We start from the raw sequence: 57,230 nt of genomic DNA, 5'->3' as shown, positions 1-57,230 counted from the left end.
TCGTGCGATGCCAGCCACTGGTTCAGGCAGACGTCGCCCAGGGGCGATTGGGTGAACTGGCGCCAGTTGGGCGGCAGGTCGAACTTCCACCAGCGCTGGCCGAACGGCGTGGCGTCCGAGTAGCCGCGTATCCGCAGCGTGGTGCCGGTCCGCGCCAGGTCCTGCGCGAAGAAGCCCTTCGGCGACAGCCAGCCGTCCATCAAGCCATTGACCGATTGCGCGTAGCCGCGGCTGAGGTGGATGTATTGGATGTCGGCGCGCGGGAACAGCTGCTCGTGGATGCCGATGCGGTAGGCGTCGCTCGGCGATTTGAACAGCAGGACCTTGTGGGCCGCATCGTCGATGGTGAACGCGCGGCGGAAGCCGCGCGGCAGCACGAAGGGCGGTTCCTCGATCTTCAACGGCTCGTCGTAGTAGCCGCTGGCACCCAGGCCGAAATCGCGCAGCGACGATGACGACTGCATGTCGTAGAAATTCATGCGCCATGGCTCGTCGCGAAACACGGCCGTCAAGATCGCGCGGTGGAGCGTGGCGTCGGTGTGCTGCTTGCCGCGCATGGCTTCGTCCAGCGCCGCGTCGAGTTTGCGCAGTTGGCCGGCCTCGATGAAGCACAGCGGGAACTGCAGCAGCAGGCGCCGTCGCCAGCGGCTCTTCAATTGATCCAGCGGCTGCAGGCCCGGACCGGGGACGGTGAGGTCGGCGAACAGATTGTCGGCCAGCGCGTCCGGCTGGGCCAGGGCGTCGATGGCGTCGCTGTCGGAGTTCATGCCGAAGCCATTGTGCGTGAGCGGCAGGTAGGGTTCCATCTCGCCGTCGAGCGAGGCGACGTCGGGATGCTCCGCCAGCACATGCTTGATCAGGCTGGACCCCGAGCGCGAGTTGCTGAGTATGACCGCGACGCGTCGTACCTCCAGGCGCCACGGCGCATGCGCGACCTCGCGCAGGCCGGCGATGGTCTTGTACACGTCGTTCATACCGGCTTGGCTTGAGGCGACCGCTTGATGAGGAAGGCGTAGAACTCCTTGGTCTCGTCGGCGCGCACGCTGGCCATCAGGCGCATGCTGTAGCCGTTCTCCTTGGCCAGCTTGCGCACTTCCTTCACCGCGCCGAAATTGGAATGCGCGAAGTAGATGCGGCCGTCCGGCTTCAGGTATTTGCCGACCTGCTCGAAGAACCTGGTATTCGTATGGAAGTCGGTGTCCCATTGCGAACGGGCGACCACGTCATGCGCCTCCTTGTTGCGGAAGGGGAGGTTGGCGGTGATGACGTCGAACTGCTCGTCGCCGACGTTGTCGAACAGGCTCGATGAGCGCACCTCCATGATGTCGCCGAAGCCGTGCGCCTCGGCGTTGTGGCGGGCGCTCTTCAACGCGGCGGGGTTGATGTCGACCGCCAGCACGCGCGACGCCCCGCCGTAGCAGGCGAAGATCGCGATCACGCCGGAGCCGGTGCCGACATCAAGTACACTGTCGCCCGCCTTCACGCGCAGCGCGCGCACCAACGGCTGGCTGTCCGTGTAGGGCCAGAAGGTGTTGGGAAAAACGTGGAAATCCTTGCCCAGATAGCGTAAGGTCTTGCCATCCTCGGGTACTATCTTGAAAGCCTTTTGGCGGTTCTTCTGCCAGCGGTCGATGTGCGCATTCTTGCCTAGGGAATTGTCCATTTCTGTCACCTTTCGGATGAAGGAACAACAATCGTGGCGGCGCGGGGCCGCCTTCAGGGATGCAAGACTGGATACTACTCCGATAATTTATCGTTGGACGAACAAATTGAATGCTATGAAAAAACCGAGTCACTACCTGCTTTATACCGGCCTGGCCCTTGCCGTCATCGCGCATGGCGCGCAGGCGCAGATGCGGATTGAAATCAGCGGCGTTGGCAGCAACCAGATCCCGGTCGCCGTCGCCGGCTTTGCCGATGAGGTCCTGGCGCCGCAGCAGATCTCCGCCATCATCAAGGCCGACTTGGGCCGCAGTGGATTGTTCAATGTGATCGACGCCGGCACCGTCAATGACGTCAACAACATCGACTACGCCGGCTGGAAGGCCAAGGGCGCCGATGCGCTGGTGGTTGGCACCGTGTCCGCGCTGGCGGATGGCCGCTACGACGTGCGCTACAAACTGTTCGACACCGTCAAGGCCAGCCAGCTGTCGCGCCAGGACCAGTCGGTGCCGGCGCAGGCGGCCCGCCTGGCGGCGCACAAGATCGCCGACGATGTGTTCTTCAAGCTCACCGGCGTGCCCGGCGCGTTCTCCACACGCGTGGCCTACATCAAGCAGGAGGGCAGCCGCTACAAGCTGGCCGTGGCCGATATCGACGGCGAGGGCGAACAGACGGCCCGCGTGTCGAATGACCCCATCATGTCGCCGGCCTGGTCGCCGGATGGCAGCAAGGTCGCCTACGTTTCGTTCGAGCAGAAAAAGCCGGTGGTGTATGTGCAGAACCTGGCCACGCAGGCGCGCACCGTGGTCGCCAACGAAAAGGGCAGCAATTCGTCGCCCGCGTGGGCGCCGGACGGCGGCAAGCTGGCCGTGTCGCTGTCGATGGATGGGCACACGCAGATCTACACCGTCAACGCCAACGGCGGCGGCTTGCATCGCATCTCCGACGGCGCCGGCGCCTCCATCGACACCGAGGCGCAGTTCTCGGCCGATGGCCAGAGCATCTACTTCGTCAGCGACCGCAGTGGCGGTCCGCAGATCTACCGCATGAACGCGGACGGCAGCGACGCCAAACGGATCACCTTCGGCGGCAGCTACAACATCAGCCCGCGCATTTCGCCAGATGGCAGCACGCTGGCCTTCATCTCGCGCCGCGAGGGCAACTACCAGCTGTACGTGATGGACCTGGCCACCGGACAGGAAACGCGGCTGTCCGACAGCACCGACGACCTGTCGCCCAGCTTCGCGCCGAACGGCAAGTACATCATCTACTCCACCGAGGCGGCCGGCCACAAGTCGCTGATGGTGGTGTCGGTGGATGGCCGCGTGAAGCAGCGGCTCACCGCGCAGGATGGCGATGTGCGGCAGCCGGTGTGGGGACCGTTCCTGCGCTAACCCTGCAGGTTGCGCTCGGCGATTTTGTGCAGCGCCGCCAGCGCCGGCGCGTCGTCCGGCCAGCGGGCCAGGCCAAGTTTGGCATTGGCTTGTTGTGCGTTGATGCCGGCCAGCAGACGGTCGGCGATCTGCTGTCCCTGCACCTGCGTCACCCACGGCACCAGCACGCAGAGGCGATTGTCGCCAAAGCGGAAGGCCCAGTCGCTGGGGCGGCACACTTCCTCGATCTGGCGCGAGGCCTGCACCAGTTGTGCATCGCCAGCGCCCGGCGCCAGCGCGATCAGCATCAGCGACACCGTCGGCGGCTTGCCGCGCTGGCTGCGCGTGAGTTGGCCGAAGATCGATTCCAGGTACAGGTGGTTGTGAAGGCCGGTGATCGGATCGGGGGAGGCGGTGCGGCGCAGTGCCGCCATCAGCGCCGCGCGACGCAGCGCGAACAGGTGGGCCAGCGCCCCCGCCGCCAGTACGGCGGCGCCGACGCCGAGCAGCGTTTCGGCCGGATTGCCTGGCCTGAGCCACGCCACCGCCAGCCCCAGCACCGACCAGCCGACGCTGTACACCATGCCCATCTGAACACCCAGCATCAGGTAGGAGGCCACCGGCAGCACGCACAGCAGGCCGGCGAGCTGCGGCCGCAGGTACACCGCCGCCAGCACGGCGCTGAAGCAGCAGAACAGCACGGCGCACCACAGGCTCAATCGCGGCGTGTCGTCGGCCCAGGGCAGAGGTTTATTCATTCGACAAGTATGGTTGCGACATTTTTGGGCGTCAAGCCACTCCAGCAATTGATAATGATTCTTATTAACTGGTAGAATGACTGCTGATATGGACGCGCGTGACGCTTGAAGGTCGATTTGTGAAAAAACTCTGGTTCCAGCTGCACTGGTTGGTCGGCATCACCGCCGGCACCGTATTGGTCGTGATCGGCCTGACCGGCGCCATCCTCGCGTTCCGCGACGAGGTGCTGGACCTGCTTAATCCTGGCGTGACCAGCGTGGCGGCGCGGCAGGCGCCCATGGTGGCGCCGCCGCAGGTGGCCGAAGCGGTCAAGCGCGCGCATCCCGAGGCGCGCATCAGCAGCATCACCGTGTACGCCGAGCCGGGCGCCTCCGCGCGCGTCACGCTGGCGCCGGCGCCGGGCGAGAAGCATGGCGAGACGGTCTTCGTCGATCCGTACAGCGGCGCCATGCTGCCGTCCCTGCGTTATGACGGCGTGTTCGAATGGGTGGAATCGCTGCACCGCTTCCTGCTGCTGCCGCGCGACGATGGCCGTCCGGTGGTTGGCGGGCTGGCCTTGTGCCTGATGGGGCTTGCGTTGAGCGGCCTGTATCTGCGCTGGCCGCGCCGCGCGCTCGACTGGCGCACCTGGCTGACTTTCGACACGCGCCTCACCGGCCGCTCCTTCCTGTGGGGGCTGCACTCGGTGGCGGGCACCTGGGCGCTGGCGGCCTACCTGGTCTTCACCGTCAGCGGTGTGTATTGGAGCTTCGATGTGGTGCGCGATACGGTCGATGGCTGGGCGGGCGTGAGCCGTCCACCGCGCGCGGCGGCTGTGGCCAAGCCCAAGATGGCCAAGGAAGCCAAGCGCGCCGAAGCCGCCGACCTGACGCTGGCCTGGTCCACCTTCCAGCAGCAGGCGCCGGGATGGAAGACGGTGGTCCTGCGTCCGCCCGAGCGCGCGACGCAGCCGCTGCAGGTGCTGTGGCTGGACGGTGACGCGACGCACATCCGCGCGCGCAGCCGCATGTCGATCAACCAGCAGACCGGCGCCATCGTCAAGCACGAGCCGTATGCGCAAATGGGCGTGGCGGCGCGCGCGTTGACCACGTTCTATCCGCTGCACATCGGGACTTATTTCGGATTGCCGGGACGCCTGTTCATGTTCTTCGCCAGCCTGTCGCTGCCGGGCTTCGCGATCACCGGATGGATGCTGTACCTGAAGCGCCGTCGCCAGAAGCGCAGCGCGCTGGCCGAACGCGCCAAGCTGGCCGGCACCGCCAGCAGCGACAGCGCCGATCCGGTGCTGATGGCCTACGCCAGCCAGACCGGATCGGCCGAGCGGCTGGCGTTGCAAAGCGCGGCCTTGCTGCAAAAGGCCGGCGTGGCGGTGCATGTGCAATCGCTGGAAAAGCTCACGCCTCCGCTGCTGGGCAATTACCGCCGCGTGCTGTTCGTCGCCAGCAGCTTTGGCGAAGGCGAACCGCCGGATCCCGCGCGCCGCTTCAGCCGCCTGCTGCACGCCGCCGCCGAGGAGCTGGCGCATTTGCAGTACGCCGTGCTGGCGCTGGGCGACCGCAATTACCTGCAGTTTTGCGGCTTTGGCCGGACGCTGGATACGCGCCTGCGCGTGCTGGGCGCGCGGCCGCTGCATCCGATCATTGAAGTCGACAATGGCGATGCCGGCGCGCTGGCCCGCTGGTCGCACGCCTTGCGCGAGCTGGCCGGCATCGGCGGCGAGGCGCCGCAGGATGCGTTGTCCACCACGGCGCCGGATAGCGACTACACCAGCTGGCGCCTGGCGCGGCGCGAATTGCTCAACCCCGGCAGCATCGGCGGTGAGCTGCATGAAATCACGCTGACGAGGGATGGCGGCGCCGACTGGCGTCCCGGCGCCTTGCTCGACGTGTGGCCCGGCCATTACGCGCCAGGGCAGGCCGCGCGCCGCTACTCGGTCGCGTCGCTGCCGGCGGATGGCTGTGTGCAGCTGCTGGTGCGCCAGGTAAAAAACGAGGAGGGCATGGGGCTGGCCTCCGGCTGGCTGACGGCGCAAGCACAACTCGGCGACGAGGTGCGCGTGCGGTTGGTGGCCAATCCGGCGTTCGACATGCATGAAGGTGAGCAACCGGCCATCTACATCGGCAATGGCTCGGGCATGGCGGGTTTGCGGTCGCACCTGCGCGCGCGGGCCGCTGGCGGACAGCGGCGCAACTGGCTGGTGTTCGGTGAACGTCAGCGCGAATTCGATGGCATCTGCGCCGCCGAAATCCAGGACCTGCAACAACGAGGATATCTGCCGGAGCTGGACCTGGTCTACTCGCGCGACGCCGGCGGCCAATACGTGCAGGACCGCCTGCGCGCCAAGGCCGGCCAGCTGCGCGGCTGGATCGCCGACGGCGCCGTGGTCTACGTCTGCGGCAGCCTGGAAGGCATGGCGGGCGGCGTGGATGCGGCGCTGGAAGAAATCATCGGCAGCGCCGCCCTCGACGAGCTGCGCGAAACGGGCCGCTACCGCCGCGACGTGTATTAAAGCGCGGTCTCGTAGCCCTCGAGGACGTTGACGACGTTGGTACCCAGTTCCTTGACCGCGTAGCCGCCTTCGAAGATGAAGGCGGTCGGCAGGTTCAGGTAGGCCAGGCGTTCGCCGATCTTCAGGTAGTCGGCGCTTTGCAGCAGGAAGCGCGACAGCGGATCGCCCGCGAACGTATCCACGCCCAACGACACCACCAGCGCATCCGGCGCGAAGCTGCCCAGGCGGATGCAGGCCGTCTCCAGCGCCGCGAACCACGCCTGCGCCGTGCTGCCCGCCGCCAGCGGTAAATTCATGTTGAAGCCCAGCCCCGCACCCTCGCCACGCTCGTCGGCATGGCCCAGGTAGAACGGGTACTCGCTGCGCGGATCGGCGTGGATGGAGATGAACAGCACGTCGTCGCGATGATAAAAGATGCTCTGCGTGCCGTTGCCGTGGTGGTAGTCGATGTCGAGGATGGCGACCTTGCGCGCGCCATCGTCCAGCATGTGCTGCGCCGCCAGCGCGGCGTTGTTGAGGAAGCAGTAGCCACCGAAGAAGTCAGCGCCCGCATGGTGTCCCGGCGGACGGCTCAACACGAAGGCGCCGCGCTCGCCCAGCCGCAGCGCGTGCGCGGCGTTGACCGCGCAATCGGCGCCGGTCTTGGCGGCGGTCCAGGTGCCGGCGGTCAGCGGCGTGCCGTTGTCCATCGAGTACAACCCCAGCTTGGCGCAGAAGTCGTCCGGCTCGATGTCGTCGCGCAGCGTGCGGACCGGCCACACCGATGGGAAGGCATCCTTGCCGGCGTTGGCCGGATCGAGCGCCAGCCATTCGTTCCAGGCGCCGCGCAGGAAGTGCAGGTAGCGCGGCGTGTGGATGCGCTCCAGCGACATCAAGGGCACGCCATGCGGCGTGACGATCTTGCCCAAGCCGCGCCGTCCCAGCTCCGCCAGCACCGAGTCGGCACGCTCCGGCTTTTCGAAGCACGGCACCATCTCGCCGCGGAAGATCTCGTAGCGGCCGCGATGTTGCGCGTGCAGTTCGTTGTAGAAGGTGAGCAAGCCGGCTCCCGGTTCAGTCGCAGTCCATGCTGGAGTGGCACAGGTTGCTGGCGCGGTAGGCGGCCACGTAATCGTCGAAACTCGATTGCGGCGCCGCTTCCATCTCCGCCTGCTCGGCCAGCGAGACGGCGGCCAAGCCGTCGAAGTACGCGGCTTCCTCGGCGCTCGGTGGATGGCTGCGGAAGTAGGCCGCGTGCTGCTTGCTCTGCGCCAGCCCGAAGGTGGCGAACGATTTGCCGTTGGCGCGCAAGGCCGCCAGCACCTTGGCCGACGGCGTCAATTCGGCGTCGCGCAGCTTGGCCGCCTGCTGCGCGATGGCGTCGGCGTGCACGGTGTCGCCGCGCTGCGCGTCCAGCAGCGCCGCCACCGGCTGGATGCGCTCCAGCAGTTGCAGGCCCCACGCTTGCAGATTGATTTCACCGTCGTCGCTGGTGAGCGTCAGGCCCGGACGGCGGCCTTCCTTGACGGTGCGGGCGAAGTTCTCGGTGTGGCGCAGGCTTTCCTCCGGCGGGATGACCGGGCTTTCCTCCAGTGCGCAGAACATCAGGAAGGCGTCGAGGAAGCGGCCGGTCTGCACGCTGATGCCGACCGGTTCGAACGGGTCAACGTCCATGCAGCGCACTTCGATGTACTGCACGCCGCGCGCACACAACGCCTGGATCGGCCGCTCGCCGGTCTGGATCACGCGCTTGGGGCGGATGGTGGAGTAGTACTCGTTCTCGATCTGCAGCACGTTGGTGCTCAGCTGGATCCATTCGCCATCGCGCTTGATGCCCAGCTTCGCATACGGCTCGTACGGCTGGTTGACGGCCTTGGTCAGGGTGGCGACGTAGCTGTCCAGGCAGTTCTCATGTGGGCTCAGTCCCGATTGCGCGTCGTTCTGGTAACCCAGGTCGCTCATGCGCAGGCTGGTGGCGTAGGGCAGATAGAGCGTGTCGTCGGACAGCGTCTCCAGCTTGTGCGGGCGGTCGCGCAGGAAGCCGCTCGACAGCACCGGCGAGGCGCCGAACAGGTACATCAACAGCCAGCTGTAGCGGCGGAAGTTGCGGATCGTCGCCAGGTAGGCTTCGGACTGGAAGGACTTGGGCGACAGGCGCTTCTCGTTGCCTTCATGCTGGGCCAGCACGCGCCACAGGCGTTCGTCCAGCGAGTAGTTGTAGTGGATGCCGGCGATGCATTGCATGGCCTTGCCGTAGCGCAGCGCCAGGCCGCGGCGGTACACATGCTTCAGCGTGCCCATGTTGGAGGTGCCATACCAGGCGATCTCGATCTCGTCCTCGCCCGGCAGCTGGCAGGGCATGGACTGGCTCCACAACAGCTCGTCACCCAGCTTGCTGTAGGCGTAGCGGTGGATGCCGTCGAGCTTGTCGAGCGTGGTGGCGATGTCCGCCTCGGCCGGGGTGATGAACTCCAGCAGCGTCTCGGCGTAGTCGGTGGTGATTTGCGGATGCGTCAGGGCCGAGCCCATGGCCACCGGATGCGGCGTCGACGCCAGATGGCCGCGCGCGTCCACCCGCAGTGTTTCGCGTTCGATGCCACGCAAGCCACCCAGCACCGGACGGTGCTCTGGCTGGGCCAGCAAGGCCAGGCGGCGAGTCAATAGATTGGACAATTGGATCTTCCTTTCGTAGTGCAGCAACTGTTGCATCAAAGCGTGAGGTGCGAGATTAACCGAAAACGGACAATCGCGTCGGCGCCGGCCCAAAGTTGACCGGAGTCGAAGATCGCTTGCTAGTTTATCAAATACCGCCGGAAGGGGCCCGAAAGCCAGAATACCGCAGATGAGGAAAAGGTGTCAGCGCGCTCGCGCACCGGTGACGCGCTCGATGCCGGCCAGGTCTGTCCAACTTTGCACCTCGTTGTAACCTTGATCGGTTAACAACTGGCGCACGGCGGCGGCCTGGTCGTAGCCGTGCTCCATCAGCAGCCAGCCTTGCGGCTTGAGGTGGGCGGCGGCGCCGGCGACGATGATGCGCAGCGCCGACAGGCCGTCGGCGTGGTCGGTTAGCGCGCCGGGTGGTTCGTAGCGCAGGTCGCCCTCGGACAGGTGGCGGTCGCCGCTGGCGATGTAGGGCGGGTTGGAGGCGATCACGTCGAACGGCGGCTGGCCTTGCAGCGCCGTGTACCAGTCGCTTTGCAGGAAGTTGACCTGGGCGCCGTTGGCGGCGGCGTTGCGGCGCGCCACGGCCAGCGCGTCCGGGCTGACGTCGAGCGCGGTGACGGCGGCGTCGCGCCGGGTGTGCGCCAGCGCCACGGCGATGGCGCCGCTGCCGGTGCCCATGTCGAGCACGCGGCCTTGCGGCGGCAGGCGGTCCAGCGTCAGCTCGACCAGCAGTTCGGTGTCGGGACGGGGGATCAGCACGGCGCCGTTGACCTCGAACGGCAGGCCGAAGAATTCGCGCTGGCCGACGATGTAGGCCACCGGCTCGCCAGCCAGGCGGCGCTGCACCAGCGCGGCGAAGCGCGCGGCCTGTTCGGCGTCGAGCTCGCGCTCGGACTGGGTGATCAAACTCACGCGCGACAGGCCCAGCGCGTGGCACAGCAGCACGCGGTTGTCCAGCGGGTCCAGCAGCGACTGCACTTGCAGCGCGCCGAGGGTGACGCCGGCGGCGATGGCGCTGAGGTCGGTGATCATCAACGCGCGCGGCGGATCAGCAGCCAGGCCAGGCCCAGCGTGCACAGGCCGAAGCTCAGGAAGGACCACTGCGGAATCGACAGCCCGAACCATGGCGCCAGCGCGTCCTCGCACAGGCCGTCGGCGTGGAACAGGACGGGCAGGTAGGTCGCGGTGGGGATCTTGTTGAGGAAGGTCTCCATCGGGTCGATGCCGCACGACAGGCCGGGGTGGGCCAGGATGTACAGGTGCTTGCCGGCGGTGTACAGGCCGCCCAGCGCGGCCAGCAGGCCGAGGCCGGCGCCGAGCTTGGGCTTGCCGTAGGCGCCGAACAGGCAGCAGATGCCGATGGCGATGAACAGGTAGCGCTGGATCACGCACAGCGGGCACGGCAGCATGTCCAGGCCGATCTGCAAATACAGGGCGACGCCGATCACGCCGAAGCAGGCGATGGCGATGGACAGCAGCAGGGAGCGCGTATGTATCATGGGGTGATCCGGTTAGATGGCGATGGGAGTAGCGGGCAATTCTCGCACAAAGTTGTCGCTTCAGCCTTAGGCCGGTGTTAACTCCGGCCTAGTCGCCCAGCGCCGCCAGCAGCTCGGCCTGGTGCTCGGCGGCCAGCGCGTTGGTCAGCTCGGTCAGGTCGCCGTCCATGATGAAGTCCAGCTTGTACAAGGTCAGGTTGATGCGGTGGTCCGTCATGCGGCCCTGCGGGTAGTTGTAGGTGCGGATGCGCTCGCTGCGGTCGCCCGAGCCGATCAGGCTCTTGCGGGTGGCCGCCTCCTTCGACTGCTGCTCGCGCAGCTGCACGTCCTTGATGCGCGCGGCCAGCACCTTCATGGCCTGCGCCTTGTTCTTGTGCTGCGAGCGGTCGTCCTGGCACTCGACCACGATGCCGGTCGGCAGGTGGGTGATGCGCACGGCCGAATCGGTCTTGTTGATGTGCTGCCCGCCGGCGCCGGAAGCGCGGTAGGTGTCGATGCGCAGGTCGGCCGGGTTGATGTTGACGTCCTCGACCTCGTCCGCCTCCGGCATCACCGCCACCGTGCAGGCGGAGGTGTGGATGCGGCCCTGGGTCTCGGTGGCCGGCACGCGCTGCACGCGGTGGCCGCCGGATTCGAACTTCAGCTTGGCGTACACGCCGTTGCCGATCAGGCGCACGATCACCTCGCGGTAGCCGCCCAGGTCCGACGGCGATTCCGACACCACCTCCACCTGCCAGCGGTTGCGCTCGGCGAAGCGGGTGTACATGCGCAGCAGGTCGCCGGCGAACAGCGCCGACTCGTCGCCGCCGGTGCCGGCGCGGATCTCGAGGAAGATGTTGCGCTCGTCGTTGGCGTCCTTGGGCAGCAGCATTTTCTGCAGCTCCAGTTCCAGCTCCGCCAGGCGGGCCTTGGCCGCTTCGATCTCGTCCTGCGCGAAGTCCTTCATCTCGGGATCGCCCAGCATCTCCTGCGCGGCGTCCAGGTCGCCGATGGCTTCCTGGTAGGACTTGTACAGCGCCACCAGCGGGCCGAGTTCGGCGTGCTCGCGGGTCATCTTGCGGTAGGCGTCCATATTATTGGTCGCGCCTTCGGACATCAGCAATTCATCGAGTTCGACCAGGCGGTTCGCCAGTTGATCGAGCTTGGCCAGCATGGATGGTTTCATAGCGTATTCGGTGTAGGGGTTGAGGCAGATGCCGCGGCGGGGCGGCGGAGGGTGCGCGGCGGCGTGGCGCGCGCGGGCAGGGCAGTGGCGCTAACGGCGGCCGCGGAACAGCTGCGGCAGCAGCTCGGCCAGGTGGGCGCGTTCCTCGCCCTGCGCACGGTGCAGCGCCTGCTGCGGGCCGTGCATGAATTTCGCGGTCAGGCCCTTGGACAGGGCTTCCAGCACGGCGTCGATATCCTCGCCCTTGGCCAGCATCTTGCGCGCGCGTTCCAGTTCCAGCTGGCGCAGCGCCTCGCCGTTTTCATGCAGGCTCTGGATGACGGGCACCACGGCGCGGTCGTCGATCCAGTGCATGAAGGATTGCACGCGGGTTTCAATGATGGCCTCGGCCTGGGCCACGGCCGCCTGGCGGTTCTCGATGCCGGTCTGGACCACCTTGCCCAGGTCGTCCACCGTGTACAGGAAGGCGTCGTTGAGGCGGGCCACTTCCGGTTCGATATCGCGCGGCACGGCCAGGTCGACCATGAACATCGGCTTGTGGCGGCGCGCCTTGATCGCGCGCTCCACCATGCCCAGGCCGATCAGCGGCAGCGACGAGGCGGTGCAGGAGATGACGATGTCGTACTGGTGCAGCTTGTCCTGCAGGTCGGCCAGGCGGATGGCGCGGCCGCCGAAGCGGTGCGCCAGGATTTCGCCGCGGTCCAGCGTGCGGTTGGCGATGGTGATGGACTTGGGGTTCTGCGCCGCGAAGTGCGTGGCGCACAGCTCGATCATCTCGCCGGCGCCGATGAACAGCACGTTCTGCTCGGCGATCTTGTCGAAGATGCGCTGCGACAGGCGCACGGCGGCGGCCGCCATCGACACGCTGTGCGCGCCGATCTCGGTGGTGCTGCGCACTTCCTTGGCCACCGAGAACGAGCGCTGGAACAGCTGGTGCAGGTAAGTGCCCAGGCCGCCCGCCTCGTCGGCGGTGCGGATCGCGTCCTTGATCTGGCCGAGGATCTGCGTTTCGCCCAGCACCATCGAATCGAGCCCGGAGGCGACGCGGAAGGTGTGGCGCACGGCGTCGTGTTGCGGCAGCAGGTACAGGTGCGGGCGCAGTTCGGCGTAGTTCAGCTTGTGGAAATCGGCCAGGAAGTGGGCGCCGGCGTCGAGCGAATCGGGCACGCGGCTGGCCGCGTACAGCTCGGTGCGGTTGCAGGTGGACAGGATGGCCGCCTCGTCGCTGCCGCGATGGTCAATGCGCTCGAACCAGGAACGCGCCGCCACCACCGCCTGGCCCAATTGCTCAGGGGCGAACGCCAGCCTCTCGCGCAGCGAGACAGGGGCGGTGTTGTGGTTGAGGCCGACGGCAAGCAGCTGCATTTCGGGTCCGTGCGTTGAGTTAGCGGACATTATACCGTGTAGTATCCCTGACTTGCCGGCATCTGCCCATAGCCCAAACGGCGTACCAGCCATATCGGCGGCCTGATCAGGCCCCCAGTTTTTCCAGACGGTAGCCGTAGCTGTAGACCGGTACCAGGCGGAATCCGTTTTCCGGTTTCAATTGCAACTTGTTGCGAACCCGCGAGACGTGGGTGTCCATGGTCCGCGACGGCACGGCGGTCTCGCGTATCCACACCGCCTCATGGATGTAGGCGCGCGACAGCGGCCGTCCGATGTTGCGGAAAAATAACAGTGCCAGGTAGAACTCTTTGTGGGTCACATCCAACACTATGCCGTCCATCAACAAGCGGCCGGGCCGGGTTTCGAACACATATTGGCCGAATTGCAATTGTTCGGCGCCGTTCTGGGCCGGGTAGGCGCGCCGCAACAACGCTTGCACACGTGCAACCATTTCACTGCGGCGCAGCGGCTTGATCATGTAATCGTCGGCGCCGGCGGCCAGGCCGGCCACGATATCGTCCTCGCCCGAGCTGGTGGTGAGGAACAGCACCGGGGCGTTGTCGGGCAGCTTTTCGCGGGCCCGGCGTAACACTTCCGCACCGCCCAGATCGACCACTTGCCAGTCGAGAATCAGCATGTCGTAGCTGTCCTTGCGCAGCTGCGCCAGCACGTCCTTGGCACTCTGAAAACTATGGCAGATATGGCCCGCCGAGGTCAGCACCTGGCAGATCAGATCGGCCTGGCCACGGTCATTGTCTAATACGGCGATTCGCATACAACTGCCTGTAGGAAAATGTTAAGGAGAAGTCACTTCAAATATAACAGAGATTTACAAAAAAAGTTAGCAAAATGGCTAATTATTTTTCTTGAGACACTAATATTTACTCGGAGGCAACTCGTCAAAACACCGTGCGCACTTGCACAACCATTACACGGTACACTGGAAAAACGCCGAATTCAATGAAGAAGTTGAAAAAGGGAAAGAAAGTCTAGCCGCAGCCGGGAGCACGCATGGGACTGAAAAAAGACACAAATTGGACATTAGTACCGGGCACCCCCCGCGACATCGAGGCGGTGCGCGAGCGTTGCCGCAAGCTGGTGCGGCGCCGCGCGATGGTCTCGGCCGGCGTGGCGGCGGTGCCGATACCGGGGCTGGACGTGGTGTCCGACCTGCGCCTGTTCGCGCTGCTGATCGACGACATCAACCACGAGTTCGGCCTGACGGCGCAGCAGATCGAGCGCATGCAGCCGAAGTTCCGGCTGATCGCCTACGAGGCCGCGATCGGTGTCGGCGGCATGTTGGTGGGCAAGCTGGTGACGCGGGAGGTGGTGCTGCAACTGCTGCGCCGCACCGGCATGAAGTCGGTGGCGCGGCAGGCCAGCAAGCTGGTGCCGTTCGCCGGGCAGCTGGCCTCGGCCGGGATCGGCTTCGTGGCCTTCAGCCAGATCGGCTACCAGCATGTGGATGCCTGCGCCAAGGTGGCGCAGGAACTGGTGACGGCCGGGATCGCCCAGCCGGTCTGATTACGCGTCCGGCAGCACCACGTTCACGTCCAGCACCTCCAGGTTGCCCTGGCGGTCCAGCGAGATCTTGATGTCGTCGGCGTTGACCTTGGTGTACTTCGAAATCACCTCGATCAGCTCCTTGTGCAGCGCCGGCAGGAAGTCCGGACCGCTGCGGCCATTGCGCTCGCGCGCGATGATGATCTGCAACCGCTCCTTGGCCGCGGTGGCGGTTTTCGGTTTTTGCGGGAACAGGAAAGAAAGCAGGGCCATGGTTACTTGCTCCCGAAAATACGCTGCAGCAGGCCAGGCTTCTCGTAGGTGGTAAAGCGCAACGGCAGTTCCTGGCCGAGGAAGCGCGACACCACATCTTCGTAGGCTTCCGCAACATCGGTGCCCTTGAAGTGAATCGCCGGATTACCCTGGTTCGACGCGTGCAGCACCGATTCCGATTCCGGAATGATGCCGATCAGTGGAATGCGCAGGATTTCCTGCACATCTTCGTACGACAGCATTTCGTCCGCTTCCACGCGCTTCGGCGAGTAGCGGGTGATCAGCAGGTGCTCCTTGACCGGCTCGCCGCCGGTCTGGGCGCGGCGCGACTTGGCCTGGATGATGCCGAGGATGCGGTCCGAATCGCGCACCGACGATACTTCCGGATTGGTGACGATGATGGCCTCGTCGGCGAAGGTCAGCGCCATCAGCGCGCCGTGCTCGATGCCGGCCGGCGAGTCGCAGATGATGTACTCGAAGCCCATGTTGATCAGCTCGTGCAGCACGATTTCCACGCCGTCCTCGGACAGCGCATCCTTGTCGCGCGTCTGCGACGCAGGCAGGATGAACAGGTTGTCGCAGTGCTTGTCCTTGATCAGGGCCTGGGTCAGCGAGGCTTCCTTGTTGATCACATTGATCAGGTCGTACACCACGCGGCGTTCGCAGCCCATGATCAGGTCGAGGTTGCGCAGGCCGACGTCGAAGTCGATGACCGCGGTTTTATGACCGCGCATGGCCAGGCCGGTGGAGAAGCTGGCGCTGGAAGTCGTCTTACCGACACCGCCCTTACCGGACGTTACAACAATAATTCTCGCCACAAAAAAGTCCTTTTTAGAGAGTTGCTAGTCAAGCGCGGTTTGCAGAATTGACAGATAGTATATCGATTCGGTCGCCGACCAAGCGAATTTGCGCAGGAGAACGCGCGTACTCGGCCGGGAAGCCGTCTTCAAATGTGCGGTAAACGCCGGCAATCGACACTAACTCCGGCGACATCGTCATGGCAAAGATGCGCGCGTCGCGGTTGCCGGAAGCGCCCGCCAGCGCGCGGCCGTTGAGCGTGTTGTACACATGGATGCTGCCGTCGGCGATGATCTCGGCGCCGTTGTTGACCACGGCGGTGATGATCAGGTCGCAGCCGCGCGCGTAAATGCGCTGGCCGGCGCGCACCGGGGTGTCGATGATCATCACGCCGGCGTTGCCGGGGAAGCCTTCGGCCGTTGCTGCCGGGGCCGGTGCGGCCGCAGCCGGGGCTGGCGCGGGCTTGGCGGGTGCGGGCGCGGCCTCCTGCTCGTCGCGCGGCTTGGTCGCGGTTTCGATGCTCAGGCCGTGGGCGGCGATCTCGGCGGCCATGGACGGCGGCGCGTTGCGCACGGCGACCGGATTCAAGCGGTATTTTTTCAGCAGGGCGATGATGCCGGCCCAGTCGATCGGTGCGCTGCCGGCCGGCAGGGCGGCGACGTCGATCACGGTCAGGTCGTCTTCGAAGAAATCGGTGGTGCCGCCGGTCATTTCGGCCAGCGCGGCATCGAGGGCCAGGCGGTCCGGCGTGGACAGGATGGCGGAGACGGCGACTACGGTGGAAATCTTAATTTCTATGGGCTTTTGAAACAGGCTCTTGGACATGGGCGACAGTATTAGAGGGTTAACCTCGCGCGCATGCGCAGGCACGAGCATTTTACTGTGGAAAACGACGGATGGGGAGGGCTGGCGCCGTACTGGGCCAGTAAAAATGCGGGATGGCGGCGGCCCGGCAGGCCGCCGCCATGGGACGGTCAGTAGATCGCGTGCTCTTCACGCAGCTGGCGGGCGGCGGCCACCATGTTGCGCAGCGCGGTTTCGGTTTCCGCCCAGCCGCGCGTTTTCAGCCCGCAGTCCGGGTTGACCCAAAGGTTGGCCGGCGGGATCACCGCGCTGGCCTTGTGCAGCAGCCGCACCATCTCGGCCTGGCCCGGCACGCGCGGCGAGTGGATGTCGTACACGCCGGGGCCGATCTCGTTCGGATAACGGAAGCGGCCGAAGCCGTTCAGCAGCTCCATGTCCGAGCGGCTGGTCTCGATGGTGATGACGTCGGCATCCATGGCGGCGATCTGCGGCAGGATGTCGTTGAACTCGGCGTAGCACATGTGGGTGTGGATCTGCGTGCCGTTGGCCGCCGCGCTGGCCGATACGCGGAAGGCGCGCGTGGCCCAGTCCAGGTACTCGTCCCAGCGGCCCCGGCGCAGCGGCAAGCCTTCGCGCACGGCCGGCTCGTCGATCTGGATGATGCCGATGCCGGCCTGTTCCAGGTCGGCCACCTCGTCGCGGATCGCCAGCGCGATCTGCAGCGCGGTGCGCGCGCGCGGCTGGTCGTCGCGCACGAAGGACCATTGCAGGATGGTGATGGGGCCGGTCAGCATGCCCTTCATCGGCTTGCCGGTCAGGCTTTGCGCGTGCGCGGTCCAGTCCACCGTCATGGCTTTCGGGCGGCTGACATCGCCGTAGATCACGGGCGGCTTGACGCAGCGCGAGCCGTATGATTGCACCCAGCCCAGCTGCGTGAAGACGAAGCCGTCCAGCTGCTCGCCGAAATATTCGACCATGTCGTTGCGCTCGGCTTCGCCGTGGACCAGCACGTCCAGGCCCAGGTCTTCCTGGCGGCGCACGGCGTAGGCGATCTCCTCGCGTATCCTGGCCTCGTAGTCGCCGGCGTTCAGCTCGCCGCGCTTGAAGGCTGCGCGGGCGGCGCGGATCGCGGCCGTCTGCGGGAAGGAGCCGATGGTGGTGGTCGGGAAGTCGGGCAGCTTGAAGCGTGCGCGCTGCTCGGCCTGGCGCTGGGCGAATGGCGAACGGCGCCGGTCGGCGTCGGTGGGTAGCGCGGCGATGCGTTCGCGCACGGCGTCCTGGTGCACGCGCGGGCTGGCGCGGCGGCTGGCGATGGCGGCGCGCGAGGCGTCCAGCGCGTCGACGGTGGCGGTGTCGTGGTGACCTTGCAGAGCCTGCTTGAGCACGTACAACTCGTCCAGTTTTTCAGTCGCGAAAGCCAGCCATGATTTGATTTCCTGGTCGAGCGCGGTTTCGGCGGTCAGGCTGAACGGCACGTGCAGCAGCGAACACGACGTCGACAACCACAGCTTGCCGCCGCGTTTGTCGGCGATGGGCGCCAGCGTGGCCAGCGCCGCGTCAAGGTCGGTGCGCCAGATGTTGCGGCCGTCGACGATGCCGACCGACAGCACCTTGTGCACCGGCAGCCAGTCGGCGATGCTGGTCAGTTCATGTGGCGCGCGCACGCCGTCCATATGCAGGCCGGCCACCGGCAGGCGGCAGGCCAGGCTCAGGTTTTCCTCCAGCGGCGAGAAATACGTGGCCAGCAGCAGCGGCACGCCGACCTGGTTCAACTGCCAGTAGCTGTTTTCAAACGCGCTGCGCCACGGCGTCGGCAGGTCGAGGCCAAGGATGGGCTCGTCGACCTGCACCCATTGCACGCCTTGCGCCTTCAGGCGGTCCAGCACCTGGCCGTAGACCGGCAGCAGCTGGTCCAGCAAGCCCAGGCGGTCCAGGCCGGCGTCCTTGGCCTTGCCCAGCCACAGGAAGCTCAACGGTCCCAGCAGCACGGCCTTGACCGCGTGGCCCAGCGCCTGCGCCTCGGCCACCTCGTCGAACAGGCGCTCGCAGGCCAGCGAGAAGGCGGTCTCCGCCGTGAACTCCGGCACCAGGTAGTGGTAATTGGTGTCGAACCACTTGGTCATTTCCAGCGCGGCCGAGGCGTGCGGCTGGCCGTCGTGCGAGTGGTCGTGGCCGCAGGCTTCATGGTTACCACCGTCGCCGCGCGCCATGGCGAAGTAGCGGCTCAGCTGCGATTGCCCGGCCGTGAAGCCGTAGCGTGCCGGCTCGCAGCCCAGCAGCTGGATGTGGTTGGCGACTTGGTCGTAGAAGGCGAAATCGCCGACGGTCACGAAATCCAGACCGGCCTGCTTTTGCAGCGCCCAGTGGCGCGCGCGCAGGTCGCGGCCGACCGCTTCCAGGCCGGCGTCCGGCAGTTCGCCGCGCCAGTTGGCCTCCAGCGCGAACTTCAGCTCGCGCGCCGCACCGATGCGCGGGAAGCCGGGGACGTGGCTTTGGATGGGTTTATTCGATGTTGTCATTTTGATGTCATCCGCATTTAATATTGATGTTATAAAGTGTGCGGCAATCCGGTCTATAATCAAAACGAAAGATTTTGTGGCTTCACATGAAAAGATTTAATAGACCATGCTAGAGATACGCCACCTGCGCACCCTGAGTGCATTACGCTCCGCCGGCAGCCTGGTACGGGCCGCGCAACTGCTGAACCTGACGCAGTCGGCCCTGTCGCATCAGATCAAATTGCTGGAAGATCGCTACGGCGGGCCGCTTTTTGAGCGAAAATCCGTGCCGATCGGGTTTACCGCCACCGGCGCCCGCCTGCTCAAGCTGGCCGACCTGCTGCTGCCGGAAATCGAGGCGGCCGAGCGCGAAGTGGCGCGCCTGACCCAGGGCGACACCGGCCAGCTGCGCGTGGTGCTTGAATGCCATACTTGCTTCGACTGGCTAATGCCGGTGATGGATGAATTCCGCAAACGCTGGCCGGACGTGGAGATCGACCTGGTCTCGGGCTTCCACAGCGAACCGGCCGAGCTGCTGCGCAGCGGCGCCGCCGACCTGGTGATCGGCTCGCACTACGGCCCGGAGTTCGCCACCTTCCCGCTGTTCCGCTTTGAAATCCTGGTGGTGATGGCGCAGAAACACCGGCTGGCGGCCCAGCGCCGCCTGCTGGCCGCCGATTTCGAGGGCGAAACGCTGATCACCTATCCGGTGCCGGAAACCCGTATCGACCTGATCCGCGAAGTCTTGCAGCCGGCCCACATCCACTACGAGCGCCGCACCGCCGAGCTGACGGTGGCGGTGCTGCAGCTGGTGGCCAGCCGCCGCGGCATCGCCGCGCTGCCGAACTGGGCGATCAAGAACTATGTCGACTACGACTACGTCATCGCCAGGCCGGTCGGCGAGCAGGGCCTGTGGAGCGACCTGTTCGTTTCCGTGCCCGAGGCGCAGAAACAGAAGGCCTACGTACTCGACTTCGTCAACGTGATACGCGAACAGTGCGCCAGCACCCTGGACGGTATCAAATTATTATCGTGACTTATTGATACTGTTTCTTCAAAATGATTGCGTGGCGTTTGACGCATGTCAAAGATGCCACGATGTGCGACGCTTACGATGAGTGCCCAACCAGCGCTGATCATTGGCACGGATGCTGCTTGAGGAATCCTGTCACCCTCGGGAAAGTTCTCGCGGCGACGCACAATCGAAACCCAGCACGGCCTGGCCGTCGAAGCGTATTATCGAAGTTCGTTGTTGCTAAAGTTGTTGCTAAACTAAGCCGGCCCCGGCCGGCGCATTGGAGAGTCAAATGGATGATGTAGTTATCGTGGCCGCTGGCCGTACCGGTGTCGGCAAATTCGGCGGCAGCCTGGCGAAGACGCCGGCTTCCGAACTGGGCGCACACGTGATCAAGGGTCTGCTGGCCAAGACCGGTATCGATCCCAACCTGATCAGCGAAGCCATCCTCGGCCAGGTACTGACCGCCGGCGTCGGCCAGAACCCTGCGCGCCAGGCCGTCATCAAGTCCGGCCTGCCGAACACCATTCCAGGTTTCACCATCAACCACGTGTGCGGCAGCGGCCTGAAGGCCACCCACCTGGCGGCCCAGGCCATCAAGGCGGGCGATGCCGAGATCATCATCGCTGGCGGCCAGGAAAACATGAGCGCTTCGCCGCACGTGATGAACGGTTCGCGCGACGGCTTCCGCATGGGCGACTTCAAAATGGTCGATTCCATGATCGTCGACGGCCTGTGGGACGTCTATAACCAGTACCACATGGGCACCACCGCCGAGAACGTCGCGAAGAAATACGAGATTTCCCGCACCGAGCAGGACGAGTTCGCGCTGAACTCGCAGCTGAAGGCGGAAGCCGCGCAAAAGGCCGGCAAGTTCAAGGATGAGATCCTGCCGCTGGAAATCGTCCAGAAAAAAGGCAGCATCGTGTTCGACACCGACGAATACGTCAAGCCGGGTTCGACCATCGAAGCGCTGTCGAGCCTGCGTCCTGCCTTCGCCAAGGATGGCACGGTCACCGCCGGCAACGCCTCCGGCCTGAACGACGGCGCCGCCGCCGTCATCATGATGTCCGCCTCCAAGGCCAAGGAACTGGGCCTGACCGTGCTGGCCAAGGTCAAGGCCTACGCCTCGTCCGGCCTGGACCCTGCCTTCATGGGCATGGGCCCGGTCTCGGCCACCAAGCTGTGCCTGAAAAAGGCCGGCTGGACCCCGGACGACCTGGACCTGATGGAAATCAACGAAGCCTTCGCCGCCCAGGCCGTGGCCGTGAACAAGGAAATGGGCTGGGACACCAGCAAGATCAACGTGAACGGCGGCGCCATCGCCATCGGTCACCCGATCGGTGCATCCGGCGCCCGCATCCTGGTCACGCTGATCCACGAAATGGTGCGTCGCGACGCTAAGAAGGGCCTGGCCTCGCTGTGCATCGGCGGCGGCATGGGCGTGGCGCTGGCGATCGAGCGCGCATAAGCATTCCGTATCCGTAGCATCCGCAGCAGCAGTGCCGCGCCGGGCAGGTCCCGGCGCGGTGTCAGACGATTTTTGGTGTCAATTTAAGAGGGGACGAAAAATGGCAAGAGTTGCATTAGTAACCGGCGGCATGGGTGGCTTGGGCGAGGCAGTGTGTTTCAAACTGTCGGCACTGGGCTATATCGTAGTCACCACGTATTCCCCTGGCAATCCGAAGGTCGAGCAATGGCTCGCCACTACCCGCGACCAGGGCTTTAATTTCCGCGCATACCCGTGCGATGTGGCCGATTACGATTCGGCCCAGGCTTGTGTCGCCGCGATCGTCAAAGATATCGGTCCGATCGACGTGCTGGTGAACAACGCCGGCATCACCCGCGACATGACTTTCAAGAAGATGGACAAGCCGAACTGGGACGCCGTCATGGCCACCAACCTGGACTCCGTGTTCAACATGACCAAGCCGGTCTGCGACGGCATGGTGGAACGCGGCTGGGGCCGTATCATCAATATTTCGTCGGTCAACGGCCAGAAGGGCGCCTTCGGCCAGACCAACTATTCGGCCGCCAAGGCCGGCATGCACGGCTTCACCAAGGCGCTGGCGCTGGAAGTGGCGCGCAAGGGCGTGACCGTCAACACCATCTCGCCGGGTTACATCGGCACCAAGATGGTGATGGAGATCCCGCAGGAGGTGCTCGATACCAAGATCATTCCGCAGATTCCGATGGCCCGCCTGGGCAAGCCGGAAGAAGTGGCGGGCCTGGTTGCCTACCTGTCGTCGGATGAGGCAGCCTTCGTCACCGGCGCCAATATCGCCATCAACGGCGGCCAGCACATGTCCTAAGCGGCGTGTTGCGGTAGCCTCGGGCCAGGATCGTTCGCGATCCTGGCTTTTTTTTCGTACAATCTGCTATCGATGCTTAAAGGATAGCCATGTTCGACCCGACTTCGCCCCTGTTTCCGCCCGTCCTGCCGTCGCGCCACGGCATGCTGGCGGTCGACGACCTGCACACCATCTACTGGGAAGAGGTCGGCAATCCGCAGGGCATCCCGGTAGTGTTCCTGCATGGCGGGCCGGGCGCTGGCCTGTCGCCGCAGCACCGGCGCTTCTTCGATCCGGAAAAGTACCGCGTGATCCTGTTCGACCAGCGCGGCGCCGGCAAGTCGCTGCCGCTGGGCGAGTGCCGCAACAACACCACCGAGCTGCTGATCGAAGACATCGAGCGCCTGCGCGCCATGTTCGGCATCGAGCAGTGGCTGGTGTTCGGCGGCTCCTGGGGCTCGACGCTGGCGCTGGCCTACGGCCAGGCGCATCCCGAGCGCTGCCTGGGCTTCATCCTGCGCGGCATCTTCCTGTGCACGCAGGCGGAAATCGACTGGTTCCTGCACGGCGCGCAATGGTTCCATCCCGAGGTGCACGCCGAATTCGTCGCGCCTATCCCGCCGGCCGAACGCGGCAACCTGCTGCAGGCCTACGTCGACCGCATCATGAGCGACGACCCGGCCATCCACTGGCCGGCGGTGCGCGCCTGGAGCCGCTTCGAGGGCCGCCGCGTGTTCCTGATGCCGCAGGCCGAGGATCCGCCGTCCGACACGCTGGACCTGGGCGTGGGCCGGCTGGAATCGCACTACATGGCCAACCTGGGCTTCTTCAGCGAGGACCAGCTGCTGCGCAACGTCGACCGCATCGCCCACCTGCCGGCGGTGATCGTGCAGGGCCGCTACGACGTGATCTGCCCGCCGGTGTCGGCGTGGCGGCTGCACCAGGCCTGGCCCGGATCGATGCTCACCATGGTGCCGGACGCCGGCCATGGTGCGATGGAGAAGGGTATCTCGCGCGCGCTGGTGGGCGCCACCGAGCAGTTCAAGCAGACGCGCGGATTCGCCTGAGCCGGGCCGGAATTCGGGTACATCCGGCGCGGGCTGATACACTATCGATAATTCCAGTCCTTACGCATCCATGAATATACAAGTCGGCGATATCGGCCACATCATCCAGCTGGCGATCGCGCCGGTGTTCCTGCTGACCGGCGTCTGCACCAATCTTGTGGTGCTGACCAACCGCCTGGCGCGCATCATCGACCGTTCGCGGGTGCTGGAGGACCGGCTCGATATCGGCTACAGCGACGCCTACCTGAACGAACTCGATGTGCTCTACCGAAGGTCGCACCTGATCAACGTCTCGATCACGCTGTCGACCGCCTGCGGGCTGCTGATTTGCCTGGTGATCGCGATGCTGTTTTGGGGCGATATCACCAACATCTCGCTCGACAAGTACATCGCGGGCATGTTCGTGGTGGCGATGCTGGCGCTGATCGGCAGCTTCTTCTACCTGCTGCGCGAGATCTTCATTGCCTCGGCGGCGATGCGCGCGCACCGCCATGTGCGCCGCCCGGCCAAATAACTTTGTAAAGAATAGAGTACCGATATGCACGACTACCAACGCCCTCCGACCCTGTATCGCTACGGCGTGCGCGAAGACCTGGAACTGGCGCTGACCCAGGGCCAGTTCATCCTGACCCCGGCCAACAGCTGCCTGACGCTGAGCTTCTCGCAAGTCTGGGACCGCAAGCTGTTCGAGCTGTTCTCGTCGGACAGCTGCCTGGTCATCCACAACACCGAGGAATTCGGTGAGCGTTTGCACCGCGCGGTGCAGCGCACCTTGCCCAGCTGGGCGGGCATCGACGGCGCGGTGGAATACGGCACGCGCGCAGCCCTGGGCGCGGCCTTCACCAAGACCGCGGCCGAAGCGCAGGAACAGGAATGGCAGTTCGCCTGGCGCGCCATGCAGGCCAAGCTGAGTCTCAATCCGGTGCTGGTGAAGATCGGTAGCCTGGAAAACTTCGCGGAGCTGCGCGACCGCGATACGTATTTAGCTTAATTATTTAGGCTCTTCGCGGCGATCGAGGCGCGCCAGCACGGCGCTCATCATGCGCTCGATATCGCCGCGTATCATCTTCGCGCCGAGGATGCCGGGCACGTAGAAGTTCGGTATCAGCTTGCCGCTGTAGACCACCTTGGTGCCGCCGGTTTCGGGCACCGGTATCAATTCCCAATGCGATTCGTAATGCTTCATGTCGCCGGAGATCAGCGAGATGTCGATCGACGACATCGGCTGCTCGGTCGCGCGCACGATCAGGTGGATGGACTTGGTCATGAACAGGAAGCGCGCCACGCCGAACTGCTCGATGATGACCTCATTGCCGTTGCGTGACAAAACCCGGCACGACTCCATGTCCGGCACGAATTCCGCCATGCGTTCATAGCCCGTGAGGATGCGCCATACCTTCGGCAGTGGCGCCGCCACCGTGCCGGTGGCGTCCACTTCGTACATGTGCAGCGCATCGAGCTCCACCCGGTTGACCGACACCTCCAGCTTGGGCAATTCAAGCCTGGGTGTCTGTGCCATCACTGGAGCGGCCACACCCAATAACAAAAACAAAAGGAATCGCATCATCGTTCCAGCGTAAGGGAAAGGGTGGCAGAATACAAGAGCGCTACCGCACCCTCCGCCAAATTCAGGAGCGGAAGCCGGGACTTTAGAAGCCCAGGTCTAGAGATTTGCGTTTTAATGCGGGCATGTCCATGCCCCACGTCTGACTCTAACAACCATAATGACAACTTCACCATACCCACACCTGCTGGCCCCTCTCGATCTTGGCTTCACGACGCTGCGCAACCGCGTCGTCATGGGCTCCATGCACACCGGTCTTGAGGACCGCTTCTACAACTACGGCAAGCTGGCCGCCTTCTACCGCGAGCGGGCGCGCGGTGGTGTGGGATTGATCGTCACCGGCGGCATCTCGCCCAACCGCTCCGGATGGCTGCTGCCCTTCGGCGGCACGCTCAATTTCAAGGGCGACGTGATCAACCACCGCCGCGTCACCAGCGCGGTGCACGAGGAGGGCGGCAAGATCCTGATGCAGATCCTGCACGCGGGCCGCTACGGCTACCAGCCGTTCGTGGTGTCGGCGTCGGAGAAGAAGTCGCCGATCTCGCCGTTCAAGCCGCGCGCGCTGACCGAGGCCGGCATCGAAGCGACCATCCGCGACTACGCCCGCTGCGCCAGGCTGGCGCGCGACGCCGGCTACGACGGCGTCGAGGTAATGGGCAGCGAAGGCTACCTGCTCAACCAGTTCCTGTGCGCGCGCACCAACCTGCGCACCGACCAATGGGGCGGCAGCATCGAGAACCGCATGCGGCTGTCGGTGGAAATCGTCAAGCGCATCCGCGCGGAAGTGGGCAATGACTTCATCATCATGTACCGCCACTCGCTGCTCGACCTGGTCGACGGCGGCAACACCTGGGAAGACGTGGTGGCCGTGGCCAAGGCGCTGCAGCACGCCGGCGTGACCATCCTGAACTCCGGCTACGGCTGGCATGAGGCGCGCGTGCCGACCATCGTGACCTCGGTGCCGCGCGCCGCCTTCGCCAGCCTGGCGGGCCGCCTGCGCCGCGAGGTGACGATACCTGTCGTGGCGTCCAACCGCATCAACATGCCGGCCGAGGCGGAAGGCATCCTGCAGCGCGGCGACGCCGACATGATCTCGATGGCGCGTCCCTTCCTGGCCGATTCGCACTTCGTCGTCAAGGCGGCACAGGGCCGCACCGACGAAATCAACACCTGCATCGGCTGCAACCAGGCCTGCCTGGACCACACCTTCTCCAACAAGCGCGCCAGCTGCCTGGTGAATCCGCGCGCCTGCCACGAGACGGAGCTGGTCTACGCGCCGGCGGCGAAGAAGCGCCGCGTGGCGGTGGTCGGCGCCGGGCCTGCCGGCTTGTCGGCGGCCACGGTGGCGGCGGAATGCGGCCATGATGTGACCCTGTTCGACTCCAGCGACAGCGTCGGCGGCCAGTTCAAGATCGCCATGCAGATCCCGGGCAAGGAGGAATTCGCCGAGACCATCCGCTACTTCCGCCGCAAGCTGGAATTGACCGGCGTGAAGGTCAAGCTGGGCGTGCGCGTCACGCGCGAGCAGCTGATCGCCGACGGCTACGACGACGTGGTGGTCGCCACCGGCATCAAGGTGCGCCGTCCGCCGATCGAGGGTATCGACCATCCGAAGGTGCTGTCGTATATCGACGTCCTGCAGAACAAGGCGCCGGTGGGCAAGCGCGTGGCCATCATCGGTGCGGGCGGCATCGGTTTCGACGTGGGCGAGTACCTGCTGCACGATCCCAAACACCCGCTGCCGCTGGCGCTGGATGTCTGGGCCAAGGAGTGGGGCGTGGACATGAAGGGCGACGCGCCGGGCGGTTTGACGACCGTCTCCGCGCCGGAGCCGGTGCGCCAGCTGTATCTGCTGCAGCGCAAGGTGTCGAAGCTGGGCGCTGGCTTGGGCAAGACCTCGGGCTGGGTGCACCGCGCGGTCCTCGCGCGCAACGGCGTCGTGATGTTGGCCGGCGTGCAGTATGACCGCATCGACGACCAAGGCCTGCACGTGACCATCGGCGGCGAGCAGCGCCTGCTGTCGGTGGATAACGTGGTGGTTTGCGCGGGGCAGGACAGCTTGACCGAGTTGATGCCGTCGGAAGAGGAGGTCAAGGCCAATTCCAAATGGCCGCGCTTCCACAAGATCGGCGGCGCAGCGCTGGCCGCGGAGCTGGACGCCAAGCGCGCCATCAAGGAAGGCGCGGAGCTGGCGGTCAGCCTTTAAGTCGCCTTATCCGGCGGGCAGTTGGTCGACCATGCGGGCCACCGCCTGGTCGAAGGTCTGCTTGCCGTTCATGTAGGGGCGCCATTCGTTTTCTATCGGCGGTAGCAGCGATGCCCAGTAGCCTTTGAACAGACCGCGCTTGTCGGCGTAGGGCTCGTAGGCTATGCCATCGCGTTTGTACGCGTCCTTCACCACGGTGCCGACGGTGTAGAACTGCACCACGTGCCACAGGTCCGACTCGGGATTGCGCTGCGTGGCCTTGAGGCGCGCTTCGATGGCGTTCTCCAGCTTTTCCGTCGACGTGATGTGCGAAATTTCGTGATACACCATCTCCAACGACGCTAGGCCTTGATAGTCGGGACGTCCGCTGGGGATCACTGTTTGCGTGTCGGTGTAGCCGCCCTGGCGCGTGCCGGTGTCCACCACGACGTCGATCCGGATGGGCGTGAGGGGGAAGGGCGCTTGCAAGTAGCGGGCAATGCCTTCCTGGACCTCCGCACCATAGCGCTCGTCGAGCCGCTTCGCTTCGGCGATCCATTGCTGGTTGCTGGCGTCCTGCTGCGTCCAGATGCAGCGCGCGTACATCGGCGCTACGCTGTCCAGCGCTGCCGCCAGTTGCGGCGGCAGCGCCAGGCCGCTGGCCTCGCGCCGCGTGTCGGCCACGCTCAACGCCGTTTTGATGGACGCCATCTGTTCGTCGAACAGCGGGTCGCGCTTGGCGTAGTTGTCGTGATAGTGGGCGACGGCCTTGCGCAGCGCGGTCATCTCGTCGGCGGATGGCGCTGCGGTCCAGCTGACTTTTTCCACCAGCTCTGGATGCACTCCCAGGTTGTACAGGAAGTGGTGTAGATTCATCAGGAAGGCGCTGTGGAAATCCAGCTGCACGCGTGCCGGCGATGCGCCGGCGCCTGCAACGATGATGGACAACGGCAACGCCGCCGCGCAACGCATCAAGGCGCGCCTAGTGAGCATGGTGGCCTCCGCCCTTGGCCATATTGGTCAGTATGGATTCGGTCATTCCCTTTGCCAGCTCCTGTTCGCCGATGAAAATCTCTCCCGCGCGTTCGCCGCGCAGCAGTTCCGCCTCCGCGTCGCTGTGTGTGCGCACCACGGTCTTGATGTTGGGGTTGAGCGCACGCGCGGTTTCGATCATGGTCCGCACGTGGAAGGTATCGGGCGTGGCGATCACCAGCATCGCGGCGCGTGCGATGTGTGCCTGGATCAGCACCGCCGGTTCCGCCGCGTTGCCGGCCACCGCGTGCGCGCCGTCCTTGCGCAGCTGGTCCACCAGTTCGCGATTCTGCTCGGCCACCACGAAGGGAATGCCTCGCTCGGCGAGCACTGCGGCGATGCGCCGGCCCACGCGGCCATAGCCAACCAGTACGACCTGTCCCGACAGATGCTCCTGCGGCACTGATGCCGGCAGCTCCGCCAGCGGATCGGCGGCGCGCTCGAACTTGGCCGCCAGCGCCACGTTCCTGCCCAGCCAGCGCTCCAGCGGCTTGGTGGCGCGGAACACCAGTGGATTGAGCGCGATGGAGATGATGGCGCCGGCCAGGATCAGGCTCTGTCCCTCGGCCGGCATCAGGCCCAGGGACAGGCCCAGCGCCGCCAGGATGAAGGAGAACTCGCCGATCTGCGCCAGGCTGGCCGACACCATCAGCGCTGTCTTGGCCGGGTAGCGCAGCAGCAGCACCAGCAGGAAGGCCGCCACCGATTTGCCGGCCACGATGATGGTCACCACGGCCAGCAGCTTGAGCGGCTGCTCGACCAGTATCGACGGCTCGAACAGCATGCCGACCGAAACGAAGAACAGCACCGCGAACGCGTCGCGCAGCGGCAGCGATTCCTCGGCGGCGCGGTGCGCCAGTTCGGATTCGCGCAGCACCATGCCGGCGAAGAAGGCGCCCAGCGCGAAGGAGACGCCGAAGTAGTAGGTCGATGCGTAAGCGATGCCGACGGCGGCGGCGATCACGCACAGCGTGAACAGCTCGCGCGAGCCGGTGCGCGCCACCTGCCACAGGATCCACGGGAAGAGCTTGCGGCCCACCACCAGCATCAGCGCGATGAAGGCGCCCACCTGGCCCAGCGTGATCGCCAGTGTGGTCCACAGGTTCGCTTCGCCCATCGCGGTGACGCCGTGGCTTTCGCTGTGCGTGCCGCCCAGTGAACCGGCCAATGCCGGCAGCAGCACCAGCACCAGCACCGTCACCAGGTCCTCCACCACCAGCCAGCCGACCGCGATGCGGCCGTTGAAGCTATCGAGGATGCCGCGCTCCTCCAGGGCCCGCAGCAGCACCACGGTGCTGGCCACCGACAGCGCCAGGCCGAATACCAGCCCGCCACCCAGGCTCCAACCCCAGAAGTGGGCCAGCGCCATGCCCAGCGCGGTGGCGACCGCGATCTGCAGCACGGCGCCCGGCAGCGCCACGCGCCGCACGGCCCAGAGATCGTCGAGGGAAAAATGCAGGCCGACGCCGAACATCATCAGCATCACGCCGATTTCGGCCAGCTGCCCGGCCAGCGCGGTATCGGCCACGAAGCCCGGCGTGGCGGGGCCGATGATGATGCCCGCAGCCAGATAGCCCACCAGCGCCGGCAGCTTGAGGCGCGTTGCGAGATAGCCGAACAAAAGGCCGAAGCCCAATGCGGCCGCGATGGTGGTGATCAGGCTGATATTGTGGGGCATGCGTGCGGGGCTCCTGCCAGGGTGGGGGAGCCCTAGCGTAGCACAATCATGCCCGCGCCGATCACATGATCAGTGCCGCCGGTGTCATGCGCGTGGCGACGCCGAAGCGGTTGAAGGCGTTCATCAGCGATACGGCCACCGTGACGTCGGCGAGCTCTTTCTCGCTCAGGACCGCGATCGCCTTTTGATAGTCGCTGTCCGGCACATTGGTCTGGGCGACGCGGGTCACGCTTTCGGCCCAGGCCAGCGCCGCGCGCTCCTTGTCGCTGAACAGCGCGGCCGCTTCTTCCCACACCTGCACCAGCGCCACCTTGTCGATCCTGACGCCCTGGTTCAGCAGGTCGCGCGTGTGCATGTCGATGCAGAAGGCGCAGTTGTTGATCTGCGATACGCGCAGGTAGACCAGCTCCACCAGTTCGGCCGGCAGGCCGCAGGTTTGGACGTAGTGCTTGACGGCGGTGAAGCCCTTGTAGGCCTCCGGTGCATGCTTGAATACTTCGAGGCGCTTGCTCATGACTGTTCCCTGGCTGGTTGCGGATGGCGTTATTCTGCCGGCGCATGGACCAGTCGTGAAGTGCCAAGAATGGCTTATCCAGCTAGGCCATGTTCAAAGCAGTTTGAGTATCCGCTTGCCCAGCTCGCGCGCCCGCTGCGGCGTGTCGATGTTGGTGAAGCCCAGCAGCAGCGCCGACGCCGCATGCGGCAGCACCGTGCGTTCGGACAGCGCCAGCGCCGCCATGCCGTCCTGCCGCATACGCTCGGCCAGGGCGCGGTCGGTGTGGCGGCCCTTCATGCGCAGGATCAGGTGCATGCCGCCCGGCTGCGGGTCGATGTGCAGGTGCTTGCCCAGCACCGCGTCCAGGCCTTGCGCCGCGATCTGGCGGCGTTCCGCATACAGGCGGCGCATGCGCTGGATGTGGCGGGCGAAGTGGCCTTCGTTCATGAAGTCGCTGACGATGGTCTGCGTCAGGACAGGCCCGCCGCCGCCGAAGGTTTTGCTGACCTGCTCGAAGCGCGGCACCTGCGCCGGCGGCACCACCAGGTAGGCCAGCCGCAGCGCCGGGAACAGCACCTTGCTGAAGGTGCCGGCGTACAGCACGCGGCCATCGCGGTCCAGGCTTTGCAGCGCCGGCAGCGGGCGGCTGGCGTAGCGGTATTCGCCGTCATAGTCGTCTTCGACGATCCAGGCGTCGGCCTGCGCCGCCCAGTCCAGCAACGCCAGGCGGCGCGGCAGCGACAGCGATACGCATAGCGAGCATTGATGCGCCGGCGTGACGACGGCGGCCCTGGCGCGCGGCGCGGTGGCCACGCCGTGCGATACCACCAGGCCTTCCGCGTCGACCGCCACCGGGGCCAGCTTCATGCCGGCATGCGTGAGCAGTTCGCTGGTGGGCGGGAAGCCCGGATCTTCAACCCACACGCTATCGCCGGGTTGCAGCAGGGCGCGCGTGATCAGCTCCAGCGTGTTGCGGTAGCCGGAGGTGATGAACACCTGCGACGGCGAGCATTGGATGCCGCGCGACAGGTTCAGATAGGTGGCGATGGCCGCGCGCAACGCCGGTTCGCCGAAGAAGGGCGGACTGGCCATGTCATCGGCCTGCGTGGCGCGGACCGCGCGCGCCGCCAGCCGCGCCCACACCTTGCGCGGGAAGGCGTCCAGCGCGGGCAGGCCCATTTGGAAGGGGCGGTTCGACGATGCCGTTGCCGGCGATGCGCCGGTGGGCGCCTTCCGGGCTCGCGCGGGGAGCGTCGCCGGCATCGATATCGCCGTCGCTGTCGTCGCCGCATGACGCGCCAGCGCCGGCGTGACCACGGTGCCGGCCTGGCCGCGCGGCTCCACGTAGCCTTCCGCCACCAGCAGCGAGTAGGCCGCTTCCACCGTTCCGCGGGCCAGGCCCAGTTCCAGCGCGAGTGCGCGCGCCGACGGGATGCGGGCGTCCGGCAGCAGCAGGCCGTCGGCGATGGCGCTGCGGAAGCGGGTGTAGATCTGCCGGTAGAGCGGTTCGGCGGCGTTGTCGTCAAGTTGGAGGAAATCGGGCTTGGTTTTCATGGCCTAGTCGGGATGTCGTTTTATGGCTCTGTGGATTATGCCATTGGCGCCATAAGATTGCGTTTTAAAAGGAGCAAGCATGGACGACCAACTGAAGGATGTGGAAACGGAGGAGCAGCTGCGTGCTTGCTATCCGGTGATGAAGCAACTGCGCCCGCACCTGGCGACCGAGGATGAATTCGTCACCCGTGTGACGCGCATGCGCGGGCAGGGCTACCGCATCCTGGCCGCGTGGGACGAGGGTGAAGTGGTGGCACTGGCCGGATACCGCCTGGAGGAGAACCTGGTGTACGGCCGCTTCCTGTATGTCGACGATCTGGTGTCCGACGAGAAGATGCGCGGCCAGCGCTGGGGCGCGCGGCTGCTGGAGCGTCTGACGGCCTACGCGGAGCGCGCTGAATGCATCAAGCTGGTGCTCGACACCGGGATGGCCAACGCGCTGGCGCAGCGCTTCTACTTCCGCGAGGGCCTGCTGACCGGCGCGATGCGATTCGGTAAATTCCTGAAAGCGGGTGCGGCATGAAGATCCTGCACATCACATGCAGCCCGCGCGGGGAGCAATCGGTGAGCTACCGGCTGTCCCAGCGCGTGATGGACCGTCTTCTGACGCAGCATCCCGCCGCGCAGATCGTCACGCGCGACCTGTGGGCCGAGCCCCTGCCGCATATCGACGGCGAGTACGCGTCGGCGCTGGGCGGCGGCATGCGGGATGGCGCGCGGGCTGGCAATGGGCGCGCTGTGTCGTCGCAGGCGCTGTCGGAGCGGTTGATCGCCGAATTGCGCGACGCCGATTACGTGGTCATCGCCACGCCGATGCACAACTTCACGGTGCCGTCGGTGTTGAAGGCATGGCTGGACCATGTGGTGCGCATCGGCGTCACCTTCAACGTCACGCCGGAGGGCAAGGTCGGCACGCTGGCGGATCGTCCGGTGTACATCGCCGTCAGCTCCGGCGGCTACCGCAGCGGCGAGCGCGCCCGCCAGCCCGACTTCCTCGAACCCTACCTCAAAGCGCTGCTGCCGACGATAGGCTTGAAGAACCTGAGCTTCCTGTCCGTACAAGCCACCGCCGCCGGCCCTGAAACGACAACGGCCGCATTCGCGGCCGTCGAGCGGGAACTGGACGACTGCGTCGTCGGCGCCTAGTTAGACCCGTCGCACCACCACGCAGCCGATCGAGTAGCCAGCGCCGAAGGAGCAGATCACGCCCAGCTGGCCGGGCGCCATGTCGTCCGAGTATTTGTGGAAGGCGATCACCGAACCGGCCGACGAGGTGTTGGCGTAGGTGTCCAGGATCACCGGCGCTTCGCCCGGCTCGGCGTCGCGGCCCAGCACCATGCGGCTGATCAGCAGGTTCATGTTCAGGTTGGCCTGGTGCAGCCAGTAGCGGCTCACCTGCGGCACTTCCAGGCCGGCGCTGGCGATGGTGGTCTTGATCATGTCGGCGGCCATCGGGCACACGTCCTTGAACACCTTGCGGCCCTGCTGGCGGAACAGCTTGTCCGGCTGGCCGATGCCCGATTCGTCGAAGCGGTTCAGGAAGCCGAAGTTGTTGCGGATGTTGTTCGAGAAGCTGGTCTTGAGCTTGGTCTCGACGATCTCCCAGCGGTGCGCGCCCTTGGCCGTGTCGGCCGCTTCGATCACCATCGCCGTGCAGGCGTCGCCGAAGATGAAGTGGCTGTCACGGTCGCGCCAGTTCAGGTGGCCGCTGGTGATTTCAGGATTGAGCACCAGCACCGCGCGCGCCTGGCCGCTCTGCACCGCCGCCACCGCCTGCTGGATGCCGAAGGTGGCCGACGAGCAGGCCACGTTCATGTCGAAGCCGTAGCCCTCGATGCCCAGCGCGCCCTGCACCTCGACCGCCATCGCCGGATAGCCGCGCTGCATGTTGGAGCAGGCCACCAGCACCATGTCGATGTCGGCCGGCACGCGGCCGGCGCGGTCCAGCGCCTGGCGCGCCGCCGCCACGCAGATTTCCGCCTGCAGCGACAGTTCCTCGTCCGCGCGCTCGGGGATGCGCGAGACCATGCGGGTCGGGTCCAGGATGCCGCTCTTCTCCATCACGTAGCGTGACTTGATGCCGGACGCCTTTTCAATGAAGGCCACGCTGGACATTTCCAGCGCCGTGACGGTGCCGTCCGCGATGGCGGCGGCGTTGTCGGCGTTGAACTGTTCGGCGTAGGCGTTGAAGCACTCCACCAGCTCTTCGTTGGAGATCGACTGGGCTGGCGTAAAGAGACCGGTACCGCTGATGACCGCTTGTTTCATGGTTAAACTTTCAAATTAAGCAATGGCATGCGCCAGTAATGACGCAAATTCTACACAATGACTGCACGTTCAGCGAAAATAAAAGCGGCGCCCTTGAGGCGCCGCTGGAGTCGGGGATCAAAACCGCTTATTTCTTGGCCAATTCCTTCTTGATGGCCAGATCCTTCTTGACCTCGACCTCCGCCTTCACCACGGTGGTCTCGGGCTTGGCCAACTGCACCGGCAAGCCTTTCAGGTGGTTGAGCGCCTGCGCCAACTGGAAATCGTCGGCGCTGCCGTATTCCAGCGGCTTGCGTTTCTTCTCCAGCGCCACGATGCGCAGCTGTTCTTCCAGCTCGTCGCGCTTGCTCTTGGCGATTTCCTGGTCGCGGTCGTTGCTCAGGTGCTTGTCGAGGTCGGCCTCGCGGGTGCGCAGCGCGTTCAGGCCGTCGCCGTCGGCGTTCTCGTCCACCGCAAGGTCGGGCACGATGCCCTTGGCCTGGATCGAGCGGCCGTTCGGCGTGTAGTAGCGCGCCGTGGTCAGCTTGACGGCGGTGTCGGCGGTCAGCTGGCGGATGGTTTGCACCGAGCCCTTGCCGAAAGTCTGGGTGCCGACGATGTCGGCCCGCTTGTAGTCCTGCAGCGCGCCGGCGACGATTTCCGAGGCCGAGGCCGAACCGGTGTTGACCAGCACCACCATCGGCACCTGCTTGACCGCGGCCGGCAGCTTGGACAGCGCGTCGCCGTCGTTGCGCAGCGCGTAGTATTCGGGACGGCCGTAGAAGATCTGCTTGGAGTCCGGCAGCTGGCCGTTGGTCGAGACGATGGCCGCGTCCTTCGGCAGGAAGGCCGCCGCCACGCCGATCGCGCCCTGCAGCACGCCGCCCGGGTCGTTGCGCAGGTCCAGCACCAGGCCCTTGATGTTCGGGTCCTGCTTGTACAGTTCGACAATCTTGGCTGCCAGGTCATCCACGGTCGGCTCCTGGAACTGCGAGATGCGCAGCCATGCATAGCCGGGCTCGACCATTTTGCCCTTGACGCTCTTCTGGTGGATTTCCTCGCGCGTGATGTTGAACACCAGCGGCTCGGCCTCGCCCTTGCGCAGGACCGTCATGCTGACCTTGGTGTGCGGCTCGCCGCGCATCTTCTTGATCGACTCGTCCAGGCTCAGGCCCTTGACCGGCGTGCTGTCCAGGCGCGAGATCAGATCGCCCGCCTTGATGCCGGCGCGCCAGGCCGGCGAGTCCTCGATCGGCGCGACGATCTTGATATAGCCGTCCTCGCTCTGGCCGATCTCGATGCCGAGGCCGACGAACTTGCCCTGCGAACCTTCACGCAGCTCGGCGTAGGCTTTCTTGTCCAGGTAGGCGGAGTGCGGGTCCAGCGAGGCGACCATGCCGGAGATGGCTTCGGTCAACAACTTCTTGTCCTCGACCTTTTCGACGTAGTCGGATTTGATCAGGCCGAACACGTCGGCCAGCTGGCGCAGCTCCTCCAGCGGCAGTGGCGGGTCCACCGGCTTTTGCGCCATGGCGGAAAACTGCAGCGAGATCGCAATGCCGGCCACCACGCCCAGCCCGACCAATCCAGAATTCTTTAATTTCTTGCCCATGTTTCACCTATCGAACTGTTGCCGGCAGCCGTCACCGGCGGGCCATCCCGCCTCAACGCGCTTGAGTCGAGTATAAACCTGATTATCGGCAAACATGGTAGCCATCGCGAAATGATTTATACCTTTACGAGAATTTACAACGCTGAGCGTTGACATTTGAAGCACACCAGCGCCCGCTTGGCGGTACGTCAATTTTGCTGTTTTGTACGCAGTGTATCTATCACGCTCACGACCGTAAGCAATTGTAAGAAGTCCTGTAACGGCGGGAGGCGCGACCTAAACTGAACTCGTAATTCTCTCTACCCTGAAGTGGTTTTCGCCTGCGCCCCAAGCGCAGGCTTTTTTTTATCCATGGAGCCGACATGCGTCTTAACTTCTCTTCCACGTTGCAGCGCCTGGCCGTCGCGCTGGCGCTGAGTGCGGCCCTGCTGCCGGCCCGTGCGGTGCCTGTCATGGACATCCGTGCCGAGGACATGCTGCCGATGGCGGCCGAGCTGAAAAAATCGCTCAACCTCAACGCCAACCAGCAGATCCTGTGGCAGCAGACCGAAACCAAGACCCGCAACCTGCTGCGCGAGCGCCAGGCCCGCCGCGAGCGCCTGCAGGCGGCCACGCTGGCCGGCGTGCAGGGCGCCAATGTCGAGCTGCGCGACCTGGCCAAGACGGTGGACGAGGAAACCACCGCCAGCGCGCTGGAAGAAAAGCTGCTGCGCGAATGGTGGCTGACCGTCAACGATGCCTTGAATGAAACGCAGCGCCAGGCGGTGGTGCAACTGGTGGCCGAGCAGCTGCAGCGTGTGCCGGACTCGGGCGCCCACAACGGCGCCATGCCGTACAAGCAGGAGGGCGGCGAGCAGCATCGCGGCGGCCGCAAGGGCATGGGCGGCATGGGTGGCATGGGCGGCAGCGTCGGCGGACCCGGCGGCGCCAGCATCAGCCTGCCGGGCGGAGGCGGCTGAGCGGCGGTGTGTATCGTAAAGTAAAAATCGGACGCCGGCCCTTTTGGCCGGCGGGGCTGCCGGTAGAATGTGCAGCCTATGAGCAAACTGATCTCCCTCGCCTGCCTGGCCCTGTTGGGCGTCTCCGAAGTCCACGCACAAACCGACACCGCGCCCGCCAAGCCGGCATTGGGACCGGACGGCAAGCCGGTGCCGCAGGTCACCATCAGCGGCGGCCGCGCCAGCGACATGGACGAGCGCCGCAACTCGGTGGCCGGCAAGCAGGTCTACGGCCGGGAGGAGCTCGACCGTAACGGCGACAGCAACCTCGGCGACGTCCTCAAGCGCCTGCCCGGCGTGACCATCGGCGGCCGTCCCGGCCGTGGCGGCGACGTCCGCATGCGCGGCATGGGCAGCGGCTACACGCAGGTGCTGCTGAACGGCGAACGGCCGCCGGCCGGCTTCTCGATGGAATCGCTGTCGCCCGACCAGGTCGAGCGCGTCGAGGTGATGCGCGGCCCGGTCGCCGAGCACAGCACGCGCGCCATCGCCGGCACCATCAACATCATCCTGCGCGACGGCTACCAGCAGAAGGCCAAGCAGCTCAAGCTCACCGACAACATCGAGCAGGGCCGCCACGCGCCCAACGTCTCGCTGACGGTGCCGGGCAAGGCCGGCAGCCTGACCTGGCTGCTGACCGGTTCGGTCTTCGAGAACCGCCAGCACGACCAGGCCGAAACTTACAACCGGGACACCCGCGACGACGGCGTGGTGCTCAAGGACCAGAACGTCCTCGACCAGACCAAGCGCACCACGCGCGGCCTGCACCTGACGCCGCGCCTGTCGTACAAGTTCGACAACGGCGACACGCTGAACTTCCAGCCCTTCCTGATGGTCAACCGCAGCGACAGCAACGCGCGCAGCGACCTGGCGCAGAACTTCGGCCTGGTGCCGCCGGCGCTGCAGCAGCCGCCCGAATACAACCTGGCGCTGACCGGCAGCCATGCGGAATCGACCTTCCTGCGCGGCTTCGGCAACTGGGTGCACAAGATGGCGGGCGCGTCCAAGCTGGACGTCAAGTTCGGCTTCGGCGCCGGCCACAGCGACAGCGACTCGCTGCGCTATCAGTACGACAACGCCGGCAACCTGCTGCAGCGCTACAGCGACGACGCCACCGTGCGCGACCGCAGCGCCAGCAGTGGCGGCAAGTACACCACGCCGATCGGCAAGGAGCACGCGCTGGCGGCCGGCTGGGATATCGAGCTGGGCCACCGCGTCGAGACCAAGACTTCGCTCGACAAGAACGGCGTCTCGCAGTACGGCGACTCCGGCGACAACCTCAGCGCCGACACTCGCCGCCTGGCCGTGTTCGCGCAGGACGAGTGGGACATCAGCAAGCAATGGTCGGGCTACGCCGGCCTGCGCTGGGAAGGCATCCGCACCACCAGCAGTCGCGCCGGCCAGGACATCAGCAACACCAGCAGCGTGCTGAGCCCGTTGCTGCACGGCGTCTACCGCATTCCCGGCCACGACAAGGACCAGATCCGAGCCAGCCTGACCAAGAGCTACAAGGCTGCCAACATCCAGGACCTGATCGCCTTGCCGTCGTTGTCGCGGCTGAACAGCGCCACCCGGCCCGACCGCACCGGCAACCCCGACCTGAAGCCCGAGCTGGCGACCGGCCTCGACTTCGCGTACGAGCACTACCTGGGCCGCGGCGGCATCGTCACGGCCGGCGGCTTCGTGCGCGATATCAAGGACCTGATTCGCCGCGAGCTGACCCTGCAGGACACGCCGACCGGCCCGCGCTGGGTGTCGACGCCGGCCAACATCGGCCACGCGCGCACCAAGGGCATCGAGCTGGAGGCCAAGCTGCAGCTGCAGGAGCTGATCGCGGGCGGCCCGGCGATCGACTTGCGTTCCAACTACAGCCGCTTCTGGTCCAGCGTGGACGGCATCCCCGGCCCCAACAACCGGCTCGACGCGCAACCGAAGCAGACCGCCAACGCCGGCCTGGACTGGCGCCTGAAACCGGTGCCGCTGACCCTGGGCGCCAGCCTGAACTGGACGCCGGCCACCATCATCCAGAGCAGCGCCGAGCAGGTCGTGACCACCAGCCGCAAGCGCTCGTTCGACGCCTACGCGCTCTGGAAATACAGCTCACACCATCAAATCCGCATTTCAGCCAATAATCTGATGGCGGAGGACGCGCTCGGTAGTAATATCGTGACCGCCAACGGCCTGGCACAATTGGCCAACACGACCAACCAGACGTACGTCGTCTGGAGCGTCAAATACGAAATGAAATTCTGACCAAGAAGGAAACGCAGTGAAACGATATGTGCTGAGCGCGCTGACCCTGAGCCTGATGACCGCCTTCGCCGGCGCCGCCGACACCGCCCCGGTGTCCGGCATCGACACCCAATACATCGACGCCAGCGTGCGTCCGCAAGACGACTTCTACCGTTACCTGAACGGCGGCTGGCTGAAGACCGCGCAGATCCCGGAAGACAAGTCCAGCTGGGGCACCTTCGCCAAGCTGCGCGACGACGTGCTGCCGCGGCTGCGCGCCATCATCGAAGCGGCCGAGGCCGACAAGACCCGCAAGGCTGGCAGCGACGCCCAGAAGATCGGCGATATGTACGCCAGCTTCATGGACGAGAAAAAACTGGACTCGCTGGGCGTGAAGCCGCTGGCGGGCGAGCTCAACCGCATCCGCGCCATCAAGGACAAGAAAGCCTTCCCGATGCTGATCGCCCACCTGGGCGAGATTGGCGTCGCCACGCCATACGGCCTGTACGTGAGCCAGGACGCGCGCGAATCGACCAGGTACGCGGTCGGCATCTCGCAAAGCGGCCTCGGCCTGCCGGACCGCGACTACTACCTGAAGAAGGACGACGCCAGGCTGGCCGGCATACTGGTCAAGTACGAAGCGCACGTGGCCAAGATCCTGGCGCTGGGCGGCGACAAGAACGCCGCCGCCAGCGCCAAGGCCGTGGTCGCGCTGGAGACCGCGCTGGCCGAGGCGCAATGGACCAAGGTCGAGAACCGCGACCCGGTCAAGCGCTACAACAAGGTGCCGATCGCCAAGCTGGCCGAACTGGCGCCGGGCTATGACTGGCAGCACGCGCTGGCGGCGGCCGGCGTGGCCAACAAGGTCGACTACGTCATCGTCAACCAGCCGAGCTACCTGGGCGGCTTCAACGCCGTGCTGGACAAGACCGACCTGGCGACCTGGAAATCCTACTTCGAATGGCAGCTGCTGCGCGACGCCTCGCCCTACCTGTCGAAGGACTTCGCCGACGCCCACTTCGACTTCTACAGCACCGTGCTGACCGGCGTGGCCGTCAAGCCGCCGCGCTGGAAATCGGCGGTGGGCCTGGTGGAGAACAGCCTGGGCGAAGTGCTGGGCAAGCTGTACGTCGGCCAGTACTTCCCGCCCGAGCGCAAGGCGCGCATGGAAGAGCTGGTCAAGAACCTGCTGGCCGCGTACAAGAGCAGCATCGACACGCTGGACTGGATGAGCCCGGAAACCAAGCAGCAGGCGCAAGCCAAGCTGGCCAAGTTCACGCCCAAGATCGGCTACCCGAACAAATGGCGCGACTACTCGTCGCTGGCCATCGTCAAGGGAGACCTGGTGGGCAACGCCATGCGCGCCTCGGTGTTCAGCCACCAGCGCATGATCAACAAGCTGGGCAAGCCGGTCGACCGCGAAGAGTGGGGCATGACGCCGCAGACCATCAACGCGTATTACAACTCGACGATGAACGAGATCGTGTTCCCGGCCGCCATCCTGCAGCCGCCGTTCTTCGACGCCAAGGCCGACGACGCCGTCAACTACGGCGCCATCGGCGCGGTGATCGGGCATGAAATCAGCCACGGCTTCGACGACAAGGGCAGCCAGTCGGACGGCGACGGCAACCTGCGCGACTGGTGGACCAAGGAAGACTGCGCCAACTTCAAGGCCAAGACCGACGCCCTGGTCAAGCAATACGACGGCTACAGCCCGATCAAGGGCTACCACGTCAACGGCTCGCTGACGCTGGGCGAGAACATCGCCGACAACAGCGGCGTGGCGATCGCGTACAAGGCATACAAGCTGTCGCTGGGCGGCAAGGAAGCGCCGGTGATCGACGGCCTGACGGGCGACCAGCGCTTCTACATGGGCTTTGCGCAGGTATGGCGCAGCAAGACGCGCGACGAACAGCAGATCATGCTGATCAAGACCGACCCGCACTCGCCGGGCCAGTTCCGCGCCAACGGCACCATGGTCAACCAGCCGGGCTTCTACGAAGCCTTCGGCGTCAAGCCGGGCGACCAGATGTATGTTGCGCCGGAACAGCGCGTGATCATCTGGTAAGCGCTTAACCGCCAAAAAAAAAACACAAAAAGGCCACCGCATGTGGTCTTTTTGTTATCGTTGCACAACTTGGGGTCAAGTCTGACATTCGGACACGAGCTCTGCTGTATGCGGCGCATACAGCAGAGCTCGTGTCCGAATGTCAGACTTGACCCCACCCCCCTTACAGGAGAGAGAGTCTTGAAAGCACATCTGTTAAGCGCGCTGATGCTGGCGCTACTGGCTTCGGCCGGCGTCCAGGCGCAGCAAAAAAGTTCGGGCGTCGAGCTCGACGGTATCAACGCGGCGGTCCGGCCGCAGGACGATTTCTTCCTCAACCTGAACGGCAAGTGGCTGGCCAAGACGGAAATCCCGGCCGACAAGTCGAGCTGGGGTTCGTTTGAAAAGCTCGACGACGACACCAAGCCGCAACTGCGCGCCATCATCGAGGCCGCCGCCGCCGATCCGAACAAGACGCCCGGCTCGGATGCCCAGCGCATTGGCGATTTCTTCGCCAGCTATATGGACGAGGCCAAGCTTGAACAGCTGGGCCTGACGCCGCTGCGCGCCGACCTGGACCGCGTGGCCGCGCTCAAGGACAAGAAGGACATCCCGGCCCTGATCGCGCACTTCAACCGCTACGGCGTGACCGCGCCCTACGGCTTCGCCATCCACCAGGACAACAAGGATTCGACCAAGTATGTGGCCGACATCGTGCAGGACGGCCTGAGCCTGCCCGACCGCGACTACTACCTGAAGAAGTCGGACAAGAAGATGGCCGACACGCTGGCCAAGTACCAGCAGCACGTGACCAAGATGCTGACCCTGGCCGGCAACGCCAACGCCGCGGCCGACGCCAAGGCCATCGTCGCGCTGGAGACCGAGCTGGCCAAAATCCAGTGGACCAAGGTCGAGCTGCGCGATCCGGTCAAGGCCTACAACAAGGTGCCGCTGGCCAAGCTGTCCAAGCTGGCGCCGGGCTACGACTGGACCACCTGGCTCAACGACACCGGCATCGCCGGCAAGGTTGACTACGTGATCGTCAGCCAGCCCAGCTTCATCACCGGCTTTGACAAGGTGCTCGACAAGACCCCGCTGGCCACCTGGCAGGCCTGGTTCCGCTGGCAGGTGATCCACGCCAGCGCGCCCTACCTGTCGAAGGATTTCTCGGTGGAGAACTTTGCCTTCTACGGCACCGTGCTGGGCGACGTCAAGGAACAGGAGCCGCGCTGGAAGCGCGCGGTCAACGCCACCGACGGCGCGCTGGGCGAGAGCCTGGGCAAGCTGTACGTCGAGCAGCACTTCCCGGCCGAGCGCAAGGCGCGCATGGAGGCGTTGGTGCGGAACCTGCTGGCGGCCTTCAAGCAGAGCATCGACACGCTCGACTGGATGGGCCCGACCACCAAGGAGCAGGCGCGAGCCAAGCTGGCCAAGTTCATGGTCAAGATCGGCTATCCGAACAAGTGGCGCGACTACTCGGCGCTGGTGGTGGCCAAGGATGACCTGGTGGGCAATATGCAGCGCTCGCGCGAGTTCGACTACAACAAGGAAGTGAACAAGCTCGGCAAGCCGGTCGACCGCGACGAATGGGGTATGACGCCGCAGACCATCAACGCCTACTACAACCCGGAGCTGAACGAGATCGTGTTCCCGGCCGCCATCCTGCAGCCGCCGTTCTTCAACGCCGACGCCGACGACGCGGTCAACTACGGCGCCATCGGCGCGGTGATCGGCCACGAGATCAGCCACGGCTTCGACGACCAGGGCGCGCAATACGACGGCGACGGCAACCTGCGCGACTGGTGGACCAAGGCCGACCACAAGAACTTCGCGGCCAAGAGCAAGATGCTGGTCAAGCAGTACAGCGCCTTCAGTCCGCTCAAGGGCTACCACGTCAACGGCGAGCTGACCTTGGGCGAGAACATCGCCGACAACTCCGGCGCGGCGATCGCGCTCAAGGCCTACCTGATCTCGCTGAACGGCCAGCCGTCGCCGGTGATCGACAGCCTGACCGGCGAGCAGCGCTTCTACATGGGCTTTGGCCAGGTGTGGCGCAGCAAGATCCGCGACGCCCAGCAAATCGTTTACCTCAAATCCGATCCGCACTCGCCGGACCAGTTCCGCGCCAACGGCACAGTGCGCAATCAGCCGGGTTTTTACAACGCTTTTGGCGTAAAACCCGGCGATAAAATGTATCTGGCGCCAAAAGACCGCGTCATCATGTGGTAGGCCTTTATGCCATTGCGGCACTGTGATATAAAGCGCAACAGGGCCAAACACCGTGGATTGGCCTTTATACAATCAAGAGGATAATTTCGTGAAACGTCATCTCGTAAGTGCATTGACCCTGAGCCTGATCGCAGGCCTGGCGGGTGCCGCCGACAACACCACAAGTGTAGCCCCGGCCAGTGCCCAAGTAGCAAACGCCAAGCCGGTCTCCGGCATCGCGGTGGAGTACATCGATCCAGCGGTACGCGCGCAGGACGACCTGTTCACCCACATGAACGGCAAATGGCTGGCCACGACTGAAATCCCGGCCGACAAAGCCAGCTGGGGCAGCTTCGCCAAGCTGCGCGACGACATCCAGCCGCAACTGCGCGCCATCATCGAAGGCGCCGCCGCCAACCAGGCCGGCGGCCCTGAAGCCCAGCGCATCGGCGACTTCTACGCCAGCTTCATGGATGAAGCCAAACTGGAACAGCTGGGCCTGACCCCGCTGAACGCGGAACTGGCGAAGATCGACGCCGTGAACAACAAGAAGCAGCTGCCGGCGCTGATCGCCCACCTGAACAAGATCGGCGTGACTGCACCGTACGGCTACGGCATCCACCAGGACAACAAGGATTCGACCAAGTACGTGGTCGACCTGGGCCAGGACGGCCTGGGCCTGCCGGACCGCGACTACTACCTGAAAGCGGACGACAAGAAGATGGCCGACGCGCTGGCCAAGTATGAGCTGCACGTGGCCAAGATGCTGACCATGGCTGGCGACGCCCACGGCGCCGTCACCGCGCACGCCATCGTGGAATTCGAAAAAGAACTGGCCAAGATCCAGTGGACCAAGGTCGAACTGCGTGACCCGGTCAAGGCCTACAACAAGGTCGACATCGCCAAGCTGGGCAAGGTCGCGCCGGGCTACGACTGGAACGCCTACCTGGCGGACGCTGGCGTGAAGGGCAAGGTCAACTACGTGATCGTCGGCCAGCCTAGCTACCTGAAGGGCATGACCGCGCTGCTGGCCAAGACCCAGCTCGACACGCTGAAGGCCTACTTCCGCTGGCATCTGCTGCAATCGAGCGCGCCTTACCTGAGCAAGGCCTACGTCGATGAGAACTTCGCCTTCTACGGCACCGTGCTGAGCGGCGTGACCGAACAGCGTCCACGCTGGAAGCGCGGCGTGTCCGTGACCGAAGGCGCGCTGGGCGAAGCCGTCGGCAAGATCTACGTCGAGCAGAACTTCCCGGCCGAGCGCAAGGCGCGCATGCAGGCGCTGGTGAACAACCTGCTGGCCGCGTACAAGACCAGCATCGACCAGCTGGACTGGATGAGCCCGGTCACCAAGAAGCAGGCGCAGGAGAAGCTGGCCAAGTTCACCACCAAGATCGCGTACCCGAACCACTGGCGCGATTACAGCAAGCTGGTGGTGTCCAAGGACGACCTGATCGGCAACGTGCTGCGTTCGCGCGAGTTCGAGTACAACAAGGAACTGGCCAAGCTGGGCAAGCCGATCGACCGCGAAGAGTGGGGCATGACGCCGCAAACCGTCAACGCCTACTACAACCCGGAAATGAACGAGATCGTGTTCCCGGCCTCGATCCTGCAGGCACCGTTCTTCAATGCTGACGCCGACGACGCGGTCAACTACGGCGCCATCGGCGGCGTGATCGGCCACGAGATCAGCCACGGCTTCGACGACCAGGGCGCACAGTACGACGGCGACGGCAACCTGCGCGACTGGTGGACCGCTGCGGACCACAAGAACTTCGCGGCCAAGACCAAGATGCTGGTGGAGCAGTACAACCAGTTCAGCCCGCTGCCTGGCTACCACGTCAACGGCGAGCTGACCCTGGGCGAGAACATTGCCGACAACAGCGGCATCGCGATCGCGTACAAGGCCTACAAGCTGTCGCTGGGCGGCAAGGAAGCCCCGGTGATCGACGGCCTGACCGGCGACCAGCGCTTCTACATGGGCTTTGCGCAAGTGTGGCGCCTGAAGATGCGCGAAGCGCAGCAGATCGTGCAGCTCAAGACCGACCCGCACTCGCCAGGCCAGTTCCGCGCCAACGGCCCGATGCGCAACCAGCCAGGCTTCTACGACGCCTTCAACGTGAAGCCTGGCGACAAGATGTACCTGGAACCAAAAGACCGCGTGATCATGTGGTAACCACCGCATAGACGCAACAAAGGGCCGCAGCGATGCGGCCCTTTTTGATTTCAGAGTAAACTACGGGCTTCCAATTACAAGTCACCGGTACCCCATGCGCCTGCGCTATTCCGCACTCCTCGTTTTGCCTCTGCTGCTGGCCGCTTGCGGCGATTCGTTCACGCCGGTCGATGTCTACATGGCCAAGACGCCGGAATGCACGACCTGGCAGGAGGGCTCGCGCTACGATCTGCCGCGCGGGATCAGCGTGTCGACCACGCCGCCGGTCACGCTGCCGGACGGCGGCGCCGAGTTCACCTTTGTCTACCTGGTGCCGCGCGGCGAGCGCGCCTTGTTCCTCAGCCGCGAATATCATGTCACCGCACCCAAGGGTCCGGTGCTGGCCAAGGCGGAACTGGTCAGCTTCTACCAGCGCGCCACCAACTCGCGCCCGGAAATCGTCGACGTGATTCCGAAGGTGCCGGACATGCTGGTCGCAGGCGCCACCAGCGACGATACGATCTGGCGCGTGCGCCTGCGCGTGAAGGAGAAGCTGCCGGAACGCTTCGACGTGGTCCCGCCCGCCTTCGAGATCGCGCTGACCAAGTACCCGATGCGCACCTTCACCTACCGCTACTTCGCCGACCGCAAGGCCTTCGGCCTGTGCAGCTAGTGACTGGTAGCCTGGCGGAAATCCGCATAAGCCGAGCCCGGTTCATGCGGATTTCCGCCTGAAGCGCCGCGAACTCCGCACGCCATCCCTTAAAAATCAATGACTTGAGCCGCAGCCCATGCTTGGCACGGAAGCTGCAATGTCTCCCGGTAACTACAACCACAAAGGAGACACGCATGTTCAAGTTCCGTCTGTTATCGCTGGCCCTCGCGCTGGCCGCCGCCTCGGGTGCGCAAGCGCAGGAGGTGGTCCGCCTCGGCAACCTCAAGTTCGCCCACTACGGCGCCGTCTCGTACATCAAGGAAATCGCGCCCAAGTGCGGCATCAAGGTGGAGGAGCACGTCTTCGCCAAGGGCCCGGACGTGATGCAAGCCATCCTGGCCGGCGAGCTCGACGTCGGCGCCACCGCCTCCGAGGCCGCCATCTCCGGCCGCGCCAACGGCGCGCCGATCTACGTTGTGGCCGGCTTCGCCAAGGGCGGCGCGCGCCTGGTCGCCCGTCCCGACAGCAACATCAAGTCGATCAAGGATTTGAAGGGCAAGAAAGTCGGCGTCACGCGCGGCGGCATCCACGAGGTGCTGCTGATCGCCGAGCTGGCCCAGGCCGGCCTGACCGCCTCCGACCAGCCTGGCAAGGACGTGCAGCTGATCTTCCTGGCGTTCGCCGACCTGAACCAGGCGCTGATGGGCAAGAACCTCGACGCCATCATGCAGAGCGAACCGCAATCCTCGCAGGCCATCAACAAAGGCTACGGCGTGGAAGTGATGAAGCCGTATGACACGCCGATCGGCGCGCCGGTGCGCACGATGGTGATGAGCGAGAAGTTCTACAAGGAGCACCGCGCCACCGCCGCCAAGTTCATGACCTGCTTCGTGCAGGCCACCAAGCTGTTCATCGACAACAAGCCGGTCGCCGAGAAGTACGTGCGCGAGGTGATCTTCAAGAACCAGATCACCAAGGACGACTTCGACGACGCCATCAGCAATTCGCCGTACACCTATGACATCACCCCCGAGCACATCCAGATCACCACCGACGTGATGGCCAAGCACGGCACCGGCAAGATGCGCGCCGCGCCGGTGGCCAAGGACTGGGTCAAGACCGACCTGCTGGATGCGGCCAAGAAAAGCCTGGGCATTCAATAACCGCGTTCAATAACCACGGAGACTCACCATGAGCAAGCAAGACTGGCGGCAAGCCGCCTCGGGCGCGGTTGTGCCCATCGTTATCGTCGCCCTGTGGCAAGCCAGCGCCATGCTGGGCTGGGTCAATCCGCAGGTGCTGCCGTCGCCGTTCGCGGTGGTGCACAAGTGGATCGAATACCTGCTGCCACTGACCGCCCACGATCCGGCCACGCAATCGTGGCTGGCCTGGGCGCTGTCCGGCGAGCTGCTGGGCGACACCTTCAGCAGCATGTACCGCGTGGTCGTCGGCTTCGCCATCGGCGCCGGCCTGGCGCTGCCGCTGGGCCTGCTGATGGGATCGAGCCAGCGCATGTACGCATGGTTCAATCCGTTGATGCAGGTACTGCGGCCAATTCCGCCGATCGCCTACATCCCGCTGGCCATCCTGTGGTTCGGCTTGGGCAACGCACCGGCCGTGTTCCTGATCGCGCTCGGCGCGTTCTTCCCGGTGCTGGTCAACACCATCGCCGGCGTGCGCCAGGTGGACGGCATCTACATCCGCGCCGCCCGCAACCTCGGCGTAAGCCAGCGCACCATGTTTGTCCGCGTGATGCTGCCGGCCGCCGTGCCCTACATCCTGTCCGGCGTGCGCATCGGCATCGGCACCGCCTTCATCGTCGTCATCGTGTCCGAGATGATCGCCGTGAACAACGGCCTCGGCTTTCGCATCCTCGAAGCGCGCGAATACTTCTGGTCCGACAAAATCATTGCCGGCATGATCAGCATCGGCCTGCTGGGCCTGATCATCGACGTCGGCATGAACAAACTGAACAATCATTTGCTGCGCTGGCACCGCGGCCTGGAGAACTGACATGACCCATATCGAAGTCAAAGCCGTCAACAAGGTCTTCAAGACCGACAGCCGCGAAGTGATCGCCCTCAAGGACATCAACCTGGAGATCCCGCAGGGCCAGTTCGTCTGCCTGCTCGGGCCTTCCGGCTGCGGCAAGTCCACGCTGCTGAACGCCATCGCCGGCTTCTCGCTGCCGTCGTCCGGCACCATCACCGCCGACAGCAAGCTGGTCACCGGCCCCGGCCCGGAACGCGGCATGGTGTTCCAGGAGTACGCACTGTTCCCCTGGATGACGGTGGAAAAGAACATCGCCTTCGGCCTGGAAATCAAGGGCATGCCGCAGGCCGAGATCGCGGCCAAGGTCGACCAATTGCTGGGCATGCTGTCGCTGGGCGACTTCAAGCACCGCTTCCCGAAGGACCTGTCCGGCGGCATGCGCCAGCGGGTGGCCATCGCCCGCGTGCTGGCGCTCGATTCGCCGATCATGCTGATGGACGAACCCTTCGGCGCACTGGACGCGCTGACCCGCCGCAACCTGCAGGACGAACTGCTGCGCATCTGGGCCGAGCTGAAGAAGACCATCATCTTCGTCACCCACAGCATCGAGGAAGCGATCTACCTGGCCGACCGCATCGTCGTGATGACCTACCGTCCCGGCACCGTCAAGCGCGACATGATGGTGGACTTGCCGCGCCTGCGCGACCCATCCGCCGCCGAGTTCAACGCCCTCAAGCGCGAGCTGGGCCAGCTGGTGATGGAGGAACAGCAGCGCCACCACAACGACGAGATGCGCATGGCGGCGGTGGACTGAGCGGGGTGCAGTAGAATCTGCCCATGCGCGCCCAAAAAAACCTGCTGCTGTTTGTAATCTCCTTCGCATGCGCGCTGGGCGTGATCGCCGGCTCTTATCTGGCCGGCACCTGGCGCGCTCGCGAGGAGCTACGGCAGCAGGGCCAGCGCCAACTGCAACTGATGGCGCCGGACCTGCAGTCGCTGCTGCAAAAATATGAAACCCTGCCGTTCGTGCTGGGCTTCCAGCCCGACCTGATCGAAGCGCTGGCGCACCCGTCCGATGCGCCGGCCATCAACCGCCTCAACAGCACGCTGCAAACCATCCAGCAGCAGGCCAAGGTCGGCGCCATCTACGTGATGAACCGCGACGGCCTGACCATCGGCGCCAGCAACTGGAACCAGCCGCTGGGCTTCGTCGGCAAGAACTTTTCCTACCGCCCCTATTTCGACGCCGCGCTGCACGGCAGGGCGGGGCGCTTCTACGGCATCGGCACCAGCACCAGCGAGGCCGGCTACTTCATCGCCCAGCCCGTGTACCGCAACGGCACGGCGGGCGGCCCGGTCGCCGGCGTGGTGGCTGTGAAGATCAGCCTGGCCGACTTCGAACGCACCTGGCGCAGCAGCGACGACGCCATCGTGCTGGCCGACAGTTCCGGCGTCATCTTCCTCAGCAACCGCCCGGACTGGATCTACCGCAGCCTGCACGCGCTGGACGCGGCCACCGAGCGCCACCTGGCGCACACCCAGCAATACACCGGCCAGAAGATCACGCCGCTGAAAGGGCATCCGGATTTGTTCGTCACGCAGCCGGTCGGCCAGCTGGGTTGGGAGCTGATGCTGTTCCCCGCCCAGCAACGCGTGCTGCGCACCGGCATGCAGTGGGCGGCGGCGGCGGTGCTGCTGGTGGCCTGCGCGGCCGTGTCGAGCTGGGCGCTGCACCAGCGCCGCCGCCGCGTGGAGGAGCGCATGGCCTCGGCCGCCGCGCTGCGCCAGGCCGCCGCCGAGCTGGACGACAAGATCGTCGAACGCACGCAGCAGCTGCGCACCACCAACCGGGACCTGGAAAGCAAGTACGCCAAGTTGCAGGAGACCGAACACCTGCTGCGCTCCACGCAGAACGAGCTGGTCCAGGCCGGCAAGCTGGCGATGCTGGGCCAGATGGCGGCCGGCATCACCCACGAACTGAACCAGCCGCTGGCCGCGATCCGCGCCTTCGCCGACAACGCCCGCGTGTTCCTGGAGCGCGGGCAGGGCGCGCAAGTCGAGGGCAACCTCGGCCACATCAGCGAAGCCAGCGCGCGCATGGGCGCCATCATCGGCCAGCTCAAGGGCTTCGCGCGCAAGGACGAGACGGTGGCCGTGGTCGACCTGGCGGCCTCGGTGCGCGCCTCGGCGTTTTTGCTGGAAAGCGAATTCCGCCGCCACGCCGTCGCGCTGGACATCGCCGTGACCGACGGCCTGAACGTGACCGGCAACAGCGTGCGCATCGAGCAAGTGCTGATCAACCTGCTGCGCAACGCGCTTGACGCGGTCGAGACGGCCGAGCGGCGCGAAGTGGCCATCCGCCTCGAACGCGACGGCGCCAGCGCGCTGGTCAGCATCAGCGACAGCGGCGCCGGCATACCCGAGCAGGTGGTGGCGCACCTGTTCGAACCGTTCTTCACCACCAAGCCGTCCGGCAAGGGACTGGGGCTGGGGCTGGCGATCTCGTCGTCCATCGTGCAGGCCATGAACGGCCAGCTGACGGCGCATAATCAACCCGGCGGCGGCGCGCGCTTCGAGCTGCGTCTGCCGCTGCAAACCGAGGGGACTTGAAGTGCAGGCAATCTTGATCGAAGACGAAGCCGCGCTGCGCCTGGCCACCAGCCAGACGCTGGAACTGGGCGGCTTCAGCGTGCAGGCCTGCGCCAGCGCCGAGGAAGCGCTGGCGCTGCTGCGCGCCGACTACCCCGGCGTGATCGTCACCGACGTGCGCCTGCCGGGCCGCTCCGGCCTGGAGCTGCTGGCGCAGGCCGCCGCGCTGGATGCGGAGTTGCCGGTCATCGTCGTCACCGGCCACGGCGACGTCGAGATGGCGGTGTCCGCGATGCGCAGCGGCGCCTACGACTTCATCGAAAAACCGTTCGCGGCCGAGCGCCTGCTGGACGCGGTGCGCCGCGCGCAGGAGCGCCGCCGGCTGGTGCTGGAAAACCGCCAGCTGCGCAGCGACCGCGCCCAACATCCCGACATGCCGGACCTGGTCGGCCGCTCCGCCGCCATCGAACAGCTGAAAGTCCTGATCCGCAACATCGCCCCGGCCGGCGTGGACGTGCTGATCAACGGCCAGACCGGCACCGGCAAGGAAGTGGCGGCCCGCCTGCTGCACGCCGCCAGCGGACGCAAGGGCAACTTCGTCGCCATCAACTGCGGCGCGCTGCCGGAATCGGTGTTTGAAAGCGAAATCTTCGGCCACGAAGCGGGCGCCTTCACCGGCGCGCAAAAGCGCCGCATCGGCAAGCTGGAGTACGCGCAGGGCGGCACCGTCTTCCTCGACGAGATCGAAAGCATGCCGATGGCCTTGCAGGTCAAATTGCTGCGTGTATTGCAGGAACGGCGGCTGGAAAGATTGGGCGCCAACGACACCGTCGCGCTGGACTGCACCATCGTCGCCGCGACCAAACTTGATCTATTACAGTTGAGCGCGCAAGGCCAGTTCCGTGAAGACCTGTACTACCGCCTCAGCGTGGTCAGCATCGACCTGCCGCGCCTGCGCGACCGGCGCGACGACATCCCGCTGCTGCTGGCCCACTTCACCGCCGACGCCGCCGCCCGCTACCGCCGCCCGCTGCCGCAGTGGAGCGCGCAGCAGATGGCGCAATGGCAGGCGGCCGAGTGGCCGGGCAACGTGCGCGAACTGCGCAACTTCGCCGAGCGGCTGGTGCTGGGCGTGGCCGCCACCGCGCCGCTGGCGGCCCCGGCCGACGCCGTCGAGGCGCTGTCGCTGCCGCAGCAGGTCGACCATCACGAGCGCGAGCTGATCGTGCAGGCCTTGTCGGCGGTGGACGGCAACGTCGCGCTGGCGGCGGACAACCTGATGGTGCCGCGCAAAACCCTGTACGACAAGCTGAAGAAATACCAGATCGCCGCCGGCCGCAAATAGTCGGGGCGTAAAAAAACCGGCCGCTTGGGGCCGGTTCTTCTGGTGAGGCTGAAGCTTACTTGGCTGGCGCCGAAGCCTCTGGCGCAGCGGCCGCAGGGGCTGGTGCTTGAGGTTCCTTGAACGAGGCGCCGCCCTTGTTGGCCATGTAGACCACGGCACGGGCCACTTCCACGTCATCCAGATCCGGATTGCCGCCTTTGGCCGGCATGGCGCGCAGGCCTTCGATGGCGTGCTTGACCAGGGTGTCGTAGCCCTGGGCGATACGTGGGCCCCAGGCGCCGGCATCGCCGAACTTGGGAGCGCCGGCCGCGCCGCTGCCGTGGCAGGCCGCGCAGGTCGAGGTGTAGATGGCTTCGCCGGTCTGCAGCACTTTCGGTGCGTTGGAATCTTTCAGCGTGAAGCCGGCGTCGGCGACGGGCGCGATGCGGGTGGCGACTTCTTCAGCGGCCTGGCTATTGGAGCCGGCGCCGGTCAACTTGTCCGTGGTGACGTACTGCACCAGCAGGATGATACCGATGACTACAACACCAAAGAAGCCGACGACTGCAGCAACCAGCTGCTTAGGCGTCCTGATGGGGGATTCGTGTTCGTTGTGTGCGTCGCTCATGATTTCCTTAACAGACTAATTTCGAAGCCGGGTGGCGAGAGAAGAAATGTATCAACCAGCTGCCTTGCAAAACCTTCACCAAACGGGCGATTATAGACTCAAAAATGCCTGCATGGAAACGCAAAGATGCTCAAAACGACACTTTCCATGGACGACTCTCGATAAAACCGGTATCCTACGGCACACCTCAGAAATTCCCCCAGCGCGGCTGTAGCTCAGTGGATAGAGTATTGGCCTCCGAAGCCAAGGGTCGTGGGTTCGATCCCCGCCAGCCGCACCACAATTCCCCATATATATCAATGATTTAGCTGTTGCATTGCTTGGCAATGTGATGCGTTGATTCGCGCGCTTTGACATACACGCAGTGCCAAAACTGTGTCAGTTGCGGCGTTGCGTTTCCGGCATTGTCCGCTTGTTCTTCAGCTTGCTTAGGGCAGCGAGCGAAATGATGGATCGACCCAATCGTGCGGATTGTATTTGGTGGTAGTGTGGTGAAAAATGCAGCATTATCGTTATTGCACTGAATGCAGTGACGATTTCATTTTAGGGAAGCCATCATGAGAAAACTGCCGCTCATCGCCATTATTGTTTTGCTTGCCTTAATCGTAGGCTACTTAGCGCTTGATCGGAGTGAGAAGAATGCAGCTCAGGAGCGGAGTAAGGCTTTCGACCAAAGCTTCGCCAAGTAGGGCGCGGCACAGACACCCCGGAGGGGCGGGCAGACATGCCCCCCGGAGTTTCCCAAGTTTTAGTAGGTGTAGAACATGCGCTGGATTTCCTTGCTGTCGCTGGTCTTGGTCAGGGCCAGCATCAGCAGGATGCGCGCCTTCTGCGCATTCAGCGTGTCCGACACAACGAAGTCCAGCGCGTCGTCGTTAGCTTCGCCGTTGCGGGCCACGATGCCTTGGCCGACGCGGGCCGAGCGCACGATCAGCACGCCTTGCTTGCGGGCTGCGGTCAGCGATGGTGCAACCTTGGAAGCCAGGCTGCCGTCGCCGACGCCGGCGTGGATGATGCCCTTGGCGCCTGCAGCCACCAGCGCGTTCAGCGCCACAGGGCCGACGTTGGCGTAGCCGTAGACGATGTCGACCTGCGGCAGCGAGTCGAGCTTGCTGACGTCGAACTCGGTGTCAACCGTGTGCTTGCGGGTCGACACATGGTAGAAGTAAGGCTTGTTGCCCTGGATGTAGCCCAGCATGCCCAGCTCCGGCGTCTTGAAGCTGTCCAGCGTCGAGGTGTTGGTCTTGGTGACGTCGCGCGCGCCCTGGATCTGGTCGTTCAGCGTGACCAGCACGCCCTTGCCGATGGCTTCCTTGCTGGCCGCCAGCAGCACCGCGTTGTACAGGTTGATCGGGCCGTCGGCCGACAGCGCGGTGCCCGGACGCATGGCGCCGACCAGCACCACTGGCTTATTGCTCTTCACGACCATGTCGAGGAAGAAGGCGGTCTCTTCCAGCGTGTCGGTGCCGTGGGTGATGACGATGCCGTCCACATCCGGCTGCGCCAGCAGCGTGTTGACGCGCTTGGCCAAAGTCAGCCAATGCTCGTTGGTCATGTTTTCGCTGGCGATCTGGAACACTTGCTCGCCCTTGACTTGCGCCACCTTGGCCAGCTCCGGCACAGCCTGGATCAGGCGGTCGACGCCGACGGTGGCGGCGGTGTAGCCGACCGTGGTGGTGCTGGTGGCGCCGCTGCCGGCGATGGTGCCGCCGGTGGCCAGGATGGTGACGTGGGCCGATGGCGCGGCATCGGCGGCGTGGACCGCAGGAACGGCCCCTGCCAGCAGCGCCAGGGCGCACAGCGCGGACATCAGACGGGAGGAAATAGGAACGAACATAAAGTCTCCAAAATAAATAAGTGGGATGAATAAGGGCCGGTCCCGAAAGGGGCAAACCCCGGTGGTGCTTTGTGGCTTAGAACTTGTGGCGAATGCCGACCGACAGTGCTCGCGATCCATTGCCGGCAGCAGGCACGCTGCCGCCGCTGGACGCATCGCCCACCATATTGGTGGCGGCCGATTCGTTGTGGATGGTGCCGAATGAGCTGTAGAGGTTGGTGCGTTTGGACAGCGCGTAGGTATAGCCCACCGCGAACTGTCGTCCGCCTCGCTCGGTCGAGGAACGGTCCTGCTTTTTCACGTACGAGGCCAGCAGCTTGCCCTGTCCGAGCGGCACCGATGCACCCAGCAGGAAGTCGCGGAAGTCACCGCCGAGGTCGTCCTTTTCGGTTTCAAACGCGGCGTGCACGGTCGCTGGGCCGAAGTTGTAGCTGGCGCCCAGCAGAACTTCTTTCAACGTATTGAAGGAAGTGACCTTCAGGCTGTCATAGGCCAGGGTTCCCACCAGTGGGCCCGCAGCGTAGTCGATGGAAAAGGCGATGGTGCGGCCCAAGGTGCTGTCACCGGGCTGTTCGCCGAAACCATACATCACAGTGGCCGACAGGCCGTTCAGGTTGGGCGTCGCGTAGCTGACGGTGTTGTTGGTGCGTGCCGTGCCAATGCTCATCAGATTGGTGGCGGAGCCGGTGAAGCCGGTTTCAAACGGGTCGATGCCGTCCAGCGCGATGAAGATCGGATTGCATTGACGGCCCAGGTTGACGGTACCGGCGCTGGTGGTCAGGCCGACATAGGCGTGGCGGCCGAACAGGGCGCCGTTCTGGCGCGCCTTGCCGGTGTCCAGATCCAGCCCATTCTCCAGCACGAAGTGGGCGTTCATGCCATTGCCCAGGTCTTCCTGTCCCTTGAAGCCCAGGCGGCTGCCGGACTGCACGCCACTGGCCAGCTTGGTGACCGAGCCTTCGGCGCCCCCGGTTTCGCGGGTGATGCCCGCGTCCAGTATGCCGTAGACGGTGACGCCGGATTGCGCAGAGGCGGCGCCGGCTGCGGTGGCGAGGAAGAGACCAGCTACTAACGATTTTTTCATAAACGATCCAATAAGACTCTGCGGTAGGTATCACGGCGCGACCGAAATCGAGGATGCAGCAATCCCCGCCGGACCAAGATTCGGGCTCGGTCAGCCGTGAAGTTAGCGATGGAGCGGCGCGCAAGCGGCGCCGCCAGACGGGCGTTGGTGGCGCTTACGTCAGGAAGGTGGCCTGCACATTCGGGCGGGAATTACTTTGGTCATGTTGTTGTCTCCGTTTTATTTATAGTGAAAAGCGCTTCGTAGCGGTGGCCGCTATCGAATGTGCTTTTCACAACAGAGATAGCACTATCCGTGCCACGGCATCAACCAGCCGGACTATTGAGCCAAATCATTGATTGGATGAGGTTTTTGTGCGAGGGGTGGGACCAGGCGCTGGTGCCCGCGTATGAATTCTCATACCCGGGCCTCGATCAGCGTATTAATTTTCGTTGCGTGCGCTCAGTAGCGTCAGGATGGCGGCGAGCAGCAGCACCGCCGCGCTCGCGATAAACGTGCTCTGGTAGCCGCGCGCGTCGAACAGCAAGCCGCCGATGGTCGAACCCAGCCCAATGGCTAGCTGCACGACGGCGACCATCAAGCCGCCGCCAGCCTCCGCATCTTGGGGCAGGGCGTTTGCCAGCCAATACCACCAGCCAACCGGCGCGGCGGTCGCCACCGCTCCCCAAATGCCCAGCACCGCCGCCACGGCCGCGACATGGCTGCCCACGACGGTAAGCGCCAAGGCGATCAACGCCATCAGGGTCGGGATGGCGACCAGCGTCGCGTAGAAGTTCCAGCTGAGGAAGCTGCTGATGACGGTGGTGCCGATAAATCCCCCGACGCCAATCGCCAGCAGGATGAGCGAAAGCGTCGATGCGTCCACCAACGTCACCGTTTCGAGGAAGGGGCGCAAATAGGTGAACAGCGTGAACTGCCCCATGAAGAACGCGCTGATCGCCAGCATGCCCACGGCAATCTTCGGATCCTTCAGCAGCTGGAAGGCGTTACGCGATCTAGCCGTGCCTGCCAGGGGCGGCATGGACGGCAGGCTGAGCCACTGCCAGAGGACGGCGCCCAAGGCCACCGGCACCAGGCAGAAGAACGCACCACGCCATCCGATGACCGAACCCAGGTAGCTGCCCAGGGGCGCCGCGACAACGGTCGCCAGCGCATTGCCGCCGTTGAAAATCGCCAGGGCGCGCGGCACCTGATGAGACGGCACCAGGCGCATCGCGGTGGCGGTCGTCAAGGACCAAAAGCCACCGACCACCACGCCGATCAACGCCCGCCCGGTCAGGTACAGCAGATAGTTCGGCGCCGTCGCGACCACCGCGCCGGAGACCGCCATCAGGGCGGTCAGGCCCAACAGGAGCGTCTTGCGGTCCATGGCGCCAGCCAGCGCCGACATCGACAGGCTGGTCAGCACCGCGCATGCGCCGGAGACGGCTATGCCCTGTCCCGCCAGGCCTTTGCTGATCAGCAGATCCCTGGCCATCGGCGTCAGCAGACTGACCGGCATGAACTCCGAGGCGATGAGCGCGAAGACGCACAGCGCCATGGCGAACACGCCGCCCCAATTGGCCGGTTGCGCACCGGCCTTGCTGTCTCCATGGACGCCGGCGTGCAAGGCGGCGGCTGTTGGCGCTGTCATGGAATGCCCCTATGCCAGGTTCTTGCGGAAAAACGCGGTCAGCTTGTCCCAAGGGATGAGCTTGACCCGGTCGTACAGGTCGACGTGTCCGGCCCCCGGCACCATGACCAGTTCCTTGGCCTCGCCGGCGAGCCGGTACGCTTCTTCGCTGAACTCCCTGGAGTGCGCCTGGTCGCCAGTGATGAACAGCATCGGCCGTGGCGAAATCGTCTCGATATCGTTGAACGGGTAGAAG

50 protein-coding genes and 1 tRNA gene (2 of these 51 running past the window's edge) are annotated in these 57,230 nt (G+C 64.9%); 25 read left to right on the top strand and 26 right to left on the bottom strand.

All coding sequences use genetic code 11. The features are described from left to right. A protein-coding gene (locus tag ACUJB0_RS18330) for a hypothetical protein (RefSeq protein WP_444846444.1) crosses the window boundary here: on the bottom strand, positions 1-974 show its 5' portion. It extends 274 nt beyond the left edge of the window; the window shows 974 of its 1,248 coding nt (coding positions 1-974); the start codon lies at positions 972-974; its stop codon lies off the left edge, out of view. Beyond that, on the bottom strand, positions 971-1,663 hold the full coding sequence (locus ACUJB0_RS18325) for a methyltransferase (RefSeq protein ID WP_444846443.1): 693 nt from the start codon (positions 1,661-1,663) through the stop codon (positions 971-973). The genes ACUJB0_RS18330 and ACUJB0_RS18325 overlap by 4 nt, the downstream gene beginning before the upstream one ends. A 115-nt stretch (positions 1,664-1,778) precedes the next feature. On the opposite strand from ACUJB0_RS18325, the gene tolB reads away from it, so the two are divergent. Next, complete coding sequence (gene tolB / locus ACUJB0_RS18320) at positions 1,779-3,056, top strand: Tol-Pal system beta propeller repeat protein TolB (protein WP_444846442.1); 1,278 nt, start codon at positions 1,779-1,781, stop codon at positions 3,054-3,056. Here the strand turns inward: tolB and ACUJB0_RS18315 are convergent. Beyond that, positions 3,053-3,793 (bottom strand): diguanylate cyclase domain-containing protein, encoded by a 741-nt coding sequence (locus tag ACUJB0_RS18315; RefSeq protein ID WP_444846441.1) that lies wholly within the window; start codon positions 3,791-3,793, stop codon positions 3,053-3,055. The genes tolB and ACUJB0_RS18315 overlap by 4 nt on opposite strands. A gap of 119 nt (positions 3,794-3,912) precedes the next feature. On the opposite strand from ACUJB0_RS18315, the gene ACUJB0_RS18310 reads away from it, so the two are divergent. Next, positions 3,913-6,303 (top strand): PepSY domain-containing protein, encoded by a 2,391-nt coding sequence (locus tag ACUJB0_RS18310; protein ID WP_444846440.1) that lies wholly within the window; start codon positions 3,913-3,915, stop codon positions 6,301-6,303. Here the strand turns inward: ACUJB0_RS18310 and ACUJB0_RS18305 are convergent. From ACUJB0_RS18305 to ACUJB0_RS18275, 7 genes are all read right to left on the bottom strand, one after another. Next, entirely contained in the window at positions 6,300-7,343 is a 1,044-nt protein-coding gene (locus ACUJB0_RS18305) for a histone deacetylase family protein (protein WP_444846439.1), read from the bottom strand. The genes ACUJB0_RS18310 and ACUJB0_RS18305 overlap by 4 nt on opposite strands. A gap of 13 nt (positions 7,344-7,356) precedes the next feature. Beyond that, entirely contained in the window at positions 7,357-8,955 is a 1,599-nt protein-coding gene (gshA, locus tag ACUJB0_RS18300) for a glutamate--cysteine ligase (RefSeq protein ID WP_444846438.1), read from the bottom strand. Between the two features lie 183 nt (positions 8,956-9,138). Then, positions 9,139-9,978: a peptide chain release factor N(5)-glutamine methyltransferase gene (prmC, locus tag ACUJB0_RS18295; RefSeq protein WP_444846437.1), complete on the bottom strand. Its 840-nt coding sequence runs from the start codon at positions 9,976-9,978 to the stop codon at positions 9,139-9,141. Then, the gene (locus ACUJB0_RS18290) at positions 9,978-10,445 is read right to left on the bottom strand and encodes a disulfide bond formation protein B (RefSeq protein ID WP_161086629.1); all 468 of its coding nucleotides are present in this window, start codon (positions 10,443-10,445) and stop codon (positions 9,978-9,980) included. Before ACUJB0_RS18290 ends, prmC begins: the two co-directional genes overlap by 1 nt. A gap of 88 nt (positions 10,446-10,533) precedes the next feature. Then, on the bottom strand, positions 10,534-11,610 hold the full coding sequence (gene prfA / locus ACUJB0_RS18285; RefSeq protein ID WP_117012467.1) for a peptide chain release factor 1: 1,077 nt from the start codon (positions 11,608-11,610) through the stop codon (positions 10,534-10,536). Positions 11,611-11,700: 90 nt separating this feature from the next. Next, positions 11,701-12,975: a glutamyl-tRNA reductase gene (hemA, locus tag ACUJB0_RS18280; RefSeq protein ID WP_161086628.1), complete on the bottom strand. Its 1,275-nt coding sequence runs from the start codon at positions 12,973-12,975 to the stop codon at positions 11,701-11,703. Between the two features lie 106 nt (positions 12,976-13,081). Further along, positions 13,082-13,771: a response regulator transcription factor gene (locus ACUJB0_RS18275; RefSeq protein WP_117012469.1), complete on the bottom strand. Its 690-nt coding sequence runs from the start codon at positions 13,769-13,771 to the stop codon at positions 13,082-13,084. Positions 13,772-14,007: 236 nt separating this feature from the next. Between ACUJB0_RS18275 and ACUJB0_RS18270 the strand changes: the two genes are divergently transcribed. Continuing rightward, entirely contained in the window at positions 14,008-14,520 is a 513-nt protein-coding gene (locus tag ACUJB0_RS18270) for a hypothetical protein (RefSeq protein WP_444846436.1), read from the top strand. On the opposite strand, the gene minE is transcribed toward ACUJB0_RS18270, so the two are convergent. The 4 genes from minE to metE all read right to left on the bottom strand — a co-directional run bounded on the left by minE (position 14,521) and on the right by metE (position 18,893). Next, positions 14,521-14,772 (bottom strand): cell division topological specificity factor MinE, encoded by a 252-nt coding sequence (minE, locus tag ACUJB0_RS18265; RefSeq protein ID WP_008443622.1) that lies wholly within the window; start codon positions 14,770-14,772, stop codon positions 14,521-14,523. 2 nt (positions 14,773-14,774) lie between these two features. Then, the gene (minD, locus tag ACUJB0_RS18260) at positions 14,775-15,590 is read right to left on the bottom strand and encodes a septum site-determining protein MinD (protein WP_161086626.1); all 816 of its coding nucleotides are present in this window, start codon (positions 15,588-15,590) and stop codon (positions 14,775-14,777) included. Positions 15,591-15,618: 28 nt separating this feature from the next. Further along, positions 15,619-16,395: a septum site-determining protein MinC gene (gene minC / locus ACUJB0_RS18255; RefSeq protein ID WP_444846435.1), complete on the bottom strand. Its 777-nt coding sequence runs from the start codon at positions 16,393-16,395 to the stop codon at positions 15,619-15,621. A 149-nt stretch (positions 16,396-16,544) separates the two neighbouring features. After that, positions 16,545-18,893, bottom strand: coding sequence for a 5-methyltetrahydropteroyltriglutamate--homocysteine S-methyltransferase (metE, locus tag ACUJB0_RS18250; protein WP_444846434.1), 2,349 nt, complete (start codon positions 18,891-18,893; stop codon positions 16,545-16,547). Positions 18,894-18,999: 106 nt separating this feature from the next. Here metE and ACUJB0_RS18245 point away from each other — a divergent pair, with 106 nt between their 5' ends. From ACUJB0_RS18245 to ACUJB0_RS18220, 6 genes are all read left to right on the top strand, one after another. After that, the gene (locus ACUJB0_RS18245; protein WP_117012474.1) at positions 19,000-19,908 is read left to right on the top strand and encodes a LysR family transcriptional regulator; all 909 of its coding nucleotides are present in this window, start codon (positions 19,000-19,002) and stop codon (positions 19,906-19,908) included. A gap of 271 nt (positions 19,909-20,179) precedes the next feature. Beyond that, positions 20,180-21,358: an acetyl-CoA C-acetyltransferase gene (locus tag ACUJB0_RS18240; protein WP_444846433.1), complete on the top strand. Its 1,179-nt coding sequence runs from the start codon at positions 20,180-20,182 to the stop codon at positions 21,356-21,358. Positions 21,359-21,458: 100 nt separating this feature from the next. Next, positions 21,459-22,199, top strand: coding sequence for an acetoacetyl-CoA reductase (gene phbB / locus ACUJB0_RS18235; RefSeq protein WP_117012476.1), 741 nt, complete (start codon positions 21,459-21,461; stop codon positions 22,197-22,199). 89 nt (positions 22,200-22,288) lie between these two features. Continuing rightward, the gene (gene pip, locus ACUJB0_RS18230) at positions 22,289-23,245 is read left to right on the top strand and encodes a prolyl aminopeptidase (protein ID WP_444846432.1); all 957 of its coding nucleotides are present in this window, start codon (positions 22,289-22,291) and stop codon (positions 23,243-23,245) included. Positions 23,246-23,315: 70 nt separating this feature from the next. Further along, positions 23,316-23,759 (top strand): DUF2721 domain-containing protein, encoded by a 444-nt coding sequence (locus tag ACUJB0_RS18225; protein ID WP_117012478.1) that lies wholly within the window; start codon positions 23,316-23,318, stop codon positions 23,757-23,759. A 24-nt stretch (positions 23,760-23,783) separates the two neighbouring features. Next, entirely contained in the window at positions 23,784-24,236 is a 453-nt protein-coding gene (locus tag ACUJB0_RS18220) for a hypothetical protein (RefSeq protein WP_117012479.1), read from the top strand. On the opposite strand, the gene ACUJB0_RS18215 is transcribed toward ACUJB0_RS18220, so the two are convergent. Beyond that, a complete protein-coding gene (locus ACUJB0_RS18215; protein WP_444846431.1) occupies positions 24,237-24,764 on the bottom strand; it encodes an SRPBCC family protein in 528 nt (175 codons plus the stop codon). It lies immediately after the preceding gene. 205 nt (positions 24,765-24,969) lie between these two features. On the opposite strand from ACUJB0_RS18215, the gene ACUJB0_RS18210 reads away from it, so the two are divergent. After that, positions 24,970-27,015, top strand: coding sequence for an oxidoreductase (locus ACUJB0_RS18210; RefSeq protein ID WP_444846430.1), 2,046 nt, complete (start codon positions 24,970-24,972; stop codon positions 27,013-27,015). A 6-nt stretch (positions 27,016-27,021) separates the two neighbouring features. On the opposite strand, the gene ACUJB0_RS18205 is transcribed toward ACUJB0_RS18210, so the two are convergent. The 4 genes from ACUJB0_RS18205 to pdxR all read right to left on the bottom strand — a co-directional run bounded on the left by ACUJB0_RS18205 (position 27,022) and on the right by pdxR (position 31,754). Next, positions 27,022-27,987, bottom strand: a complete 966-nt coding sequence (locus ACUJB0_RS18205; RefSeq protein ID WP_444846429.1) for a hypothetical protein — start codon at positions 27,985-27,987, stop codon at positions 27,022-27,024. Next, positions 27,977-29,704 (bottom strand): cation:proton antiporter domain-containing protein, encoded by a 1,728-nt coding sequence (locus ACUJB0_RS18200; RefSeq protein WP_444846428.1) that lies wholly within the window; start codon positions 29,702-29,704, stop codon positions 27,977-27,979. The genes ACUJB0_RS18205 and ACUJB0_RS18200 overlap by 11 nt, the downstream gene beginning before the upstream one ends. Before the next feature lie 61 nt (positions 29,705-29,765). Next, positions 29,766-30,218 carry a carboxymuconolactone decarboxylase family protein gene (locus ACUJB0_RS18195; protein ID WP_444846427.1) on the bottom strand — a complete coding sequence of 151 codons (453 nt, stop codon included), beginning with the start codon at positions 30,216-30,218 and terminating at the stop codon, positions 29,766-29,768. A gap of 93 nt (positions 30,219-30,311) precedes the next feature. Continuing rightward, complete coding sequence (pdxR, locus tag ACUJB0_RS18190) at positions 30,312-31,754, bottom strand: MocR-like pyridoxine biosynthesis transcription factor PdxR (protein ID WP_444846426.1); 1,443 nt, start codon at positions 31,752-31,754, stop codon at positions 30,312-30,314. Positions 31,755-31,833: 79 nt separating this feature from the next. On the opposite strand from pdxR, the gene ACUJB0_RS18185 reads away from it, so the two are divergent. After that, positions 31,834-32,277, top strand: coding sequence for a GNAT family N-acetyltransferase (locus ACUJB0_RS18185; RefSeq protein WP_444846425.1), 444 nt, complete (start codon positions 31,834-31,836; stop codon positions 32,275-32,277). Further along, positions 32,274-32,900 (top strand): FMN-dependent NADH-azoreductase, encoded by a 627-nt coding sequence (locus ACUJB0_RS18180; RefSeq protein ID WP_444846424.1) that lies wholly within the window; start codon positions 32,274-32,276, stop codon positions 32,898-32,900. Before ACUJB0_RS18185 ends, ACUJB0_RS18180 begins: the two co-directional genes overlap by 4 nt. Here the strand turns inward: ACUJB0_RS18180 and ACUJB0_RS18175 are convergent, their stop codons facing one another. Both ACUJB0_RS18175 and ACUJB0_RS18170 read right to left on the bottom strand, forming a co-directional pair. Then, complete coding sequence (locus ACUJB0_RS18175; protein ID WP_444846423.1) at positions 32,901-34,022, bottom strand: beta-ketoacyl-ACP synthase III; 1,122 nt, start codon at positions 34,020-34,022, stop codon at positions 32,901-32,903. A 127-nt stretch (positions 34,023-34,149) separates the two neighbouring features. Next, positions 34,150-35,613, bottom strand: coding sequence for a S41 family peptidase (locus ACUJB0_RS18170; protein ID WP_161086142.1), 1,464 nt, complete (start codon positions 35,611-35,613; stop codon positions 34,150-34,152). Positions 35,614-35,975: 362 nt separating this feature from the next. On the opposite strand from ACUJB0_RS18170, the gene ACUJB0_RS18165 reads away from it, so the two are divergent. The 11 genes from ACUJB0_RS18165 to ACUJB0_RS18115 all read left to right on the top strand — a co-directional run bounded on the left by ACUJB0_RS18165 (position 35,976) and on the right by ACUJB0_RS18115 (position 51,834). Continuing rightward, a complete protein-coding gene (locus tag ACUJB0_RS18165; protein ID WP_444846422.1) occupies positions 35,976-36,572 on the top strand; it encodes a hypothetical protein in 597 nt (198 codons plus the stop codon). Positions 36,573-36,650: 78 nt separating this feature from the next. After that, positions 36,651-38,864 carry a TonB-dependent receptor plug domain-containing protein gene (locus tag ACUJB0_RS18160; RefSeq protein ID WP_444846421.1) on the top strand — a complete coding sequence of 738 codons (2,214 nt, stop codon included), beginning with the start codon at positions 36,651-36,653 and terminating at the stop codon, positions 38,862-38,864. 55 nt (positions 38,865-38,919) lie between these two features. Then, on the top strand, positions 38,920-40,911 hold the full coding sequence (locus tag ACUJB0_RS18155) for a M13 family metallopeptidase (protein WP_444846511.1): 1,992 nt from the start codon (positions 38,920-38,922) through the stop codon (positions 40,909-40,911). 207 nt (positions 40,912-41,118) lie between these two features. Next, complete coding sequence (locus ACUJB0_RS18150) at positions 41,119-43,119, top strand: M13 family metallopeptidase (RefSeq protein WP_444846510.1); 2,001 nt, start codon at positions 41,119-41,121, stop codon at positions 43,117-43,119. Between the two features lie 88 nt (positions 43,120-43,207). Further along, entirely contained in the window at positions 43,208-45,274 is a 2,067-nt protein-coding gene (locus tag ACUJB0_RS18145) for a M13 family metallopeptidase (RefSeq protein WP_444846420.1), read from the top strand. Positions 45,275-45,368: 94 nt separating this feature from the next. After that, a complete protein-coding gene (locus ACUJB0_RS18140) occupies positions 45,369-45,926 on the top strand; it encodes a hypothetical protein (RefSeq protein WP_444846419.1) in 558 nt (185 codons plus the stop codon). A 176-nt stretch (positions 45,927-46,102) separates the two neighbouring features. Then, positions 46,103-47,071 carry an ABC transporter substrate-binding protein gene (locus ACUJB0_RS18135; RefSeq protein WP_444846418.1) on the top strand — a complete coding sequence of 323 codons (969 nt, stop codon included), beginning with the start codon at positions 46,103-46,105 and terminating at the stop codon, positions 47,069-47,071. Positions 47,072-47,099: 28 nt separating this feature from the next. Next, positions 47,100-47,921, top strand: a complete 822-nt coding sequence (locus tag ACUJB0_RS18130; RefSeq protein ID WP_444846417.1) for an ABC transporter permease — start codon at positions 47,100-47,102, stop codon at positions 47,919-47,921. Position 47,922: 1 nt separating this feature from the next. Beyond that, positions 47,923-48,714 (top strand): ABC transporter ATP-binding protein, encoded by a 792-nt coding sequence (locus tag ACUJB0_RS18125; RefSeq protein ID WP_444846416.1) that lies wholly within the window; start codon positions 47,923-47,925, stop codon positions 48,712-48,714. 23 nt (positions 48,715-48,737) lie between these two features. After that, the gene (locus ACUJB0_RS18120) at positions 48,738-50,510 is read left to right on the top strand and encodes a sensor histidine kinase (protein WP_444846415.1); all 1,773 of its coding nucleotides are present in this window, start codon (positions 48,738-48,740) and stop codon (positions 50,508-50,510) included. A 1-nt stretch (position 50,511) separates the two neighbouring features. Then, positions 50,512-51,834, top strand: a complete 1,323-nt coding sequence (locus tag ACUJB0_RS18115; RefSeq protein ID WP_444846414.1) for a sigma-54-dependent transcriptional regulator — start codon at positions 50,512-50,514, stop codon at positions 51,832-51,834. Positions 51,835-51,889: 55 nt separating this feature from the next. Here the strand turns inward: ACUJB0_RS18115 and ACUJB0_RS18110 are convergent, their stop codons facing one another. After that, a complete protein-coding gene (locus tag ACUJB0_RS18110) occupies positions 51,890-52,441 on the bottom strand; it encodes a c-type cytochrome (protein ID WP_444846413.1) in 552 nt (183 codons plus the stop codon). Positions 52,442-52,645: 204 nt separating this feature from the next. Here ACUJB0_RS18110 and ACUJB0_RS18105 point away from each other — a divergent pair. Together ACUJB0_RS18105 and ACUJB0_RS18100 are read left to right on the top strand one after the other, a co-directional pair. After that, positions 52,646-52,721 (top strand) — tRNA-Arg (locus ACUJB0_RS18105). 277 nt (positions 52,722-52,998) lie between these two features. Continuing rightward, on the top strand, positions 52,999-53,130 hold the full coding sequence (locus tag ACUJB0_RS18100; protein ID WP_256369123.1) for a hypothetical protein: 132 nt from the start codon (positions 52,999-53,001) through the stop codon (positions 53,128-53,130). Between the two features lie 59 nt (positions 53,131-53,189). Here the strand turns inward: ACUJB0_RS18100 and ACUJB0_RS18095 are convergent, their stop codons facing one another. The 4 genes from ACUJB0_RS18095 to ACUJB0_RS18080 form a co-directional block, all read right to left on the bottom strand. Continuing rightward, positions 53,190-54,251 (bottom strand): type II asparaginase, encoded by a 1,062-nt coding sequence (locus ACUJB0_RS18095; RefSeq protein ID WP_444846509.1) that lies wholly within the window; start codon positions 54,249-54,251, stop codon positions 53,190-53,192. Between the two features lie 103 nt (positions 54,252-54,354). Next, on the bottom strand, positions 54,355-55,362 hold the full coding sequence (locus ACUJB0_RS18090) for a porin (RefSeq protein WP_444846412.1): 1,008 nt from the start codon (positions 55,360-55,362) through the stop codon (positions 54,355-54,357). Positions 55,363-55,783: 421 nt separating this feature from the next. Then, entirely contained in the window at positions 55,784-56,995 is a 1,212-nt protein-coding gene (locus ACUJB0_RS18085; RefSeq protein ID WP_444846411.1) for an MFS transporter, read from the bottom strand. Between the two features lie 9 nt (positions 56,996-57,004). Continuing rightward, positions 57,005-57,230, bottom strand: partial view of an alpha/beta hydrolase gene (locus ACUJB0_RS18080; RefSeq protein WP_444846410.1) — the 3' portion only. Its footprint extends 860 nt past the window's final position; only the last 226 of its 1,086 coding nucleotides appear in the window; its start codon lies beyond the right edge, outside the window — the gene reads right to left on this strand; its stop codon occupies positions 57,005-57,007.

Source organism: Duganella caerulea (assembly GCF_040362985.1).
Lineage (GTDB): Bacteria > Pseudomonadota > Gammaproteobacteria > Burkholderiales > Burkholderiaceae_D > Rugamonas > Rugamonas vulcania.
Note: the sequence above shows the minus strand (reverse complement) of the source record. Positions and strands in the feature narration are given on the sequence as shown.

Excerpts from the sequence above, each read along its gene's own strand:
- ACUJB0_RS18325 (WP_444846443.1), bottom strand. The coding sequence starts at position 1,663 with ATGGACAATTCCCTAGGCAAGAATGCGCACATCGACCGCTGGCAGAAG.
- tolB (WP_444846442.1), top strand. The coding sequence starts at position 1,779 with ATGAAAAAACCGAGTCACTACCTGCTTTATACCGGCCTGGCCCTTGCC.
- ACUJB0_RS18315 (WP_444846441.1), bottom strand. The coding sequence starts at position 3,793 with ATGAATAAACCTCTGCCCTGGGCCGACGACACGCCGCGATTGAGCCTG.
- prmC (WP_444846437.1), bottom strand. The coding sequence starts at position 9,978 with ATGATCACCGACCTCAGCGCCATCGCCGCCGGCGTCACCCTCGGCGCG.
- ACUJB0_RS18290 (WP_161086629.1), bottom strand. The coding sequence starts at position 10,445 with ATGATACATACGCGCTCCCTGCTGCTGTCCATCGCCATCGCCTGCTTC.
- prfA (WP_117012467.1), bottom strand. The coding sequence starts at position 11,610 with ATGAAACCATCCATGCTGGCCAAGCTCGATCAACTGGCGAACCGCCTG.
- hemA (WP_161086628.1), bottom strand. The coding sequence starts at position 12,975 with ATGCAGCTGCTTGCCGTCGGCCTCAACCACAACACCGCCCCTGTCTCG.
- ACUJB0_RS18275 (WP_117012469.1), bottom strand. The coding sequence starts at position 13,771 with ATGCGAATCGCCGTATTAGACAATGACCGTGGCCAGGCCGATCTGATC.
- ACUJB0_RS18270 (WP_444846436.1), top strand. The coding sequence starts at position 14,008 with ATGGGACTGAAAAAAGACACAAATTGGACATTAGTACCGGGCACCCCC.
- minE (WP_008443622.1), bottom strand. The coding sequence starts at position 14,772 with ATGGCCCTGCTTTCTTTCCTGTTCCCGCAAAAACCGAAAACCGCCACC.
- minC (WP_444846435.1), bottom strand. The coding sequence starts at position 16,395 with ATGTCCAAGAGCCTGTTTCAAAAGCCCATAGAAATTAAGATTTCCACC.
- metE (WP_444846434.1), bottom strand. The coding sequence starts at position 18,893 with ATGACAACATCGAATAAACCCATCCAAAGCCACGTCCCCGGCTTCCCG.
- ACUJB0_RS18245 (WP_117012474.1), top strand. The coding sequence starts at position 19,000 with ATGCTAGAGATACGCCACCTGCGCACCCTGAGTGCATTACGCTCCGCC.
- ACUJB0_RS18240 (WP_444846433.1), top strand. The coding sequence starts at position 20,180 with ATGGATGATGTAGTTATCGTGGCCGCTGGCCGTACCGGTGTCGGCAAA.
- phbB (WP_117012476.1), top strand. The coding sequence starts at position 21,459 with ATGGCAAGAGTTGCATTAGTAACCGGCGGCATGGGTGGCTTGGGCGAG.
- pip (WP_444846432.1), top strand. The coding sequence starts at position 22,289 with ATGTTCGACCCGACTTCGCCCCTGTTTCCGCCCGTCCTGCCGTCGCGC.
- ACUJB0_RS18225 (WP_117012478.1), top strand. The coding sequence starts at position 23,316 with ATGAATATACAAGTCGGCGATATCGGCCACATCATCCAGCTGGCGATC.
- ACUJB0_RS18220 (WP_117012479.1), top strand. The coding sequence starts at position 23,784 with ATGCACGACTACCAACGCCCTCCGACCCTGTATCGCTACGGCGTGCGC.
- ACUJB0_RS18215 (WP_444846431.1), bottom strand. The coding sequence starts at position 24,764 with ATGGCACAGACACCCAGGCTTGAATTGCCCAAGCTGGAGGTGTCGGTC.
- ACUJB0_RS18210 (WP_444846430.1), top strand. The coding sequence starts at position 24,970 with ATGACAACTTCACCATACCCACACCTGCTGGCCCCTCTCGATCTTGGC.
- ACUJB0_RS18205 (WP_444846429.1), bottom strand. The coding sequence starts at position 27,987 with ATGCTCACTAGGCGCGCCTTGATGCGTTGCGCGGCGGCGTTGCCGTTG.
- ACUJB0_RS18200 (WP_444846428.1), bottom strand. The coding sequence starts at position 29,704 with ATGCCCCACAATATCAGCCTGATCACCACCATCGCGGCCGCATTGGGC.
- ACUJB0_RS18195 (WP_444846427.1), bottom strand. The coding sequence starts at position 30,218 with ATGAGCAAGCGCCTCGAAGTATTCAAGCATGCACCGGAGGCCTACAAG.
- pdxR (WP_444846426.1), bottom strand. The coding sequence starts at position 31,754 with ATGAAAACCAAGCCCGATTTCCTCCAACTTGACGACAACGCCGCCGAA.
- ACUJB0_RS18185 (WP_444846425.1), top strand. The coding sequence starts at position 31,834 with ATGGACGACCAACTGAAGGATGTGGAAACGGAGGAGCAGCTGCGTGCT.
- ACUJB0_RS18180 (WP_444846424.1), top strand. The coding sequence starts at position 32,274 with ATGAAGATCCTGCACATCACATGCAGCCCGCGCGGGGAGCAATCGGTG.
- ACUJB0_RS18175 (WP_444846423.1), bottom strand. The coding sequence starts at position 34,022 with ATGAAACAAGCGGTCATCAGCGGTACCGGTCTCTTTACGCCAGCCCAG.
- ACUJB0_RS18170 (WP_161086142.1), bottom strand. The coding sequence starts at position 35,613 with ATGGGCAAGAAATTAAAGAATTCTGGATTGGTCGGGCTGGGCGTGGTG.
- ACUJB0_RS18165 (WP_444846422.1), top strand. The coding sequence starts at position 35,976 with ATGCGTCTTAACTTCTCTTCCACGTTGCAGCGCCTGGCCGTCGCGCTG.
- ACUJB0_RS18160 (WP_444846421.1), top strand. The coding sequence starts at position 36,651 with ATGAGCAAACTGATCTCCCTCGCCTGCCTGGCCCTGTTGGGCGTCTCC.
- ACUJB0_RS18155 (WP_444846511.1), top strand. The coding sequence starts at position 38,920 with ATGACCGCCTTCGCCGGCGCCGCCGACACCGCCCCGGTGTCCGGCATC.
- ACUJB0_RS18150 (WP_444846510.1), top strand. The coding sequence starts at position 41,119 with ATGCTGGCGCTACTGGCTTCGGCCGGCGTCCAGGCGCAGCAAAAAAGT.
- ACUJB0_RS18140 (WP_444846419.1), top strand. The coding sequence starts at position 45,369 with ATGCGCCTGCGCTATTCCGCACTCCTCGTTTTGCCTCTGCTGCTGGCC.
- ACUJB0_RS18135 (WP_444846418.1), top strand. The coding sequence starts at position 46,103 with ATGTTCAAGTTCCGTCTGTTATCGCTGGCCCTCGCGCTGGCCGCCGCC.
- ACUJB0_RS18130 (WP_444846417.1), top strand. The coding sequence starts at position 47,100 with ATGAGCAAGCAAGACTGGCGGCAAGCCGCCTCGGGCGCGGTTGTGCCC.
- ACUJB0_RS18125 (WP_444846416.1), top strand. The coding sequence starts at position 47,923 with ATGACCCATATCGAAGTCAAAGCCGTCAACAAGGTCTTCAAGACCGAC.
- ACUJB0_RS18120 (WP_444846415.1), top strand. The coding sequence starts at position 48,738 with ATGCGCGCCCAAAAAAACCTGCTGCTGTTTGTAATCTCCTTCGCATGC.
- ACUJB0_RS18110 (WP_444846413.1), bottom strand. The coding sequence starts at position 52,441 with ATGAGCGACGCACACAACGAACACGAATCCCCCATCAGGACGCCTAAG.
- ACUJB0_RS18100 (WP_256369123.1), top strand. The coding sequence starts at position 52,999 with ATGAGAAAACTGCCGCTCATCGCCATTATTGTTTTGCTTGCCTTAATC.
- ACUJB0_RS18095 (WP_444846509.1), bottom strand. The coding sequence starts at position 54,251 with ATGTCCGCGCTGTGCGCCCTGGCGCTGCTGGCAGGGGCCGTTCCTGCG.
- ACUJB0_RS18090 (WP_444846412.1), bottom strand. The coding sequence starts at position 55,362 with ATGAAAAAATCGTTAGTAGCTGGTCTCTTCCTCGCCACCGCAGCCGGC.
- ACUJB0_RS18085 (WP_444846411.1), bottom strand. The coding sequence starts at position 56,995 with ATGACAGCGCCAACAGCCGCCGCCTTGCACGCCGGCGTCCATGGAGAC.